At 61.8% G+C, this 57,671-nt stretch carries 45 protein-coding genes and 1 tRNA gene (1 of these 46 running past the window's edge); 15 read left to right on the top strand and 31 right to left on the bottom strand.

Annotated features, from left to right (window positions below; genetic code table 11):
- The 12 genes from WBK19_RS17865 to WBK19_RS17920 all read right to left on the bottom strand — a co-directional run.
- On the bottom strand, positions 1–930 hold a 930-nt coding region (locus WBK19_RS17865; protein ID WP_511292149.1), incomplete at its 3' end, for a retention module-containing protein.
- A gap of 251 nt (positions 931–1,181) precedes the next feature.
- Complete coding sequence (locus WBK19_RS17870; RefSeq protein WP_511292151.1) at positions 1,182–1,796, bottom strand: response regulator transcription factor; 615 nt, start codon at positions 1,794–1,796, stop codon at positions 1,182–1,184.
- On the bottom strand, positions 1,796–3,211 hold the full coding sequence (locus WBK19_RS17875) for an HlyD family type I secretion periplasmic adaptor subunit (RefSeq protein WP_511292153.1): 1,416 nt from the start codon (positions 3,209–3,211) through the stop codon (positions 1,796–1,798). The genes WBK19_RS17870 and WBK19_RS17875 overlap by 1 nt, the downstream gene beginning before the upstream one ends.
- The gene (locus WBK19_RS17880; RefSeq protein ID WP_511292155.1) at positions 3,208–5,385 is read right to left on the bottom strand and encodes a type I secretion system permease/ATPase; all 2,178 of its coding nucleotides are present in this window, start codon (positions 5,383–5,385) and stop codon (positions 3,208–3,210) included. The genes WBK19_RS17875 and WBK19_RS17880 overlap by 4 nt, the downstream gene beginning before the upstream one ends.
- Positions 5,386–5,491: 106 nt before the next feature.
- The gene (locus WBK19_RS17885; protein ID WP_511292157.1) at positions 5,492–7,558 is read right to left on the bottom strand and encodes a sodium-translocating pyrophosphatase; all 2,067 of its coding nucleotides are present in this window, start codon (positions 7,556–7,558) and stop codon (positions 5,492–5,494) included.
- A gap of 25 nt (positions 7,559–7,583) precedes the next feature.
- On the bottom strand, positions 7,584–8,843 hold the full coding sequence (locus WBK19_RS17890; RefSeq protein WP_511292159.1) for a 6-phosphofructokinase: 1,260 nt from the start codon (positions 8,841–8,843) through the stop codon (positions 7,584–7,586).
- Between the two features lie 9 nt (positions 8,844–8,852).
- Positions 8,853–9,506 (bottom strand): adenylate kinase, encoded by a 654-nt coding sequence (gene adk / locus WBK19_RS17895; protein ID WP_511292161.1) that lies wholly within the window; start codon positions 9,504–9,506, stop codon positions 8,853–8,855.
- Positions 9,507–9,607: 101 nt separating this feature from the next.
- Positions 9,608–10,381 (bottom strand): 3-deoxy-manno-octulosonate cytidylyltransferase, encoded by a 774-nt coding sequence (gene kdsB, locus WBK19_RS17900; protein ID WP_511292163.1) that lies wholly within the window; start codon positions 10,379–10,381, stop codon positions 9,608–9,610.
- The gene (locus WBK19_RS17905) at positions 10,381–10,557 is read right to left on the bottom strand and encodes a Trm112 family protein (RefSeq protein WP_511292165.1); all 177 of its coding nucleotides are present in this window, start codon (positions 10,555–10,557) and stop codon (positions 10,381–10,383) included. Before WBK19_RS17905 ends, kdsB begins: the two co-directional genes overlap by 1 nt.
- A complete protein-coding gene (gene lpxK, locus WBK19_RS17910; protein WP_511292167.1) occupies positions 10,538–11,536 on the bottom strand; it encodes a tetraacyldisaccharide 4'-kinase in 999 nt (332 codons plus the stop codon). The genes WBK19_RS17905 and lpxK overlap by 20 nt, the downstream gene beginning before the upstream one ends.
- On the bottom strand, positions 11,536–11,949 hold the full coding sequence (locus WBK19_RS17915) for an ExbD/TolR family protein (protein WP_511292169.1): 414 nt from the start codon (positions 11,947–11,949) through the stop codon (positions 11,536–11,538). The genes lpxK and WBK19_RS17915 overlap by 1 nt, the downstream gene beginning before the upstream one ends.
- A gap of 3 nt (positions 11,950–11,952) precedes the next feature.
- Positions 11,953–12,558 (bottom strand): MotA/TolQ/ExbB proton channel family protein, encoded by a 606-nt coding sequence (locus WBK19_RS17920; RefSeq protein WP_511292171.1) that lies wholly within the window; start codon positions 12,556–12,558, stop codon positions 11,953–11,955.
- 283 nt (positions 12,559–12,841) lie between these two features.
- Between WBK19_RS17920 and xseA the strand changes: the two genes are divergently transcribed.
- Together xseA and WBK19_RS17930 are read left to right on the top strand one after the other, a co-directional pair.
- Positions 12,842–14,194, top strand: coding sequence for an exodeoxyribonuclease VII large subunit (gene xseA / locus WBK19_RS17925; RefSeq protein ID WP_511292173.1), 1,353 nt, complete (start codon positions 12,842–12,844; stop codon positions 14,192–14,194).
- Positions 14,195–14,237: 43 nt separating this feature from the next.
- Positions 14,238–14,822 (top strand): superoxide dismutase, encoded by a 585-nt coding sequence (locus WBK19_RS17930; protein WP_511271609.1) that lies wholly within the window; start codon positions 14,238–14,240, stop codon positions 14,820–14,822.
- A gap of 231 nt (positions 14,823–15,053) precedes the next feature.
- Here the strand turns inward: WBK19_RS17930 and WBK19_RS17935 are convergent, their stop codons facing one another.
- Together WBK19_RS17935 and WBK19_RS17940 are read right to left on the bottom strand one after the other, a co-directional pair.
- Positions 15,054–15,974: a hypothetical protein gene (locus WBK19_RS17935; protein WP_511292175.1), complete on the bottom strand. Its 921-nt coding sequence runs from the start codon at positions 15,972–15,974 to the stop codon at positions 15,054–15,056.
- A gap of 195 nt (positions 15,975–16,169) precedes the next feature.
- A complete protein-coding gene (locus tag WBK19_RS17940) occupies positions 16,170–16,703 on the bottom strand; it encodes a hypothetical protein (RefSeq protein ID WP_511292177.1) in 534 nt (177 codons plus the stop codon).
- 389 nt (positions 16,704–17,092) lie between these two features.
- Here WBK19_RS17940 and WBK19_RS17945 point away from each other — a divergent pair, with 389 nt between their 5' ends.
- The 7 genes from WBK19_RS17945 to WBK19_RS17975 all read left to right on the top strand — a co-directional run bounded on the left by WBK19_RS17945 (position 17,093) and on the right by WBK19_RS17975 (position 30,524).
- Positions 17,093–19,072 (top strand): tetratricopeptide repeat protein, encoded by a 1,980-nt coding sequence (locus WBK19_RS17945; protein WP_511292179.1) that lies wholly within the window; start codon positions 17,093–17,095, stop codon positions 19,070–19,072.
- A gap of 73 nt (positions 19,073–19,145) precedes the next feature.
- Positions 19,146–19,982, top strand: coding sequence for a caspase family protein (locus WBK19_RS17950; protein ID WP_511292181.1), 837 nt, complete (start codon positions 19,146–19,148; stop codon positions 19,980–19,982).
- 128 nt (positions 19,983–20,110) lie between these two features.
- The gene (locus WBK19_RS17955; RefSeq protein WP_511292183.1) at positions 20,111–25,540 is read left to right on the top strand and encodes a DUF7379 domain-containing protein; all 5,430 of its coding nucleotides are present in this window, start codon (positions 20,111–20,113) and stop codon (positions 25,538–25,540) included.
- Positions 25,537–26,394, top strand: a complete 858-nt coding sequence (locus tag WBK19_RS17960) for a D-Ala-D-Ala carboxypeptidase family metallohydrolase (RefSeq protein WP_511292185.1) — start codon at positions 25,537–25,539, stop codon at positions 26,392–26,394. Before WBK19_RS17955 ends, WBK19_RS17960 begins: the two co-directional genes overlap by 4 nt.
- 3 nt (positions 26,395–26,397) lie before the next feature.
- Positions 26,398–27,972 carry a hypothetical protein gene (locus WBK19_RS17965; RefSeq protein ID WP_511292187.1) on the top strand — a complete coding sequence of 525 codons (1,575 nt, stop codon included), beginning with the start codon at positions 26,398–26,400 and terminating at the stop codon, positions 27,970–27,972.
- 21 nt (positions 27,973–27,993) lie between these two features.
- A complete protein-coding gene (locus tag WBK19_RS17970) occupies positions 27,994–29,172 on the top strand; it encodes a patatin-like phospholipase family protein (protein WP_511292189.1) in 1,179 nt (392 codons plus the stop codon).
- The gene (locus tag WBK19_RS17975) at positions 29,169–30,524 is read left to right on the top strand and encodes a TRAFs-binding domain-containing protein (protein ID WP_511292191.1); all 1,356 of its coding nucleotides are present in this window, start codon (positions 29,169–29,171) and stop codon (positions 30,522–30,524) included. The genes WBK19_RS17970 and WBK19_RS17975 overlap by 4 nt, the downstream gene beginning before the upstream one ends.
- A gap of 64 nt (positions 30,525–30,588) precedes the next feature.
- On the opposite strand, the gene WBK19_RS17980 is transcribed toward WBK19_RS17975, so the two are convergent.
- The 5 genes from WBK19_RS17980 to WBK19_RS18000 form a co-directional block, all read right to left on the bottom strand.
- A complete protein-coding gene (locus tag WBK19_RS17980) occupies positions 30,589–33,588 on the bottom strand; it encodes an EAL domain-containing protein (RefSeq protein ID WP_511292193.1) in 3,000 nt (999 codons plus the stop codon).
- Positions 33,585–34,544 (bottom strand): cytochrome-c peroxidase, encoded by a 960-nt coding sequence (locus WBK19_RS17985; protein ID WP_511292195.1) that lies wholly within the window; start codon positions 34,542–34,544, stop codon positions 33,585–33,587. The genes WBK19_RS17980 and WBK19_RS17985 overlap by 4 nt, the downstream gene beginning before the upstream one ends.
- 139 nt (positions 34,545–34,683) lie before the next feature.
- Positions 34,684–35,217, bottom strand: coding sequence for a chorismate--pyruvate lyase family protein (locus tag WBK19_RS17990; RefSeq protein WP_511292197.1), 534 nt, complete (start codon positions 35,215–35,217; stop codon positions 34,684–34,686).
- On the bottom strand, positions 35,217–35,660 hold the full coding sequence (locus WBK19_RS17995) for a DUF192 domain-containing protein (RefSeq protein WP_511292199.1): 444 nt from the start codon (positions 35,658–35,660) through the stop codon (positions 35,217–35,219). The genes WBK19_RS17990 and WBK19_RS17995 overlap by 1 nt, the downstream gene beginning before the upstream one ends.
- Positions 35,653–36,228, bottom strand: coding sequence for a pseudouridine synthase (locus WBK19_RS18000; protein ID WP_511292201.1), 576 nt, complete (start codon positions 36,226–36,228; stop codon positions 35,653–35,655). The genes WBK19_RS17995 and WBK19_RS18000 overlap by 8 nt, the downstream gene beginning before the upstream one ends.
- A gap of 181 nt (positions 36,229–36,409) precedes the next feature.
- Between WBK19_RS18000 and WBK19_RS18005 the strand changes: the two genes are divergently transcribed.
- Positions 36,410–37,015 carry a YIP1 family protein gene (locus WBK19_RS18005; RefSeq protein WP_511292203.1) on the top strand — a complete coding sequence of 202 codons (606 nt, stop codon included), beginning with the start codon at positions 36,410–36,412 and terminating at the stop codon, positions 37,013–37,015.
- Between the two features lie 7 nt (positions 37,016–37,022).
- On the opposite strand, the gene WBK19_RS18010 is transcribed toward WBK19_RS18005, so the two are convergent.
- The 9 genes from WBK19_RS18010 to WBK19_RS18050 all read right to left on the bottom strand — a co-directional run bounded on the left by WBK19_RS18010 (position 37,023) and on the right by WBK19_RS18050 (position 45,179).
- Complete coding sequence (locus WBK19_RS18010; RefSeq protein WP_511292205.1) at positions 37,023–37,553, bottom strand: hypothetical protein; 531 nt, start codon at positions 37,551–37,553, stop codon at positions 37,023–37,025.
- A 10-nt stretch (positions 37,554–37,563) separates the two neighbouring features.
- Positions 37,564–37,905, bottom strand: coding sequence for a 4a-hydroxytetrahydrobiopterin dehydratase (locus WBK19_RS18015; RefSeq protein ID WP_511292207.1), 342 nt, complete (start codon positions 37,903–37,905; stop codon positions 37,564–37,566).
- Positions 37,906–37,962: 57 nt separating this feature from the next.
- Positions 37,963–38,511, bottom strand: coding sequence for a hypothetical protein (locus WBK19_RS18020; protein ID WP_511292209.1), 549 nt, complete (start codon positions 38,509–38,511; stop codon positions 37,963–37,965).
- Positions 38,512–38,534: 23 nt separating this feature from the next.
- A complete protein-coding gene (locus tag WBK19_RS18025) occupies positions 38,535–38,804 on the bottom strand; it encodes a DUF3460 family protein (RefSeq protein ID WP_511292211.1) in 270 nt (89 codons plus the stop codon).
- Positions 38,805–39,058: 254 nt separating this feature from the next.
- Positions 39,059–39,143: transfer RNA gene (locus tag WBK19_RS18030), tRNA-Leu, on the bottom strand.
- 154 nt (positions 39,144–39,297) lie between these two features.
- Entirely contained in the window at positions 39,298–41,679 is a 2,382-nt protein-coding gene (locus tag WBK19_RS18035; RefSeq protein ID WP_511292213.1) for a response regulator, read from the bottom strand.
- On the bottom strand, positions 41,676–42,932 hold the full coding sequence (locus WBK19_RS18040) for an ABC transporter substrate-binding protein (protein ID WP_511292215.1): 1,257 nt from the start codon (positions 42,930–42,932) through the stop codon (positions 41,676–41,678). The genes WBK19_RS18035 and WBK19_RS18040 overlap by 4 nt, the downstream gene beginning before the upstream one ends.
- Positions 42,933–43,154: 222 nt before the next feature.
- Positions 43,155–44,399 (bottom strand): spore maturation protein, encoded by a 1,245-nt coding sequence (locus tag WBK19_RS18045; protein WP_511292217.1) that lies wholly within the window; start codon positions 44,397–44,399, stop codon positions 43,155–43,157.
- A 57-nt stretch (positions 44,400–44,456) separates the two neighbouring features.
- Positions 44,457–45,179 carry a L,D-transpeptidase family protein gene (locus WBK19_RS18050; protein WP_511292219.1) on the bottom strand — a complete coding sequence of 241 codons (723 nt, stop codon included), beginning with the start codon at positions 45,177–45,179 and terminating at the stop codon, positions 44,457–44,459.
- A gap of 757 nt (positions 45,180–45,936) precedes the next feature.
- Between WBK19_RS18050 and WBK19_RS18055 the strand changes: the two genes are divergently transcribed.
- Positions 45,937–46,410: an outer membrane lipoprotein gene (locus WBK19_RS18055; protein WP_511292221.1), complete on the top strand. Its 474-nt coding sequence runs from the start codon at positions 45,937–45,939 to the stop codon at positions 46,408–46,410.
- Between the two features lie 102 nt (positions 46,411–46,512).
- Here WBK19_RS18055 and WBK19_RS18060 read toward each other — a convergent pair whose 3' ends face one another.
- From WBK19_RS18060 to nirJ, 3 genes are all read right to left on the bottom strand, one after another.
- Positions 46,513–46,677, bottom strand: coding sequence for a DUF3149 domain-containing protein (locus WBK19_RS18060; protein WP_511292223.1), 165 nt, complete (start codon positions 46,675–46,677; stop codon positions 46,513–46,515).
- 717 nt (positions 46,678–47,394) lie between these two features.
- Complete coding sequence (locus tag WBK19_RS18065; protein ID WP_511292225.1) at positions 47,395–48,969, bottom strand: cytochrome D1 domain-containing protein; 1,575 nt, start codon at positions 48,967–48,969, stop codon at positions 47,395–47,397.
- A complete protein-coding gene (nirJ, locus tag WBK19_RS18070) occupies positions 48,966–50,105 on the bottom strand; it encodes a heme d1 biosynthesis radical SAM protein NirJ (protein WP_511292227.1) in 1,140 nt (379 codons plus the stop codon). The genes WBK19_RS18065 and nirJ overlap by 4 nt, the downstream gene beginning before the upstream one ends.
- A gap of 126 nt (positions 50,106–50,231) precedes the next feature.
- Between nirJ and WBK19_RS18075 the strand changes: the two genes are divergently transcribed.
- The 4 genes from WBK19_RS18075 to cphA form a co-directional block, all read left to right on the top strand.
- Positions 50,232–52,529, top strand: a complete 2,298-nt coding sequence (locus WBK19_RS18075) for a cyanophycin metabolism-associated ABC transporter (protein WP_511292229.1) — start codon at positions 50,232–50,234, stop codon at positions 52,527–52,529.
- 2 nt (positions 52,530–52,531) lie between these two features.
- Complete coding sequence (locus tag WBK19_RS18080) at positions 52,532–53,002, top strand: cyanophycin metabolism-associated DUF1854 family protein (protein ID WP_511292231.1); 471 nt, start codon at positions 52,532–52,534, stop codon at positions 53,000–53,002.
- Positions 53,003–53,120: 118 nt separating this feature from the next.
- Positions 53,121–55,373 carry a cyanophycin synthetase gene (locus tag WBK19_RS18085; protein ID WP_511292233.1) on the top strand — a complete coding sequence of 751 codons (2,253 nt, stop codon included), beginning with the start codon at positions 53,121–53,123 and terminating at the stop codon, positions 55,371–55,373.
- Positions 55,374–55,389: 16 nt separating this feature from the next.
- Positions 55,390–57,671: the 5' portion of a cyanophycin synthetase gene (gene cphA / locus WBK19_RS18090; RefSeq protein ID WP_511292235.1), read on the top strand. Its footprint extends 292 nt past the window's final position; the window shows 2,282 of its 2,574 coding nt (coding positions 1–2,282); its start codon is at positions 55,390–55,392; the stop codon falls past the right edge of the window.

Here is a 57,671-nt window from a genome sequence, read left to right on the forward strand (position 1 = left end):
CGTGAAGGTGATGGTGCCGGCGGCTTCATCAACGACGAAGTCCGAACCCATGTTGAAGACCGGACGATCATCGTTGGCCGGGACACCCGGCGGCAGGGTACGGCCATCATCGACGATGGTGCCAACCTGAGTTGCGTCATCCAGAGTCGCATTGACCGGCGCGCTCAGGTTCAGGCTCACCGTTTCGGGGCCTTCGAAGCGTGTATCGTTGTTTAGCGCAACGGTCACCGTCTTGCTCGTTTCGCCGGCGGCAAAATTGAGCACACCACTGGCTGCGGTATAGTCGCTACCAGCTACCGCCGTACCATCCGCCGTGCTGTAGGTAACGCTGGCGGGCTGATCCAACGCGCCACTTCTGGTCACTGTGAAGGTGATAGTGCCGGCAGCTTCATCAACGACGAAGTCGCTTCCCGCATTGAAAACCGATAGCTCACTGGATGATTGGAGTGCGCCTTCGAATGTCTCCAACGGACGGCCGCGCTCGGTTCCGAACTGGTAGGCAAGAGGATCGACTGTTTCGACGATCCGCAAAAGTTCTACGAAGGTGTGGCCTTCGTCTCCGCCTTGACCGACAAGGCCGGCCGCCGGCGCTTCTTCTTCGAGCAGGGTATCAAGATCGCTGCCTGACTTCAGGGCCGAAGCGATCTTCTTGAAGCCGTCCTGGTTATTAACCACTGCGCTGTCGGTGGCATCAGGCTTGATCGCTGCGGCGACTTCGGCGTCGATTTTCGCTGTTTCGCCCGGGCGGACGTCGATTTCACGACCATCGGCAAGCGTCAGGACGACCTTGGCACCATCGGCTGCGACGACGCTCTCACCCTCGCGTATCGCCTCTCCGAGCTTGAGGCGGCGCATATTTCCTGCGCTGTCCCGCGCAAATGCTTGACCTGAAAGAACGGAAACTTGGGCGACAACTTGGGCTTGAGCCATGGTGAAACTCCAGACACTATTAACAATGCTAAAAGTGTAAGCGGATCAAGACCAGCACGCTATTGAACCAAAGTACAGTATGGCGACAAAATGTGAGTTATTTCACGCTCTAGGGCACTTCGCCCCGGCGAATGGGTGAGCAATTTGCGTCTCTTGGAAATTGCAAATTTGGCAAAAATTTCCGGTTGACCGTGGCAATCGACCTGTCGGCATTTCAAGACCCGAGCGCCAAGCTCTTGGCAGATATCTCGCTACAGATTCACGCCGTTGATGCGCAATGAAAGCTGAAGGCGGTCGCGCAAGCCAAGTTTCTCGAAAATTGCCGACAAATGCGCCTTGACCGTTCTTTCAGTAATTGAAAGCTGGTCGGCAATTTCCTTGTTGCTGGCGCCGCCAGCGACGAGCTTCGCCACCTGTGACTCGCGCTCGGAAAGCAGCGCTGACCAGGTGTCCACCTTGGCCTCGGGACTCCCCTCGAGCGCCCTCGACGTGCTGCCGACCAGTCTTTGCAGCAAGGACTGGCCAATCCACAGCCCGCCATTTTCGACAACAAGCGCCACCTGACGCAGCACTTCCGGGGCTGCATGGGTATTGCAACAGCCCGAGGCACCCAGGGCGCAGGCTTCGGCAATGATGGCATCACCGGGCTCGTCGGCCAGGACGACAACTATCTGCGTTGGCGAAATGGTCAACGCGCCCAATATCGCTGCGAGACTTTCCTGAGGCTGGCAACGGCACCAGAGAATGCCTGGGCCACCGGAAACAGACTCCTGTGCCTCTTGACGGCTCACTACCTGAGCCTGCGGAAAGGCCTCCAGCCACGATGGCAGCGCCTGTGCATCGCGGTCAACAAAGCAATGAATCATCAACGCTCCGTCAACGCGACACTCTTGGCCCGCAAGACCGGCTTGAGCATATAGGCAAGAACACTCTTCTTGCCCGTCAAAATATCGACCTCGGCAATCATGCCGGGAATGATCGGCAGGTTGGCATCGCCGAAACCAGGCTTGCTGGTACGCACCCGTACCGTGTAGAAAGCATTTCCTTTATCGTCCATCACGGTATCGGCGCCGATATGTTCGAGCGTTCCATCAAGGCCGCCGTAGATTGAAAAGTCATATGCGGTGAATTTGACGATCACCGGCTGCCCTGGCCGCAGGAAGGCAATATCCCGCGGCAATACGCGCGCTTCAAGCAACAAAGTGTCTTCGAGAGGGACGATCTCGATCATGTCCTTGCCGGGCTGGATGACCCCGCCGACGGTATTGACCAGCAGACGCTTGACCGTACCCTTGACGGGTGAGCGGATTGACGACTGTTTGACCCGGTCTGTCAGGGCAACGCTTCCTTCAGCCAGGCTATTCAGCTTGGACATAACTTCCGAAAGCTCCTTGCTGGCATCGTTACGGAAGGTCAGTTCGACCTCCTCGATCTTGCGTTGCGCTTCGTTGATCGATGACTGAACCCGGGAAATCTGGGCTGAAGCCATGTCGCGCTCGCCGCGATAGCGGGAGACATCACGCTCCAGACGCAGCAACTCGACTTCTGAAATCGCCCCCGAATTGATCAACGGACGCGTTACAGCCAGCTCTTTTGAAGTCAGTTCATAACCCTGTGATGCCTGGGCGCGCTTCGCTTGAGCCTCATTCAGTTCCTGCTGACGCTGGCTGAGTTGCTGGCGCGCGATTGAAACCGATGCCGTCAGCTCGCTGTTTCTCGCTTCATAAAACTGGCGTTCCTGCTCGACGATGGAAGGATCGGCCTTCATGACTTCCTGCGGAGGAACGAAAGGCTTGCCCTCTGAAATGGCGCGCAGGCGGGCCGCTCTGGCCACCAACCCGAGATATTGAGCCTGGTTTTCCTTGACGGAAGAAACGAACCGGGTTTCATCGATTTTGATCAGCAACTGCTCGGGTTGAACAATCTCACCTTCGCGCACCAGTATCTCGGACACAAGGCCACCATCGATGCTTTGCAATACCTGAACCTGCCGTGAAGGAATGACTTTGCCCTCGCCGCGCGTCACTTCGTCTAGTTGAGCGACGGCCGACCACATGACGAAAACAGCAAAAACAATTCCGATCGAACGCAAGAGCACGCGCGCCCGGAGGGGTTCCTGGCGCAGCATCGCCAAATCGGCATCGGTGGCAAAATCAACGACTTCGATCTCTTCCCTGTTCGGCAGGCGCCCGAGAATACGCTCGACATACGGTGCCCCCCTTCCGGCAACGCTCTCCAGCCACGCATGCACCGCCCCCAGAATCGCTTTCAGGCGCTTCATGACGCCCTCCCGATCCGGCCGCTCTGCAGCGCCTGAATGACCTGGTCGCGCGGACCGTCGGCAACGATACGACCGTCGTCGACGACGAGCACCCGGGTGGCAAGGTCAAGCAGGCTGTTGCGATGGGTCACGATCAAAACCGTCTTGTGCGCCGCCATGACCTTCAGGCGTTCCTTGAATTGCTGTTCCGAGGAAAAGTCCATCGCGCTGGTTGGTTCGTCAAGCAACAGGATCGGCGGATCCATGAGGAAGGCGCGGGCAATCGCCACGCCCTGCCGCTGACCGCCGGAGAGGGAATCACCTCGCTCGCCGATCATCATGTCAAAACCGTCCGGATGGCGATTGACGAACTCGGTCAAGCCGCCGGCCTCGGCGGCCGCCACGATGGTGGCATCGTCGGCGTAGGGCGCACCGATCGAGATGTTCTCGCGCAGCGTGCCATAGAACAAAGTGACATCCTGCGCGACGTAGCCGATATTGCGCCGAAGATCAGCCGGGTCGAGCTGGCGAAGGTCCACTCCGTCAATGCTGACCGCCCCGCCGGTCGGCTGATACAGGCCGAGCAGCAATTTCTGCAGGGTCGTCTTGCCTGACCCGATGCGGCCGATCACCACGACCTTTTCGCCTTCGCTGATCTTGCAGTTCAAACCCTTCAAGGCAGCAATCTGGCAATTCGGATAGCTGAACTGGACATCGCAAAATTCGATATTTCCCTTCAATTCCGGACGATGCACAAAATTGGCATCGGCAGGTCGTTCAACCGGGTTGTGCATGATCTGCTCGAGCGAGGTCAGCGCCACCTTGGCATTGTGATATTGCATCAACAGACCAACCATCTGCCCCAAGGGCGCCACCGCCCGCGAAGTCAGCATCGTGCAGGCGATCAGGCCGCCCATGCTGAGCCGCCCATCGCCAATCAGATAAACCCCGGCGATGACGACCACGACATTGACGATCTGCTGAATTTCCATTGCCCCGTTTGTCGCGGCGGCAGACAGAAAACGCATCTGATTATTTATCCCGGCGACGTAGGAAACCGTTTTTTCCCACTTGGCCTGCATCAGCCCTTCGGCGCCTTGCGTCTTGATCGTTTCCAGCGCGGTCAGGCTTTCGATCAAGGTCGCATTGCGCAAGGCTCCCGCCCGATAGGTCGTTTCCGAAAGTGCGTGCATCTTGTGTTGAAGCACATAGGCATAGATCACCACGAAGACGATGGCCAGCAACACCGGGATGATCAGTTGCCAGGCAATCAGCGCAATCACCAGAACGAAAAGCAGGGCAAAAGGAAGGTCGATGAAAGCAGTGACCGATGCCGACGTAATGAAATCCCGCACTGACTCAAAGGAACGGAGATTCGAGGCAAATGCGCCAACCGCCGCCGGCCTCGCCTCCATGCGCACACCGAGCACGCGCTCCATGATCGAGGCAGAAAGCTTTATATCGATACGCGCGCCAGCCAGATCGATGAAGTAACCACGCAAGGAGCGTAGAACCATATCAACACCGATGATCAAGACTATCCCCAGGGCCAGCACCCAAAGGGTTTCCATCGCTCGGTTGGGGACGACGCGATCATAGACATTCATCGTGAACAACGGCATGGCTAGCGCCATCACGTTGATCAGCAAGGCTGCGCCGAGGACATCGCGATAGATCGGCATCTGCTCGGCCAAAGCGCCCCAGAACCAATGGCGGAGCTTGATATCGCCAACCTGCGGAGTGCGGCTGTCAAAGCGGAAATGCGGCCGGGCGAAAATCGCTATTCCCGTATACCGACGGACCAAGTCTTCACGCGCCATCTGGTGGGAGCCCTGCCCGGTTTCCGGAAACAGCAAGCGGGCTGTTTGGCCGGACTCGTCCCAGCCGAGCAAAACGCAGGCTTCGTCACCCTCCAGCAAGAGCACAGCAGGCAGGAGCGCATCATTGATGCGTTCCAGCGAACGCTTGACTACCTTGGCGGAAAGCCCGGCACGACTTGCTGCGCGGCCAAACAACGAAGGCGTCAGCGAGCCTTTCTCCAGTGGCAGTCCGGCAACCAGTGCCGCCCGCGTGCTCGGGCGCCCGTAAATTCGTGTCAACTCGACCAGACAATCCAGCAAAGGATCATGGTGCAGGAGATCTTCCCGCACACCGGAATTGCCGACGCCGGCGGAACCGCTTGCAACTTCGCTCATGCCACTCCCAAATTTCTTTTACAGATTCTAACTTGGCTTGAAAATTGCAAATCAAAGAAATGTAAAAAAGGCGGCCGAAGCCGCCTCTTCAAAACAATACCGCAAATCAGGCAATCAACGGAACAATCAACAGTGCAACCAGGTTGATGATCTTGATCAGCGGATTAACAGCCGGCCCGGCCGTATCCTTATAGGGATCGCCGACAGTATCGCCCGTCACAGCTGCCTTGTGGGCATCGGAACCCTTGCCGCCGTAGTGACCATCTTCAATGTACTTCTTGGCATTGTCCCAGGCACCGCCACCGGTCGTCATCGAAATGGCGACGAACAGGCCGGTCACGATGGTACCCACCAACAAGCCACCGAGGGCGACCGGACCGAGGACCAGACCGACGACGATAGGCACGGCGACCGGCAGGATGGACGGGATCATCATTTCCTTGATCGCCGCCACGGTCAACATATCCACGGCACGGGAATAATCCGGCTTGGCCGTCCCTTCCATGATCCCCGGAATTTCCTTGAACTGACGACGGACCTCGACGACCACCGCACTGGCCGAACGGCCGACTGCTTCCATGGCCATGGCGCCAAACAGGAAGGGAATCAGGCCGCCGATGAAGAGGCCGATGATGACCAGGTGATTCGACAGATCGAAGGTGAAGACCTTGCCCGAAACTGCCTCCAGACCATGGGTGTAGTCAGCAAAAAGCACCAGCGCGGCCAGACCGGCAGAGCCGATGGCGTAGCCCTTGGTCACGGCCTTGGTCGTATTGCCGACAGCATCCAGCGGATCGGTAACGTTGCGCACTTCCTTCGGCAGTTCGGCCATTTCGGCGATACCACCGGCGTTGTCGGTGATCGGGCCGTAGGCATCAAGCGCCACGACGATACCGGCCATCGACAGCATGGAGGTAGCAGCAATGGCGATACCGAACAGCCCGCCCATGGCAAAGGCTGCATAGATCGCAGCACAGACCGAGAGCACCGGCCAGGCGGTCGACTTCATCGAAACACCGATACCGGCGATGATGTTGGTGGCGTGGCCAGTCTGACAAGCGGCAGCAACGTGCTTCACCGGCGCGTAGTCGGTGCCGGTGTAGTACTCGGTAATCCAGACCAGCGCGGCGGTCAGCACAAGGCCGACGACGGAGCAGCCAAACATGGTCATGGTGTTGATCACACTGCCGTCGGGCAGCGTGGCACCGGCGCCGATCAACCAGGATGTCACCGGGTAATAGAAGATCAGGGCCAGCACACCGGCGACGATCAGGCCGCGATAGAGGGCCGCCATGATCTTGCCGCCTTCGGTCGCCTTGACGAAATAGCAACCGACGATGGAGGCGATGATCGACACGCCGCCCAGCGCCAGGGGATAGAGCACAAAGTTTTCGCCCAGACCTGTTGCCGTCTTGATGATCAGCGCAGCCAGAACCATGGTTGCCACCACGGTCACGACGTAGGTCTCGAAGAGGTCAGCGGCCATGCCGGCGCAGTCGCCAACGTTGTCACCGACGTTGTCGGCGATCACCGCCGGGTTACGCGGGTCGTCCTCGGGAATACCAGCCTCGACCTTGCCCACCAGGTCGGCGCCAACGTCAGCCCCCTTGGTGAAGATACCGCCGCCCAGACGGGCAAAGATCGAAATCAGCGATGAGCCGAAAGCCAGGCCGACCAGCGGTTCGATGACATGGTGCAAGTCGGCGCCGGGGCCGTTGGCCGACTTGAGAAAAGCAAAGTAACCTGCGACACCGAGCAGCCCGAGCCCGACCACCAGCATGCCGGTAATCGCCCCGCCCTTGAAGGCCACATCAAGCGCAGCCGAAATGCCGCTGCGCGCTGCTTCGGCCGTGCGCACGTTGGCGCGCACCGAAACGTTCATGCCGATAAAGCCGGCGGCACCGGAAAGCACGGCGCCGATCAGGAAACCGAAGGCAGTCAGCCAGCCCAGCTTGGGAATAAAACCGATCACCAGGAAGAGGACAATACCGACCATGGCGATGGTCTTGTACTGTCGGCTGAGGTATGCCTCCGCGCCTTCCTGAATTGCCTTGGCAATCTCTCTCATGCGCTCGTTGCCGGCTGGCAACGCGAGGATCTGCTGACTGGAAACCCAGCCGTACAACACTGCTAGAACGGCGCATCCAAGCGCCAACCACAACGGTGTAGACATACACTCCCTCCCTAGATTGATGGAACTACACGTTGAACGCCCCCAGCTTTCTAGTAATGGAAACGTTCTTCAAACGCACATAATCGGGGAGCCCCTTGCGGTACGGTGGCGGCTCCTCGCCTTCGATCAGCGGTTGCAGGTAGGCACGGCAGGCATCGGTGATGTGGAAACCATCTGCCGAGATGAATTCGGGAGGCATCTTGCGTTCGACATTCGCGATGTCCTTGAGCGGCGCATCGCCGATTTCCCAGCGATACGGCGCATCGGCCAGGCGATTGATGGTCGCCATCACCGCGTTTTTGCCCCGCAAAGCGAGGTCCACCGCAGCAACGCCGAGGGCATGGGCCTGTTCGATGTCGGTTCGCGATGCCAGATGGCGGGCCGAGCGTTGCAGGTAATCGGCCAAAGCCCAGTGGTATTTGTAGCCGAGCCTGTCCTTGATCAGTTGCGCCACGATCTGCCCGACGCCCCCCAGTTGGGAGTGCCCGAAAGCATCCTTGGTCCCGGATTCGGCAATCAGCTTGCCGGAAGCATCGGACAAGCCTTCGGAAACGGCGACAGTGCAATAGCCATACAGCTTGACGCATTCATCAGCACGAGCCAGAAAGCGCTCCGGATCGAACGGGACTTCCGGAAAAAGCAGGATGTGCGGCGGTTCGCCGACATTTTCCGAAGCCAGACCACAGGCGGCGGTAATCCAGCCGGCGTGACGGCCCATGACTTCGAGAACGAAAATCTTGGTTGAGGTCCGCGCCATCGAGGCGACGTCATAACCGGCTTCGCGGATCGAGGTGGCGACATACTTGGCGACCGAACCGAATCCCGGGCAACAATCGGTCAGCGGCAGATCGTTGTCGACAGTCTTCGGGACGCCGACGCAAACTACGGGATAGCCCATCTTTTCGGCGATCTGCGACACTTTCCAGGCGGTGTCCATGGAGTCGTTGCCGCCGTTGTAGAAGAAATAACCGATGTCGTGCGCCTTGAAGACATCGATCAGGCGCTCGTACTGGGCGCGATGTTCTTCAAGACTTTTCAGTTTGTAGCGGCAGGAACCGAAGGCGCCGCCCGGCGTCGAGCGCAGGCGGGCAATATCCTCGTCGGATTCGAGGCTGGTATCGATAAGGTCTTCGGTCAGCGCGCCGATGATGCCATCGCGGCCGGCGTACACTTTCCCGATCTTGTCGCTATGACAACGTGCTTCCTGGATCAGGCCGCACGCCGTCGCATTGATGACGGCGGTAACGCCCCCTGACTGTGCGTAGAAGGCGTTTTTTACCGTCATCTTCTGCCCTTATTTCAGCGCTTCAAAAACGCTCTTGGTGATGCCATCGACGCTACCGACACCAGCCACCTTGCGTACCTTCGGGGCCTTGGCATCGCCTTCGGCCGTCCATTTGGTATAGAAATCGACCAGCGGCTTGGTTTGTGAATGGTAGATCTCGAGGCGCTTCTTGACGGTTTCTTCCTTGTCGTCGTCGCGCTGGACCAGCGGCTCACCGGTCACGTCGTCCTTGCCCTCGACCTTCGGTGGGTTGAACTTGACGTGGTAGGTGCGACCGGAAGCCAGGTGAGCCCGACGGCCCGCCATACGCTCAACGATATCGCTGTCTGGCACATCGATTTCCAGCACGACATCAAGCGGCACGCCAGCATCACGCATGGCCTGGGCTTGGGGAATGGTGCGCGGGAAGCCGTCGAACAGGTAACCGTTCTTACAGTCATCCTGGGTCAGACGATCCTTGACCATGCCGATAATGACCGCGTCCGGGACCAGGCCGCCCGCATCCATGTGCTTCTTGGCTTCCAGACCGAGCGGCGTGCCGGCTTTGACTTGTGCGCGCAGCATGTCGCCGGTGGAAATTTGCGGGATGCCAAATTCTTTGGAGATGAATGTGGCTTGCGTACCCTTGCCGGCGCCGGGAGCGCCCAACAAAATCAATTTCATGAAAAGTCCCTCGGGTTTTTAACTATTGAAAATTATTGTTATCGGCTTCGTTTCAGCGTCTGTGACGGCCGTTCTCTAAAGGCGAAAAATTACTCGGAATTTCAAGCCCGGTCAAACAGTTTGCGCATCCGCTCTGCATCTTCGGGCGTATCGACGCCAGGCGCCGGGGCCGCGTCGATCAACGTCACGCTGATGCGGTAGCCATGCCACAGGGCGCGCAACTGCTCAAGTGATTCGAAGTGTTCAGTCGGCGCCACGGTCAACCCGGAAAAAGCCTTCAAAAACGAAGCGCGGTAGGCGTACAGGCCGACGTGGCGATAGGCCGGAAAATTCGCCGGCAAGGTTTCGCCACCGGCTTCCTTGGCAAAATGGTCCCGCGCATAGGGAATCGGAGCTCGGGAAAAATAGGCTGCATCACCATCGGCGCGGCAAACCACCTTGACCACGTTCGGGTTGAAGAAATCGGCCGGATCGGTGATCGGGTGAGCGACGGTGGCGATGTCAGCGCCGCTGGCCGCCAGTTGGCGCGCCGTCTGCAGGATGACTTCGGGTTCGATCAAGGGTTCGTCACCCTGGACATTGACGATGATGGTGTCGCCGCCCCAGCCACGTTGTTCGACAACCTCGGCCAGACGGTCGGTGCCGGTCGGATGGTCGCTGCGCGTCATGAGCGCGGCGACTTCGTGCGCCTCGGCAGCGGCCCGGACGTCGGCATGATCGGTCGCCACCCAGATTTCCTCGGCGCCCGACAAACGCGCCCGCTCGGCCACCCGGACGACCATCGGCTTGCCGCCGAGATCGAGCAGCGGCTTGCCCGGCAAGCGGGTTGACGCGTAGCGCGCCGGGATGACGACCTTGAAGGCGAGGCCGGACATTACTGCCCGTCCGCGTTGAGCTGGCGCGCTTCGTCATCGAGCATGATCGGGATGTCGTCGCGAATCGGGAAGGCCAGTTTGCAGGGTTTGCAGACCAGTTCCTTCTCAGCCTTGCGGTGTTCGAGATTGCCCTTGCAAATCGGGCAGACGAGAATATCAAGCAGCCTGGCGTCCATGGAGTTTCTCCAAAATCAATTCAATAAGGGCCGGCGAAAGCTCGGCCTCGACGGGCAGAACCCAGGTTTCACCCGCCGTCAGTCCGGCGCATTTTACTGCATCCTTCTCAGTCATCAGCAGGATGCCGCCCTTGGCGAAAGCCAGATCGGCGGCCGAATAGCGATGATGGTCGGGAAACGGGTGATTTTCGCAGTTCAATCCCAGCGTTTCCAGCGTCTGAAAGAAACGCCCCGGGTTGCCGATGCCGGCCAGCGCATGCAGCGCGCCGCGGCCACGCAGGCTCTCGGCAAGACAGGTTTGCTGCGGGTCGTCCAGTCGATAAAAGCTGCCGGGCTGCAAAGTCATGGCAAAAGTTGGCGCCGAGGCGGGCAAGGAAGATTTCAAATTATTGCCAATAATCGCGTCGACCGTGGCAAGGCGGGCCAGCGGTTCGCGCAACGGCCCGACCGGCAGACGCCAGCCATTGCCGGCGCCGCGCCCGTCGAAAACAACCAGCTCGACATCGCGGGCCAGCGCGTAGTGCTGCAAACCATCGTCGCAGAGCAGGACATTGACCTCCGGGTGTGCCGCCAGCAGGGCAGCACCGGCCGCCGCGCGCTGGCGCCCGACACAGACTGGCACCCCGCTACGCCGGGCGAGCAGCAAAGGTTCATCGCCGACCGCTTCCGGCCTTGAATCGGCGCTCACCAAAACCACGCCGTCGCCGCTGCGCCCGTAACCCCGGCTGACAATCCCCGGCCGCCAGCCACGCGCCTTGAGTTGCTGCGCCAGCCACAGGGTCAGCGGCGTCTTGCCGGCACCGCCGACGATCAGGTTGCCGACGACGATAACCGGCACTGGCAGTCGCTCCGGCCTGGCCAGCCGGCGATTGAGCACGCTCAACAGGCTGTAGAGCCAACTTAGCGGCAGCAAAAGCCACAACGCCGGCGTCAGCCGGCGTTGCTCGAACCACTGTCGCTGTAGCCAGCGGGCGAACATCAACGATTCTGGGTGGCGAAGGAAATGTGCGGATAACCGGCCGTCTGCGCCGCCTGCATGACGTCGACGACGCTTTGATGCGTTGCCTTGGCGTCGGCGTTGATGACGATCAGCGGATCCTCGCGACTGCCTGCCGCCCGGCGCAAGCCATCGGCAATGCTCTTGACGTCGCTGGTCGCCAACGGCGATTTGTTGATCAGGATCTGGCCGGTGGCCGTCACGGCGACATCGACCTCGTTGGGCTGCTCGGCCTGCTTGCTGGCATCGGCCGTCGGCAGATTGATCTCCAGCCCCGAAAACTTGGCGTAGGTGGTGGTCAGCATCAAAAAGATGATGATGACCAGCAATACGTCGATCAACGGAATCAGGTTGATTTCCGGCTCTTCCCGGCTGCGGCCGCGCTGGAAATTCATCGCTTACTTCCGGTCGCCGTGCATGTACTCGACGAGGCGAACGGCCTGCTGCTCCATCTCGACGACGAAGCCATCGGCCAGTGCGCGGAAATGACGCCAGGCAATCAGGCTGGGAATGGCGATGACCAGACCGAAGCCGGTGTTGTACAGCGCGATGGAAATACCGTGGGCCAGTTGCATCGGGTTGGTACCGGTCGGCGACTGCGCACCGAAAATCTCGATCATCCCGACCACGGTACCGAACAGACCCATGAGCGGGCTGACCGAGGCGATGGTGCCGAGCGTCGTCAGGTAGCGATTCAGCTCGTGGGAAACGGCAGAACCGGCTTCCTCGATCGATTCCTTCATGATCTCGCGCGACGCATTGACGTTGCGCAGGCCGGCTGACAGCACACGGCCGAGCGGCGAATGGGCATCAAGATCTTCGAGCAGCTTGTCGTTGTTGGCGCCGCGCTTGAACTCGCCAACGGCGCGCTTGAGCAGGCCGGACGGGACAACCTTGGAATGGCGCAGGGCGACGACGCGCTCGATAATCAGGGCGACTGAAATGATCGAAGCCAGCAACAAGGGATAGATGGGCCAACCGGCCGCCTTAATGATCTCAAGCACGTGAAGTAATCCTTGATGGAATATTAGCCCGCAATTCTGCCCTGCCCCCCGCCGCAGGGCAAGCGACGAAATGACGCGGTTGGCGCGGCTTATCCCCAAAAGCTGTGGATAAGTCTGTGAATGAAGTGTCATCAGTTGCGCTAAACCCCAATCAGCAAAGGACTTTTTATACTCTGCCAAAAAACAAGGCATGTTATTAACAGCATTAATAATCAAAGACTTAACAAAAACATAGCCTGTCAACGAATGACTGAGAAATTTAGTCACGGGTTACAATTGACAAATGCAAAATGCCATTCAACCTGTCGGTAACTCCGTCCTCAGCGTATCCAGCCTGAATAGACAGGTCAGGGATTGCCTAGAATCTGCCTTCCCGCTGACTTGGGTCAGCGGCGAAATATCCAACCTCACCTACGCCGCCTCCGGCCACGTTTATTTCTCGCTCAAGGATGCCAGTGCCCAAGTGCGCTGCGTCATGTGGCGAAGCCGGGCGCAGGTACTCGGCTGGCGGCTGGAAAACGGCCAGAAGATCGAAGCCCGCGTGCTCGTTTCCTTCTACGAGCCGCGCGGCGAATTCCAGCTCAATGTCGAAGCCATCCGCCGGGCCGGCCAGGGCGACCTTTTCGAGCGCTTCCTGCAACTCAAGGCCAAACTTGAAAATGAGGGCATTTTTGCCGTTGACCGTAAGAAAGCGCTGCCCAGCTTCCCGCGCCGCCTGGCCGTCGTAACCAGCCCGCAGGCCGCCGCCCTGCGCGACGTCCTGACCACGCTGCACCGGCGCGCGCCGCACGTCGCCATCACGCTCTTCCCCACCCCCGTCCAGGGCGAAGGCGCCGGCGCCAAAATCGCCGAAGCCATCGCCCAGGCGGCCAACAGCGATTGCGACGCGATCATCCTGTGTCGTGGTGGCGGCAGCATCGAAGATCTCTGGGCCTTCAACGAAGAAAGCGTCGCCCGCGCCATCAACGCCTCGGCCATTCCTGTCATTTCCGGCGTCGGTCACGAAACCGACTTCACCATCGCCGACTTCGCCGCCGACCTGCGCGCCCCGACCCCGACCGCTGCCGCCGAACTGGCCAGCCCCGACCGCGACGCCCTGCTCGACCACCTGACCCAGCTCGAAAACCACCTCGGCCGGCGCATGGACCGCACGCTCTCCGATCAATTGCAACGCCTCGACTGGCTGGCCACCCGCCTCGTGCACCCGGCCGAACGCATCCGCCAACGCCAGCGCGAAGCCGAAACGCTTGGCTCGCGCCTGCACCACGCCCTGCGCCGCCAAACCGAGCACTGCGCCGTTCGCCTGCACTCCCTCGGCCTGCGCCACGCCAGCGCCCGGCCGCGCCCGGAAAAGCTGGCCGAAGGCATCGCCCACCTGCAATATCGTCTGTCCCGGCAGACCCAATGGGCAATTTCTCAATATTCCGGGAAACTAAATTCACTTGGCAGCAGTCTGACCCAGCTTGATCCACACGCCGTCCTGTCGCGAGGTTATACACTTGCCATAGATGCCGACGGCCGGGCCATCCGCGACGCCACCCGATTAAGCCCCGGCGACCTGCTCAAACTGCGCTTTGCCAGCGGTTCGGCCGAAGCCACGGTAAATCAGGTTGTCGCCAGCCCGGAAGCTGACTAGAATTTTCGATTCACCCCTCATCAAACCCCAACGGAGAACATAAATGGAACATCAACTGCCCGCCCTGCCGTTTGCCAAAGACGCCCTCGCCCCGCACATGTCGGCCGAGACCTTTGACTACCACTACAGCAAGCACCATCAGGCCTATGTCACCAACCTGAACAACCTGATCAAGGGCACCGAGTACGAAAACCTCGACCTCGAAGCCATCGTCAAGAAGGCCCCGGCCGGCGGCATCTACAACAACGCAGCCCAGGTCTGGAACCACACCTTCTTCTGGAACTGCCTGACCCCGAACGGCGGCGGCGCTCCGAAGGGCGCCCTGGCTGCTGCCATCGACGCCAAGTGGGGTTCGCTCGACGCCTTCAAGACCGCCTTCCAGACCTCCGCCGTCGGCAACTTCGGTTCCGGCTGGACCTGGCTGGTCAAGAAGGCCGACGGCTCCGTCGACATCGTCAACATGGGCGCCGCCGGCACCCCGCTGACCACCGGCGACAAGGCCCTGCTCTGCGTCGACGTCTGGGAACACGCCTACTACATCGACTACCGCAACATGCGCCCGAAATTCGTCGAAACCTACCTGGCCTCGATGGTCAACTGGTCGTTCGCCGAAGCCAACTTCGCCTAAGTCGAAAAGCCATTTTTCGGGACGGTGATGCCGAATCCCGAAGCATCAAAAAGGAGCCTATTGGCTCCTTTTTTTGTCTGGGGGTTTGGGCCTTTCGGGCGACTTTTCGGCCTGAGCGGCCCTTCGGCATTTAATTCTTAGGCGACAGCCACAAACAATTCCGGTCATTGCTATTAACTCTAACCATGACAGGTGAACGCTGGATATCTCCAATAACTAACTCAGGAGTATCTACCCAGATGCTGAGATAGTCCCGTCAGGCTCGCCCAGCCGGATCGCGCACTCTATGACGTAGCTGATGCAGAACCGAATATAGTTGGAATCTGGTTGAGGCTGACTCGGGAAGTTCATCTTCTGAACAATATATTGACCACTTATTGTCCTCGTTATAGAAGGGAGGCAGACAACGAAGCGGTTGTATTTTTTGTAGTCCAATCCGAGCGCCATTATCCTCATGGCGTCTTGCATCGCTTGGATCGAGTCTCTCACTGAGTCAACAAATCGGGCAATTTCTCTGGTTTCACTCCCTCTGAGGCCGAGGGAGAAAGAGCTCAAAAATGCCATGTCACGACCAAAGAAGAAAGAACGCCTTGTCCCCGATTCATTTGCATCTATGGTGTAGGCGTCGATCATCGTCTCAAACGCCAGCGCGATTTCCGTTGTTGCATCATCAAAATTCGAAGCAGCACACAACGCCTCTGCTGCTCGCAGGTGTTCGCGAGCCTCCTCTGGATTCACATATTCGACAAGGGAGATGTCGTCGAACTCGACATCAAATACCAGTTTCGTTGCCTCTTGAAAGAACTGTGTCGCGGTCGCACGGAATGCTTCAATATCGAGCTTCGCCGGCAGGGATCCAGAATGCTTGAGAGATACACGAGCCTTGTTTAGCCGACGCATGCTCTCCTTTTGAGGAAACGCGGGAATACCTAGCTTGGCCGGGAAGAAATCCCAATAGTCCAGGAAATTCGGCTGTTGCTTACCTACGTTTAAATGCTCCGATGCGATCTGCAAGAACATTTCTGTCGCGTCATGGAGGGTGAGCAGCGACGCTGCCGCCATCAATTCCGGCGAGCGCGACTGCTCAGTCGCGAAGGTGTAAAGATACTTAACGAAAGCGAGGCGTTGCAGAGTTGAGTGATGTAGGTTCATTCACAGAGTTTACTAACAACGTGCCAATCGCGCTCACTCCAAGCATGACGGCCAGCTAGGAAGGTATAGTCGCGAGATTAGATCATATCGCTGTATTTAAGTGATAGCTTTGTCTGAAGAGCCGCAGTACGCCACCCGAAACTCATTTCCTGAAATCAAAAAAGGGGCCAACCACCCCTTTTTCATTCAAGCTTTTCAGCCCTTTCCGGCCACTCGCTTCACTGTCAGCGTGACCAGGAAGGGAAACTCTGCGTCGGCGGATTTGACGACGCGATACACCGGTCCGACGGCGCGGGCTATCCAGGCGGTCAGGGCGTCGAGGTTTACGGCTTCGCAGCGCAGGTCGGCGATGACGCAGCCATCATCTTCGTAGACCGGGAAGTCGGTGCAGCCGACCGGTTTGGCTTCGTGGTCGTAGACCCGGCAGGCGCCGCAGCTTTGGTCGTAGGCGGGGCAGGGTTTGCTGTGGGCGTAGTAGAGCCCGTTTCCGGCCCGGATTTCTTCCGGGCCCTGACCGGCGGCGAGGCGCCGGTCGAAGGCGGGGCGCGACTCATCTAGCTGCCAGAGGGGCTTGAGTTGTTTCCATTCCAGTTCAAGAACGAGCACGTCGAGTCGGCAACACGGCTTGGAGCACTGGGCGCAATGGGGGATGACGGCGGCGACCTGATAGGCGGCGGCCGCTGCGGCAAGCTCGGTGGCCAGGCGACGGCGGGGATTGCGGGAGCTCATGGAAAGACGGCCTTGGGAATCGCTGCTGAAGGAATAGTGAGGATCATCGGGCACTGATAGCACGTTCTGAAAGCGGGGCGCAAGGGTCGAAGCGGGATTCGCTCGTGCCTGAATTCCTGTCTTTCCGGAAAAGACGGCTGGGCCGGGCATCCAGACTGCCGCCGTGACATTTCATTTTTGGCCATTTTTTCCGGTTGACCGTGAAATTCATCACCACGACGACCAGACAAAGGTGCTTGGCATGACACGATCATCGGTCTAAGATGAATCACGACCTGCGTGCAGGCAGGTCCAAATGCTACGCAAAAAAACCGTAAACCGCCCGCCAGCGATGAACCAAAGATCGTATCGGGTATCGGCAGATGAGTCAGGCCAACAGAGGGGCGCCCATGAGTCTGCATGTCTTCGTCGCCATGCCGTTCGGCATCAAAGCCGCTGATGACGGCCGCCTGATCGATTTTGACCGGGTTTATGCCGAGCTGATCCGGCCGGCTCTCGAGAGCGCCGGGTTCGAAGTCCTGCGGGCTGACGAGGAACAATGCGCCGGCGACATCCGCGCCGACCTTTTCCAGGAACTGCTGATGGCCGACCTCGTGGTCGCCGACCTGACGCTGGACAACCCCAATGTCTGGTACGAACTCGGCGTTCGCCATGCCCTGCGGGCGCGTGGCGTGATCCTCGTCCAGGGGCCGCGCGCCGCCCAGCCCTTCGACATCTACACCGACCGCAAGCTCAACTACCGCCTGCTCGATGGCGCCCCCAACCCGCAAACCCTGGCGACCGACATCGCAGCACTGGCCGCCATGGCTAAAAGCACGCTGAACGCCTGGCGCGGCCGCAAGACCAGCCCGGTTTACAGCCTGCTGCCCAATCTCGAAGAGCCGGACTGGACGCGTTTGCGCGTCGGCAATGCGCTGGAATACTGGGAAAACCACGACGAATGGGCGACCCGCATCGAGGTGGCGCGCAATGCCAATCATCCCGAAGACATTCTCGTCCTGGCCGACGAAGCCCCGGCCACCCCGCTGCGTGTCGCCGCGCACCTCAAGGCCGGCGAAGCGCTGCGCCGCATGGGGCATTTCAATTTCGCCCTTGAGCAATGCGACCTGGCGCTGGAATTCGCCCCGGACAACCACGAAGCCGCCCGCCAGCGCGGCGTCTGCCTGCAGCACCTCGGCCGCACCGACGAAGCGCGGGCCGCTTTCAAGACGCTCATCAACGACAACGAGGACGACATCGAAGCCTGGGAACTGCTCGGCCGTCTGGACAAGGAGGAATGGGTCAGCGCCTGGCGCATCGAGGGCCACACACCGGAACAGATGCGCAGCGACGCCGCCTACGAAGACGCCCTGCTGCGCGACACCATCCTGAGTTACAGCCGCGCCTTTCGGGCCAGCCCCGGTCATTATCTGTCGGGCATCAACGCGGTCATGATGATGCACGTCTATCAAGACCTGACCGGCGACGCGCGCTACGCCCGCGAAGCGGCGATCATGGCCGGCGGCGTCGCCTGGGCGGCATCGTGCGAGCGCGACGATGCCTGCCGTTTCTGGGCGCTGGCCAACCTCGGTGCGCTGGCCATCATTGACCAGGATCCGGCCGCCGTCGGCACCGCCTTTCGCGAGGCCATCGCCCACGCCGACAACGACTGGCTGGCCCTAGAAGCGACCTGGAAGCACCTCGCCCTGCTCTCGGTGCTCGGCTTCCGCCCGGGGAACGTGACCATGGCCCTGGCCACGCTGGAGCGGGCCATGCTGCGCCTCAAGCCACCGAGCAGCCAGCGCCAGCCGAACAAGGTCTTTCTCTTCTCCGGCCACATGATCGACCGCCCTGACCGGGCCGATCCCCGCTTTCCGGCAGACAAGGAGCCGATCGCCGCGGCCCGCATCGGCGAACTGCTCGACAGCCTCGGCGCCGGCCCGGACGACCTCGCTTTCGCCCAGGGCGCAGCCGGTGGCGACATCCTGTTCGCCGAAGCCTGTCTGGCCCGCGGCGTACCTTTCCAGATGCTGCTGCCGCTTGAAGAACCCGATTTCATCGAGGCCTCGGTCCTCCCCTCCGCCAACGGCGAGGCCTGGCGCCAGCGCTATCTGGCCCTGCGCGACAAAGTTACGCTGCCGCCGCGCATCATGCCCGACGAACTCGGCCCGCTGCCGCGTGACCGCGAAGGGCGCGAGATGGATGCCTTCGAACGCTGCAACCTGTGGTTGCTCTACAGCGCGCTGGCCCAGGGCCTGAGCCGCGTCCGCTTCATCTGCCTGTGGAACGGCGGCGGTGGCGACGGCACCGGCGGCACAGCGCACATGGTGCGCGAGGTCAAGCGACGAACCGGACAAGTGAGCTGGCTGGACACGCGCCAGCTCTGGTAATCTGTATGTCATTTTTTTGATTCACCCTGTTGTTTTTAGCGCCTCGCGAACCAACCAAAAAAGGAGACGAATCATGGCCAAGAAGACGGCACTCTGCATCGGCATCAACAACTATCCCGGCACGCACATGGACCTGCAGGGCTGCGTCAATGACGCGCAGGACTGGGCGGCCGTTCTCGCCGCCCGCGGCTACAAGACCACGCTGCTGCTCGACGACAAGGCGACCAAGGCGGCCATGGTCGACGCCATGGGGAAACTCATCGCCGGCGGCAGCAAGGGCGACAGCCTGATCATCACCTTCTCGGGCCATGGCACCTACCAGCCGGACGAAGACGGCGACGAGGTCGACGGCCTCGACGAGGCACTCTGCCCGTACGACCTGCAAACCAGCGGTGCGGCGCTGACCGACGACGAAATCAAAACCATCTTCGCCACCCGCAAGGGCGGCGCCCGCCTGCTGCTCATTGCCGATAGCTGCCATTCCGGCACCGTGACGCGCGCCGCCAAGGCCGACAAGGACGCCGACACCCGGCCGCGCTTCATGCCGATGGGCAACTGGCTGCCGGCCAGCCGTCTGCCCAAGAATTTCGCCGGCAAGACGGCGCAGACCATGGTCGCGCCAATCGGCACCTCGCCGTTGGCCAGCGCCTTCGTCAAGCAGGTCGGCGACCTGTTGCTGGCCGGTTGCAAGGAAGGCCCGAACAACTACAGCTACGACGCGAAGATAAACGGCCGCTACAACGGCGCTTTCACCTATTACGCACTCAAGACGCTCAAGGCGCTGAAGCCCGAGGCGACCTACAACGACTGGTACAAGGCCATGCTGAAGAGCCTGCCCTCGGCCAGTTATCCGCAGACCCCGCAGCTGTTCGGCACGGGCGCGGCCAAGACGCGCAAGGCATTGACCTGAACCAGAACACCGATTGACCCGTCATCCCCGCGCAAGCGGGGATCCAGCACCTTGACTCTTCTGGATTCCCGCCTGCGCGGGGATGACGAAACTGATTTCCGCAATTCCCGGCAAGCAGGAGACCCAGCATGACAACACGCACAATCCGCATTCGCGGCACCAAAGTCGGTGCCGGCAGCCGGGGCGCCAGCCAGCCCGGCGGACCGGAACCGCTCTTCCGCCTTGCCCCGGGCAGCGCCCGCGATGGCGCCGGCGAGGAGATCGAGGTCAAGCCGGAAACGGTGGTGCGTGTCGCCCTCGAAAACGGCTTCGTGCTGTGGAGCAGGGCCGACGACCTGACCCGCGAATATGGCAGCCCGCCACCGCGCGGCGCCGGCGGCGCGTGGGAATTCACCCGTCTGACGCCGCGCCGGGCGGTGGTCAGCAAACGCGGGGCGGCCGGGTTGGCCATTCGTGTGCTGGAATTTTTCGGCGTCGATATCAGTAAAAAAGTGGCCGGCAAGATCGGCAAGGTTTTCGAGGAAAAGTCGCTGGAAAACAAGACGCCGGGGCTTTACCGCATCGGTGGCGGCGACAAGCTGGCGCTCACGGCGGTTCCCGGCACAGGTCCGCTCCCCTCCGCCCAGGGGCCGATCCTCGTTTTCATCCACGGCACGGCGTCGAGCACCGCCGGCAGTTACGGCAAGCTGTGGGACCCGCGCAATGCCGACGCGCTGAAATTCCGCGCGACACTGGCGACGACATACGGCGACCGGATTTTCGGCCTCGAACACCGGACGCTGACCGAAAGCCCGATCCAGAACGCCTACGCCCTGCTCGAACGGCTGCCCGATGGCGCCGATGTCCATCTCGTCTCGCACTCGCGCGGCGGTCTGGTTGGCGAACTGCTCTGTCTTTCCGGCTGCGCCAAGCTGACCGAGGTGCTGACGCCTTTGCAAATTCAGACCTTTTTTGCCGTTGACCGTAGCATCGCCCCGCAAATGGGCCTGGCGCCACTGTCGGCCGCCGAAGAGAAGGCGCGCAACGCCGCTTACGGCGCCGACCGCGAGCTGCTTGGCAAATTCGTCGCCCTGCTCGGCAAAAAGAAAATCCGCGTCAGCCGTTTTGTCCGCGTCGCTTGCCCGGCCCGCGGCACGACGCTGGCCTCGGGGCGGCTCGACCGCTGGCTGTCGGTGCTCGACTATCTTTCCTTCACCTCGCTCGGCAACGGCGTGATCGGCGGCGCCGTCGATTTCATGCAGGCCATCGTCGCCGAACGCACCGACCCGCGCACCCTGCCCGGCGTCGAGGCGATGGTTCCCGGCTCGGCCCTGACCCGGCTGCTCAACAGCCTGCCGGCACTGGCCACCGACGCCGATCTGTCGGTCATCGCCGGCGATATCGAAGGCGGCGACTCACTGTGGAATTCGCTCAAGGTGCTGGCCACCGACTGGTTCTACAAGAACGAGCACGACCTCGTCGTCGATACCGCCTCGATGCTTGGCGGCCTGCCGCGCCTGGCCGGCGGTGCCCGCTACCGCAAGGACCAGGGTGCCAAGGTCAATCATTTCCGCTATTTCACCAACGGCCAGAGCATCAACTGGCTGCGCGCCGCGCTGAGCCGCGGCGATCAGGAAAGCGGCGGCTTCCTGCCCATTGAAACCACACCAAAGACCCGTGGTGCTGCCCGCTTCTTCCGCCGCAAGCGCGCCAACAGCGCGCCGCGACCGATTGCCGTCGTCCTGCCCGGCACCATGGGCAGCGAACTCAAGGCCGGCGACGATCAGGTCTGGCTCAATTACGCCTCGCTGTTCACCGGCGGCCTGGGCAAGCTGCGCATGGGCAAGCCGGACATTGCGCCGGTCGGCCTGATCGAAGACTTCTACGGCCCGCTCGTCGACTTCCTGGCGCGCAGCCACGACGTCGAGATATTCCCCTACGACTGGCGCCACTCGATCCGCGACGCCGCGGCGCGGCTGGCCGAAACTCTGGCGCCCCTCGTCGACCGCGCCGAACGCACAAAACAGCCGCTGCGCCTCGTCGCCCATTCGATGGGCGGCCTTGTCGTCCGTTCGATGATCGCCGACAAGGGTGCTGGCGCCGCCCTCTGGCAGCGCATCTCGCGCCTGCCCGGCAGCCGCTTCCTGATGCTCGGTACGCCCAACTTCGGCTCCTACGAGGCGGTGCGCTGGCTGAGCGGCTTCAACCCGACGCAGGCCAAGCTGGCGCTGCTCGACATCACGCACGGCACCGACGAGATCATCGACCTCGTCCGCGGCTATGCCGGTCTGCTCGAACTGCTCCCCTTCGCGCCGCGCGATCCTGACTTCACCGACCTCACGCACTGGCAGGCGATCAGGGAAAGCACCGAGGCCGACTGGCAACTGGCCGATGCGGCGACGCTCAAGGAAGCAGCTGTCTCGTGGCAACGCCTGCGCGACGCACCGCCCGATCCGCTCATGTGCTACGTCGCCGGATGCCAACCGGCGACGGTCATCGACTACCAGCTGGTCAGCCGCGAAGACGAGCCGCCGAGCCAGCGCAAGAAGCTCGAATTCATCGCCACCGCCTCCGGTGACGGCACGGTGAGCTGGGATTCCGGCCGACTGCCCGGCGTTCCCATGTGGTACGTCGAGGACACCGCGCACGACGCCCTGTGCGCCCAGCCCAAGGCCTTCCCCGGCTATCTCGACCTGCTCGTCAAGGGCAGCACGACGCTGCTCCCCGCCGCGCCGCCGGCCCAATCGCGTGCGGCCAGCGGCGAGGACCGTTTTGTTCTACCGAGCATGCCGCTGGCCGACAGCATTCCCGGCCCGGACGAGATCGGCACATTCGGATTTTCGGGCGGAATTCCGGTTGACCGTGGCATTGTCGAAAAACCCGGCCTCACCATCGAGATCGGCATCACCCACGGCAGCCTGGCCTACGCCCGGCACCCGGTGGTCGTAGGCCACTATCAGGGCGACACCATCGTCAGCGCCGAGAAGGCGCTCGACCGCCAATTGGGCGGCGCCCTGTCCGGCCGCGCCGATCTCGGCATCTACCCCGGCCCGCTCGGCACGTGCACCACTTTTTTCAATGACAGCCCGACGGCCAAGCCGGCCGGCGCTCTGGTCGTCGGCCTCGGCGAGGTCGGCAAGCTCGGCCCCGGCCAGCTCGAAGAAGCCATGCGCAGCGCCCTGCTCGACTATTCGTTGCGCATCGCCCACTGGCCGGACGACCGTTTCGGCGAAGCCAGCCGGCCGCGCTCGGCGGCCATCAGTTGCCTGCTCATCGGCACCGGCGCCGGCGGCGTGCCAATCGGCGATGCCGTCGAAGCGGTGCTGCGTGCGGCGATTGCCGCCAACGCCCGGCTGGTCGATAACGAAATGGATGGCCGGGTTGTCATCGACCGCGTCGAGTTCGTCGAGCTCTACGAAGATCTCGCCATCTCGGCCGCCCACGCCCTGCGCAAGGCCATCGACAACGTCGATCTGGCCGGCAGCCTGCGCTGGGACGCGATGGCCATCGAAGCCGGCCAGGCCGGCCAGCACCGGCTGCGCGCCGACGAGTCGCCGGAATGGTGGCACCGCCTGGAAATCATCGAGGATGAGCACAACGACCAGTCGCTGCGCTTCATTTTCCCGACCGACAAGGCACGCGCCGAGGAAACCATGGCCACCGGGCAGTTGTCGCTGGCCGATTCCTTCATCGAAATGGCCAGCCAGGACACCAACCGCAACGCCGAGGCGGCCAAAACCCTGTTCGAACTGCTGCTGCCGGTCCGCGTCAAGGAACTGTCGGGCCAGCAAGGCAACCTCGTGGTCCTCGTCGACCAGCGCTCGGCCCGCTATCCGTGGGAATTGCTCGAAGACCGCTGGGGCAGCAGCCCGCGCCCGCCGGCCGTCAATGCCGGCATGATCCGCCAGTTCAAGACGAAAAACTTCCGCGCCCGGCCGGCCTATGCGCCAAACGACACGGCACTCGTCATCGGCAACCCTGACCTCGGCAACTCGCCCGACTTCGCCGACCTGCCCGGCGCCCGCGACGAGGCACTGAGCGTCGTCGGCACCCTGGCCAACGCCGGCTACGACGTCACCGACCGCATCGACGAACGCACGCCGGCCATCCTCGAAGCGCTGCACCGCGAAAAGTGGCGCATCCTCCACTTGGCCGGCCACGGTGTCCATGACTACCAGTCGGCAAAAATGGCCTTCGCCCGTTCAGGCATGGTCATCGGCCTCGACACTATCCTGACCCCGGGCGACATCGAGCAGATGCGCTGGGTACCAGAACTGGTCTTCATCAACTGCTGCCACCTCGGCCGCATCGACGGGCTCGGCAAAACCGAGCCCGGCGTGCTCGCCGCCAATCTAGCCGAGCAGTTCATCAACATGGGCGTCAAGGCCGTCATCGCCGCCGGCTGGGCCGTTGACGACGTGGCCGGCAAGGCCTTCGCCGACGCTTTCTACCGCCACATGATGGCCGGCGGCTTCTTCGGCGAAGCGGTGCGCGCCGCCCGCGAAGAGATTTTCGTGGTCTGCGACAACGTCAATACCTGGGGCGCCTACCAGTGCTACGGCGACCCCAATTTCCGCCTGTCGCGCGACGGCGTGACGAATTACGCCGAGGCGCCGCCCTACACCACGCCGCACGAACTGGCCGTCGATCTCGACAACATGGCCTGCGGCCTGCGCGACGGCGACGACAACTCGGATATCGCCGAACGCATCGACCGCCGCCTCAAGCGTATTCCGCCTGCCCAGAAAGGGTGGATGAAACGGGCCGACGTGGCGGCGGCGCTCGGTTTCGTCTGGGGCGAAGCCGGCGAATGGGAAAAAGCCATCGCCAGCCTGCGCACCGCCATCGCCGCCGAGCACGGGCAATGCAGCGTGCGCGTCATCGAGCAACTAGCCAATTACGAGGTGCGCCTGGCCGGCAGCCGCTGGCTGGCCGCCGACGACGGCCAGCGCGACAACGCGCTGCGCGCCAGCCTGCGCCAGGACATCGAACAGGCCATCGCCCGGCTCGCCGGGCTGTGCGCCAGCGGCCCGACCAGCGAACGGCTCAGCCTGCTCGGCAGTGCCTACAAGCGGCTGGCGCTGATCGAAACCGCCGCCGGACGCTGCGAAGCCCTGGTCAACATGGCCGAGCATTACCGCGACGCCTACGCCCGCGAAGGCAAAGCCTACGCCTTCACCAACTGGGCCAGCGCCGCCCTGCTCATTCGCCGCTTCTACCCGGAACAGCCGGCCGACCAGCCGCCACTGCTCGGCCTGGCCACGCTCAAACAGGACGTCTCCCGCCTGCGCAAGCAACTCGACAAGCGCAACACGAGCGCCCCGAACTTCTGGGACAGCGCCAGCCTGGCCGATCTCGACCTCGTGCAGGGCATGGCCGACCAGTTGCCGGGCAGCCGGCGCAAAGCCGCCGGCGCCGCCGACTCGGCGCGCCAGGCCTATCGTCAGGCCATCCAGCGCGGCGCCAGCCTGCGCGAGCGTTCATCGGTCACCGAGCACCTCGACTTCCTGCGCCTGAATTTCCCGGACGACGACCCGCTGAGCGGACTGATTGACCAGATCAAGGAGGACCTCGCATGAGCCCCCGTCAAACCCCGGCCAAACCGCGCCAGGCGGTCCCCGTTGCCGCCACGGGCACAGCCCAGAAGACCATCCGGCGCCGGACTGCAACCAGCCTTGCGCCGGCGCCGGCTACGGTTGCCACCAAACCCCGGAGCAAATCAACGCCAAAGCAAGCCGCTCCGAAAGAAAAGGCCGTGAGGAGAACGGCAAAGTCGGGCACCACGCCGCCCCCGCCGCCGGCTGCCAGCCCGGCGCCGCCAATATCCCGTGGCGTCTCCCGTTCGGCCAGTCGTTCAGCCACTTCCACGGTCGACCGGAAAAATGAGCCAATTTCGCAATTCACCTTGGCCAACGTCAGCCACGACACCCGCATCGCACCCAACTTCCTGGTCTATGAACTGACCCGTTCCGAACTCGCCGACCGCCGCGGCATCGACAACCATTTCGCGAGCGACCAAGAACTGCGCGCCGCCATCCATCTTGCCCGCGAAGTCCTCCAGCCGATTCGCGACAAGTTCGGCAGCTTCACACCGAACAGCGTTTTCCGCGGCCACCCGCTCGAACGGGCGCTCAAGAACAAGCCGGCAAGCTGGCTGAGCACCAGCCAGCATTCGCGCGGCGAAGCCTGCGACATCGAGATCGTCGGCATGAGCACGCTGGCCCTGGCCAACTGGGCGAAGGACAACCTCAAGGCTTTCGACCAGATCATCTGCGAATGCTACGACCCGGCCAAAGGCCCCAACTCGGGCTGGGTGCACATCTCGCTCAAGGCGCCGGGCAGCGGCGAAAACCGCCGGCAACTGCTCAGTTACATCGCCGACCACGGAAAAATGGTCTACGTGCCCGGCCTGCGCGCCACGGCAATCGCCTGAGCCATGGCCTCCGGCAAGATATTTTTCCTGCTTGTCGTCGCCACGCTGCTCGCACTGATCGGCGCCTGGATCGTCGCGCGCCGCTATCGGTCGAGCATGCAGCGCCTGATGAAAGCGCCACTCGTCGCGCCATCAAGCGTCAGCGCTTCAGCCCCGGTCGGCGCGCCGGTGCGCCGGCGTACGCCGATATTTCCGTCGCTGAACGACAACAATGAAGCGTACCGCCGGCTGCTCTTTTCCTTCATTGGACTGACCCTGATCATCGCCCTGACCCGAACGGTGATGACGCAGATCATCGCCGACGGCCCGATCACCCTCAAAACCGTCGCCACCCTGGGTGCGGCCTACGCCTGGCCGGTCTTGCCAGTGTTCGCCGTGATCGGCCGCTGGTCGCGCCCGCGCTTTGTCGGCGCCATGCTCGGCTGGCTGGTCTTTGCCATCCTGTTGCTCACCTGGCGCACCAACGAGAACATCAGTTTTGCCCAGATCGTTGGCTGGATGCTCTTCGACACCGGTCTGCCGCTCATCGTCGTCACCGCCCTCTGTCTCGGCGGCGCGACGCGCGCCGTCGGCCCCTGGCTGGCCCCCTTGTTCGTGGTGTTCAGTGGGTCGTCGCAACTCGGCCTCGATTTGCTGGCGGCGATGATCGAAGCAGAAAGCCCGTTCGTGGTCTGGCTGGCGGGATGGATGGGCGCCACCACCGCTTTCACCCTGTTTGCCGTGCTGCCCTGGCTGATCGCCTGGTGGCCGGCCCGCGCCCTCGGCCGTTGGCTGGCTGGAGCCTACCGGGAACGGCGGATTTCCGAACTTTTCTACCTGTTCACCGCGGTGTGGACCATCGCCCTGGTCGGCCCGGCGCTCGGTGCCATGGGCGATCTGGGCTGGGGTGCCATGGTCTGCTTCGCGCCGCTGCTGTGGATTCCGCTCGGCGCCTTGCTGATGCGGCGTTTCGCCGCGTCAAGCAGCACCGGCAATCCACCGACACTGCTCGTACTGCGGGTCTTTCAGCAGGACGCCAACGCCCAGGCCATCTTCGACCGCGTCATCGAACGCTGGCGCCTGAGCGGCAACACCGTACTGATCGCCGGCACCGATGTAGCCGACCGCACCATCGACGCCGACGACGTGTTCACCTTCCTCGACGGCCGTCTGGCCGAACGCTTTGTCTCGCACGCCAGCGACATCGAAACCCGTCTGCAGCAATTCGAATTCCAGCCCGATGTCGAAGGGCGCTACCGGATCAACGAATGCTATTGCCATGACAACACCTGGCAACAGGCGCTCGATCGACTGGTCGGCATCAGCGACGTGGTGCTCATGGACCTGCGCAATTTCAAGGCGAAGAACGCCGGCTGCATCCATGAACTCGGTGTCCTGGCCCAGGCGCAAAACCTGGCCCGCGTCGTCATCCTGACCAACAGCCAAACCGAACACGCCGCCGCCCAGGCGGCCGTGATCAACGCCCCGGCCGACCGTTTCGTCTGGATCGATCAGGGCGACAGCCTCAAGCCGGCCGACGTTCTCGCCACCCTATTCCCGGCACCCACGCCCGCCCCCATGCCCAACGCCGCCCGCTAGCCCCGACACAAGGAGAATCCCGTGAATCAGCAAGTCCTCACCCGCATGCAATCCGCCGGCCCGAAAAAGATCCTCGCCTGCGACGGCGGCGGCATCCTCGGGCTGATGAGCGTCGAAATCCTCGCCAAGCTCGAAGCCGACCTGCGCGTCCGCTTCAACAAACCCGGCCTCGTCCTCGCCGACTACTTCGATTTCGTCTGCGGCACCAGCACCGGGGCGATCATTGCGAGCTGCATTTCAACCGGCATGAGCACCGACCAGATCCGCAAGTTTTACACCGACAGCGGTCAGCAGATGTTCGACAAGGCCTCGCTGCTCAAGCGCCTGCGCTACAGCTACAACGACGAGCCACTGGCCAAGAAACTGCGCACCGAACTCGACAAGGCGCTGAATCATGCCGCCACCGCTGCCGAGCCGAATGCCACGCTGGGCGACGCCCAACTGCGCACACTGCTCATGATGGTCATGCGCAACGTCACCACCGATTCGCCGTGGCCGGTCAGCAACAATCCCCTGGCCAAATACAACAACACGGCCCGCGACGACTGCAACCTCAAGTTGCCGCTCTGGCAACTGGTCCGCGCAAGCACGGCCGCCCCCACTTTCTTCCCGCCCGAAGTCGTCACCTTCGGCGAGGACAAGGCCAAGCAATATCAATTCATCTTCGTCGACGGCGGCGTCACAACCTACAACAACCCGGCCTTTCTCGCCTTCCAGATGGTCACCGCCGCACCGTACAAAATCAGCTGGCCGACCGGTAGCGACAAGCTGCTCATTGTCTCGATCGGCACCGGCAGCACGGCCAAGGCGCGACCGGATGTCGATGCCGACGACCTGTGGCTGCTCGACAACGCCAAGAACCTGCCCGGCGCTCTCATGAACGCCGCCTCGGCGGGCTGGGACATGGCCTGCCGCGTCCTTGGCGACTGCCGTTTCGGACCGGAGATCGACCGCGAGATCAACGACATGCTGCCGACCGAGGCAGTCCCGGTCACCTCGACCGTTCCCAAGCAGTTCGCCTACGTCCGCTACGACCCGGATGTCTCGCAAGCCGGCCTCAATACGCTGGGCCTCGCCGATATCAAGGCCAAGGAGGTCCAGGTCATGGATTCGGTCAAACACATGCCGCAAATCCAGCGCGTCGGCACGGCCTATGCGGCGAAACACGTCAGCCTTGACCACCTGCGGGGCTTCGCATGAAAACCTGCTTCGTCATCCAGGGTTTCGGCAAGAAGACCGACTACACCGACGGCCGCGTTCTCGATCTCGACGCCTCCTACGCCATCATCAAGGAAGCCGTCGAGGCAGCCGGCCTGCAATCGATCCGCGCCGACGAAATCCAGCACTCGACGGTGATCGACGTCCCGATGTACGAAATGCTGCTGCAGGCCGACGTCGTCATCGCCGACCTGTCGACCTACAACGTCAATGCCGCCTACGAACTCGGCGTGCGCTACGCCCTGCGGCCGCGCACGACCATCGTCGTCGCCGAGGATGGTTTCAAGAACCCGTTCGATGTCGGCCACATCGCCATCCGACGCTACAAGCACTTGGGCGAGGACATCGGCGCCCGCGAGGCGGCCCGTTTCAAGGCCGAACTGAAGACGGCCATCGAGGAAATCCTCGCCTCCAATCGCGCCGACAGCCCGGTTTATACCTTCCTGCCACAGCTCACCCCGCCACAATGGGCCGCCGCACCAGCGGCAGCGCCAGCACCGACCTTCGCCGAACCGCCACAGGCGCGGGGCGGTTTGTTCACCGTCGCTGCGGCCAGCCTGCCGGGACTCATCGATGAACTGGTTGGTGGTGCCGCCCCGGAGCCGGTAGCCACGCCCAAAGCCATGCTCGACGAGGCCTTGGCCAAAATCAATCCGCCGGCTGGGGAGGCGAGCGATTTTGCCGGCGCCCGCACCTTGCTGCAGAAAGTCAGAGAACTCCGACCGAACGACCCCTTCGTCACCCAGCAACTGGTTGTCGCCACCTACAAGGCGAAGCAGCCCGATCCCGCCAGCGCGCTGCTTGAGGCACGCAGCATCATGGAAAAGTCACTCGATCCGGTATCCACCAACGACCCGGAAACCCTCGGGCTGTGGGGCGCCATCCACAAGCGCCTGTGGGAACTCCACGCCCGCCAGGACGACCTGAATGCTGCCGTCGACGGCTACGAACGCGGATTTTCACTGCGCCGCGACTGGTACAACGGGATCAACTATGCCTTCCTGCTCGACCTGCGGGCGGTCGAATGGCTCAAGGCCGGCAACAAGGACGACGCCATTGCCGACTCGGTCCTCGCCCGCCGGGTGCGCAGCGAAGTCGGCCGACTGGCGCTGGCGCCAGCCGAAGACAGGGATGCCGATGCGAAAAAGCGTTTCTGGGCCGTTGCCACGCTATGGGAGGCCGCCCTCGGCCGCGGCGACGCAGCCGAGACAGCGCGCTGGGGTGCGGCGGCGGAAGCGCTCGCCGTGCCGCAATGGATGCAGGACACGCGACTGGATCAGGGGCGGAAACTGGTCGAATTGCAGAAGGCGTTTACCGCACTCTCGGCGCCTTGAGTCTCACGCCGCCGGCGATTGTCGTTGCGACAATCGCCTCCCCTTTGAGGGGGACGGAGACCACTTAGCCCCGGCGCACCCCGACCGCGCGCTGGAGCTTGAGCAGCAGCGCCAGCGTCTCGTCGCGCGCGGCGAGGAGTTCGGGGATGTAGCTCCGTGATTCCTCGATCTTGCCATCGCGCCAGCAGTTGTCGATCCGGCCGGCTATCTCGTGGATGCGCTGGTGCGGGCGGTCGATTTCGGCAAACACCGGGTGGATTTCATAACGGCGCCGGGTATCCCCGAAATACCACTTGCCGAATTCGCAGCGGGTCGCGTTGTCGAGGTGCGCGCACGGCGCCGGCTGCCCCTCGTTGGTGGCATAGACGATCTGGCTGACCCAGTTGCGCAGCTGGATTTCAGCAATCAGCATCGGATAATCGGCCACGTCCCAATACAACTCACTGATCTCGCGCCACAGCGGGTCGGGCTGCCATTGGCGCACCCACTCGACGATCTTTTCGGCCGGCATCGGCTTGGCGATGCCGTAGCCCTGGGCGTGATCGCAATTGAGTTGAAGCAACAGGCGGCCATGTTCGACGGTTTCTACACCTTCGGCGATGATCTCGCGCTGAAAGGCGCTGGCCAGGCTGATGACGCCCTGGACGATGACCAGATTGTTATAGTCGCTGAGAATTTCGCGGACGAAGCTCTGGTCGATCTTGATGATCTCGGCCGGCAGACGCTTGAGGTAGGTCAGCGAGGAATAGCCGGTACCGAAGTCGTCGAGCGAGAAACGCACGCCGAGGGCGCGGCATTCGTCGATGACCCGCGACGTCTTGGCGACATCCTCGAGGGCGGCCGTTTCGAGGATTTCCATTTCCAGAAGATGGGCCACATCGGGATGCACAAACAAAGCAGCCTTGAGCTTTTCGACGAATTCGGGGGCCTGCAGCTGCTTGCTGGCGACATTGACGCTGACCGTCAGGTCCAGGCCCTCCTGATGCCACACCTCCATCTGGGCGAGTACGGCTTCGATGACCCAGTCGCCGATCAGCTTGACCATAACGTCGTCGTTGATCAGCGGCAGGAATTCGCTCGGCGCGAGAATGCCGCGCTCCGGGTGGTTCCAGCGGATCAAGGCCTCGGCACCGGTCACCTTGCCCTGGCGCATGTTGACCTTGGGCTGGTAGTAAAGGACAAATTCGTGCTCGTCGAGCGCCTGACGGATGCGGTTCACGTGATCGCGCCGGCTGCGCGTATGGCGGTCCTGTTCGGCATCGAATATCTGATAGCAGTTCTTGCCGGCCTGCTTGGCCCGATACATGGCCTGGTCAGCGTGCCGTAGCAGGGTATCCGGATCCTGATCATCATGCGGGAAGAGCGTCACCCCGACGCTGGCCGAGATGCTGACAGGTTCGGGCAGAACGCTCAGCGGCAGGGCGATCTGGGCTTGCAGGCGACGAATCGCCTCATGACATTCGGCCTCGCTGACAAAGCCAAGCAGGAGCAGGACGAACTCGTCGCCGCCAAGGCGAGCGACGGTATCGCCACCGCGCATGATCTGGCGCATGCGGTTGGCGATTTCAATGAGCACCATGTCACCGGCGCCGTGGCCCCAGGTGTCATTGACCGGCTTGAAGCCGTCGAGATCGAGATAGCAGATGGCCATCAGCGACGTCGTCCGGCGGGTCTGGGCAATGCCCTGGACCAGGCGGTCGGCGAGCAGCGTGCGGTTTGGCAGCTCGGTCAGCGGATCGTAGTAGGCCATCTGGGTCAGCTGTGATTCCTGAGCCTTGAGGCGGCCGATATCGGAGAAGACGGCGACGTAGTTGGTGAGCTTTCCATCGCTTTCGCGCACAGCGGAGATCGACAGCAGTTCCGGGTAGATCTCGCCGTACTTGTTGCGATTCCAGATCTCTCCGCGCCAGCTGTCGGTTTCGTTGATGCTCTTCCACATCGCCTCGTAGAACTCGCGGTCGTGGCGACCGGATTTCAGGACGCGGGGATTCCGCCCGATGACTTCGCTGCGCTCCCAGCCGGTAATGCGCGAGAAGGCCGGGTTCACGTCAAGGATGTTGCCGGAAGCGTCGGTCAGCGTGATGCCGTCGTGGGCACTGCGGAAAGCCGTTGCGTGCAGGGTCAGCTGCTTTTCGACGGCAAGCTGTGCGGCGTAGCGATCACCGAGTTCGCGATTGGCTTTGGCCAGCGAGCCGCGGGCCTGGTCGAGCCGGAAAAACAGAAAGGCCAGGAAGGCGGTGAGCAATATGGCCAGGGCGTAAAGCGCCATGCGGTAGCGGGTGGCTGCATGGTGCGCCCGGGCATGGCCGTCGGCGTAGGCACCTGTCAGTTTTTCGAGCAGCGCATTGCTGTGCAAATCGGCAATTTCGGCCATCAGCACATCCAGCGCGCCGAGCCGCTTGCCGATGCTGTCGCCGTGGCGAATGATGTTGTCGATCAGGTGTTTCTGCGGTGCCCCCAGCGTAACGCCAGCCAGTTCTTCGCGCGCGGCGGCGACTCGTTCGCCCCCTTCCGGCGTCGGGGTATGGGCGAAGGCCAGTATCTCGCGCGTATATTTCCCGACCGGGTCGCGCAGGCTGCCGGGTTGCGTGGACAAGAGCTGGGTATCGAGAAAGGCAGAGGTCGCAATCGGGAAAAAAGCCATCGAATTGCGCAAAATGGCGTTGTCGCGCTTGAACTGGTCGACCATCCCTGACTTGCGGCTGATCGCCGCGACCAGATCGGTGGCTGCGGCGGCAACCTCCGAACGATCCTCGGCCGAGAGAAAGGCCGGGGGCTCGCTGACCTCCTTGGCGAGAAGGTCGGCCCGGCGCATGTATTGGGTAATCGCGTCGTAATTCCGGACCTGTTCAAGGCGATTGGCCAGGATCTGGCCATCGACGCGCGCATCGAGCTCGCCAAGGTCGCGCAGCTTCTGGGTGTAGGCGAAGTGCGCATCGGGAGAGACGTTCTCGGCCAGGAAAAACAGCCCGGTCAGTGCCGAGACAACAAGGCCGACAGACAGTACGAGGGCCAACCGGAACTGGCGTGGCGGCAGGCCCAGTATGGGTTTTGGCAGGCTCATTGCAGCCGTTTTCCTTCCCATTCGCCAGTCAGCGTATGGAGAAAAGCAACCAACGCGTTGACATCGTCGCCGGAAAATTCCCGGCCAAGCTGGTAGCGCCCCATGATGATCACCGCCTGGTCCAGCGACTCGGCCGAACCGTCATGGAAATACGGCGGCGTGACTGCAACATTGCGCAGACTGGGGACCTTGAAGACGTTCTTGTCCTTGTCGAGGCCGGAGACGTTGAAGCGACCGAGGTCGGCCTGGCGGCCGGCACTATCCTTGAGATACTCGTCCATCACGCCAAAGCGCTGGAACATGTTGCCGCCAAGACCGGTGCCCTGATGGCAACTGGCGCAGCCATAATCGAGAAATCGCTGGTATCCGGAACGTTCGAGCGGGGTGAGCGCTTCCTTGTCGCCGGCCAGGTAGCGGTCGAAAGGGCTGTTCGGGGTGAGCAACGTGCGTTCGTAGGTGGCGATGGCGTCGACGATGGTTTCGCCAGTCATGCCCTGCGGGTAGATTCGCTTGAATTCCTGACGATAGCTGTCGTCACGGCTGAGCTTGGGGATGACCTCGGCCCAGTTGGAGGCCATTTCGAGCGGATTGTGCACCGGCCCGGCGGCCTGCTCTTCGAGGCTGGCGGCGCGGCCATCCCAGAACTGGACAAAATTCAGGCTGCTGTTGAACACCGTCGGCGCATTGACACCACCTTTCCGGCCTTCGATGCCAACCGAAACGGGCAGGCGATCACTGCCGCCGGCCTCGAGCCGGTGGCAGGTGGCACAGGCGATCGTGTCGTCATGGGAGAGGCGGGGGTCGAAGAAAAGACGTTTGCCCAGCGCAACCTTGTCGGCCGGCAAGTCCGGAACCGATGGCAACGGCAGCATCGCCCCTGATCCTGACAGCGTCCCCTGCAGCGACGGGTTGCCCGGCCTTGCCACCGGCTGGTCCGAAGTGGTTTCGTCGCGCATGCACCCGAAGGAGGCTGCAAGAGCCAAGACCGCGAGCATAACTGCCAGAAAGGATCGAAAACTCATCATTTGATTATAGGTCTGGCGCGGGTTTCGTGGCCAATTGCCGGAAAACTCGCCGGGCGACGAGCATTGACACTCAGCAACGGAAACTCGCCACTGCCGGCAGAAACACTTCAGTCACCAGCACCTGTTGCGCCCCGAGGCGATGCAGCGAACGGCGGGCCCACAGGGTGTCGCCGGTGGCGCCGAGGGCGGCGGCCCGCTGGAAAAGCGGGTGACGCGGGTCGAGCCGGCGAAACTCGATGGCGCCGCGTTGAAAGCCGGGATGGGTGAACAGCAGCGAACCGAGCGAGTTGCTGCCGAGGCGTGCCAGCCAGCGGCTCAGGCGGCCATTGCTGGCGGTAGACAGTGTGGTGTGGGCAAAAATGACAGGAACGCCGTCGCATTCCAGCGCCACTTCGCGAACCCAGGCCGGGGCTCGCGATTGCTTGAGGCGCAGACCTTCATCAGCCAGCGCCTGACCCTTTTCGTAACGCAGCAGGCGGACGCAAAACTGGCGGCTGTTGCGCTGGCAACGCGCCGTCAATGAGCCGGGTTCGGTCAGCCAGGAGGCCAGGTCAGCATCGAGCGGGCCTCCGGTCGGGCGGGCACGCCAATCGTTTCGACTCATTATTGCGGACGCGGCGCCTTGTCGAGACCGCCCAGCTTGACGCCGGGCTTGATGCCGCGCTGGGCGAACCAGCCGAGGTTCATTTCCAGCGCGTAGCGGGCCGGGCGGCGGGCGCAGTGGTTGTCTTCGGTTTGCGGCTGCATGTCCTCGATGTTGATGATCTTGCCTTCGCCGTCCATGAAGGCGACCGAGAGTGGCAGCAGCGTGTTGCGCATCCACATGCAGTGGGTGTTTTCCTGGGTAAACACGAAGAGCATGCCGCGCTGGGTCGGCATGGCCTTGCGGTTCATCAGGCCGACCTGGCGGTTCTGGTCGTTGGCCGCAACTTCGGCCTCGATGCGGTGAAAGCCGGCGCTCAGTTCCATGAGCGGCATGGCACCCTGCGCCCAGGCCGAAGCACTGATGGTCAGGCCGGCGAGCAGGCCGACGAGTGTCTTATTCATTGAATTTTCCTTGCAAATCCTGGTAACTGCCGTCGATCTTTCGCCATTCACCAAGGGCCAGACCGTCCAGCGTCGCTGCCCCGATGGCAGCCCTGATCAGACGGAGCGTAGGATAACCGATGGCCGCCGTCATGCGCCGCACCTGGCGGTTCTTGCCCTCCGAAATGCGGATTTCCAGCCACGCAGTCGGGATCGCGGCGCGGTAGCGAATCGGCGGCTCGCGCTGCCAGAGGGCTGGCGGTTCGCCAATCAGCCGCACCTTGGCCGGCTTGGCGGTGAAATCGGAGAGCGCGATGCCGGCGCGCAGTTTGTCGAGCGCCGCTTCGTCCGGCGCGCCTTCGACCTGCGCCCAGTAGGTTTTTTCCAGCTTGTGTTTGGGGTCGGCGATCTTGGCCTGCAGCTTGCCGTCGTCGGTCAGGATGAGCAGCCCTTCGCTGTCGGCATCGAGCCGGCCGGCGACATACACGCCCTTGACCGGAATGAACTCGTCAAGCGCCCGCCACTTGCCTTCCGGCGTGAATTGGCTGAGGACGCCGTAAGGCTTGTTGAAAAACACGAGGGAGGACACGGCGGCAGGGTTTCGCGGGCTGGGCAGGATTTCAATTTTCGCCGATTTTTCCGGTTGACCGTGGAAATGGGCAGGAAAATGTGGAACCGCGAAGGATCAACGAATCTCTAAACATTGTCCCGCTCGTGCCGTTGCCGCACCCGGCGTCCGGCACTCTTTGGCGGCGACAAGGAGGTTCATCATGTCCCTGACTCATTTCCCGGCAATGCTGATATCGGAAACCGAGGGCTGGTCCGATATTCAACGCAGCCATCCGCCCGCCCGCTCCCTGATGTTCGGTCTCGTCATGCCGCTGTCGATCATTCCCCCGGCGATGTTTGCCTTTGCCGAACGGGTTTATCCCGGTGCCGTTTTTCCGCTCTCCGTGCCGGCGATGACCGGCGGCCAGTTGCTGGCCAGCGGGATCGTCATGTTTGTCGCGCAACTGGCGATGGTTTCATTCATGGCCATGCTGATCCAGCGCATGACCAGCGACCAGGATCACGACCCCGGTTACGAGAATGCCTACACGCTGGCGGCCATTGCGCCGGTGCCGCTGTGGCTGTCGTCGCTGGCGCTGTTGGTGCCCAGCCTGACGGTCAATCTGTTGATCGTGGCGGCGGCCTGGCTGGCGTCGGCGGCGCTGATCCGGCACGGCGTGCGGCCGCTGCTCAAGGTCAACGACGCGCGCAAGGCGCATTACATCTCCAATCTGGTGACGGCGGTCGGCGTCCTGGCCTGGTTCGCCCTGATGATCATCTCGGCCGCCCTGCTCAGCGTGCTGCAGGGGATTGCCGCTATGTTCTGAAACCGCGTCAGGCGTGCAGCAGGCGAAAGCTGTCGAGAAAAGCCGACTTGGCATCCACCGGCATGAGCGGCCGGATGCTGTCGGGCAGCGGCCGGATGTCCCGAAGGTTGGCCCAGGCTTCGGTCGAGTGCGGCATCAGGTCGCGCTTTTCAGTGGCCAGGGCAACCAGATCGGCGGCCTTGATCGCCGGGTCCAGGTGTTCAAGATCGACAGCGAAACGCTCGCCGATGATCTGCATGACGCGGCCTTCGATGGCACTGAATTCAGGGAACAGGTTTTTCAGCGGCTTGACCATGTCGCCCAGATAGGCTTCGGCCGCGTCGTGCAGCAGGGCCGCCAGCCGTAGCGGCTCAGGCACCAGTTGCATGACCATCAGGCTGTGCTGGGCCACCGAATAGAATTCCCGCGTCTGGCCGTTGAAACGGCACTGGTAGGCAAGGCCGTGGGCGATGTCCTCGATGGCGACATCGTCGATATGCGGTCGGGTCAGGAAAAAACGGTGACCAAGAAAGGTCGAAACGTAGGGGCTGTCGATCATGGCCGCCAGTTTACACGCCGAGCAGGCAGCGTTCTATCTTGGCGGCACAGATGAAATCGTTTTCCGACAGGCCGCCGATGGCGTGCGTCGTGTAGCGCACGCGGCACTCCCGGTAACCGACCTCGAGGTCGGGATGGTGGTTCTCGCGATGCGAAATCCAGGCCGTTGCATTCACGAAGGCCATGGTTTCGTAATAGTTGCGAAACTGGAAAGTCTTGCTGATCTCTGTACCCGTTTGCACCCAGCCATCGAGGCTCGGCAACAGCCGGTCGATTTTTTCCTGGGATAACGGCGGCGTGCCACCCTCACAGGGCGCGCAACTCTTTTCACTCAAATTGCAGACGGTTTCCATAGGATCGCTCCTCTCTCGCCTCGTGACGCCGGATAAAGCCGATCAGGCCCGACGCCATCAGTGATTCACCGGTGATTGCCAATGGGCAAATTCGCGGGCGGCCTGATTGTAATTGCCGATAGCGTCTACCCGGTCAACCGCCAGAACCGGGACGGGAATCTCGACCGGGATCGCATTCGCCCGGATCTGCGGTTGTCCCGTCGTGAAATCTGCCTGACGTGCAGCGGCGAGGAGTGCCGAGTAAACCGGATTGAACCGGTTGTTGGCGATGGCGCGCTGCGCCGGGTTATCGATCAGCGACTGCAGGGAAAGACGCGCTGCCGAGGCTTCCCGCCGGGCGGCAAGGTTGTCGGTTTCCAGGGCGCTGGCTTGTCGAGGCACTGAAATGACCAGAGAGGTCTGGCTGGCGGAGGTCTGCGGGGCGGTTCCGGTTGTTGCCGTCGCCGCCAGGAGGCGCCCCTGTGGCGAGAGGCTGACAATGCTGGACGGTGTCTCGGCGGCAGCTGCGTTCCTCGTTGCCGTCGTCCCCAATGGCCGGGCAGCCAACGGCGAAATCGCGCTCACGCTACCGGGCGAGACGGGCTGAAAACTCAAGCTGATGGCCATGGCGACGGGCTGCCGAATTGCGCCTATTGCTTCGTGGCGCGCCAGGCCGAGCTATAAAATCCGTAGCCGTCAGCCTCGGCGCGGTCCTGCTCGGCCTTTTGCTGCTCTGCCTGATCGACTTTCTTGTCCCAGTAGAGCAGGCGCCCGTCGTGCTGATCGACCAGTGCATCGGGATGATCGACCAGGAACTGATCGATGAATTGCGTGTATTCCGAGACATACCCGCGGTCGATTTCGCCGGCCGGGTGCTCGGCGCTGTCCGGGTTGAACAGCCTGCTGATGAAATTGCTCATCGTCCTTCCTTTCACGCCAGAAGGCCGGTTATCTGCCTCCTGAATCAGGCGGCATCGAATTCCGTAATGGTCAGAACGCCGCGCATGTCATGAATGGCCTGTATTGCTTCCATTCAGTCTTTCGAGTCAGCAGGAACAACAAGGTTCCCGCCTGCGACTTTTAGTCAATCGATCGACCAAAGCAGCGGCGAAACATGAACAAGCCGGAAATGACGTACTAAGGAATTGATTCTGAGTGTATTCATCAGAATTATTGGTGCCTTGGGCGAGACTCGAACTCGCACAGCTTGCGCCACTACCCCCTCAAGATAGCGTGTCTACCAATTTCACCACCAAGGCTGCAGCATCCGGGGATGCTTGCTTACTTCGAACGACGAAGAAGGGGCGAGATTCTAGCGGGAAATCGGCGCGGCGTTAAGCCCCTTGGCAATAAAACGAAGGGGGAAATATCATTTCACACCGCCCCGACATGAGGGGGCAGTGCCTTGGGAGCTTAGCCGCCAGGTACATTTTTCCCGCCGTCATTTTTCGCTACCCATTTGTACAAGGTTGCGTAGAGATGTTCGGGGCTGACCGGCTTACTGATGAAATCGTTCATCCCGGCATCCAGACATTTCGCCTTGTCTTCAGCAAAGGTGTTGGCGGTCATCGCCAGGATCGGCGTTGTCGCGCATTTGGCCAGGCGTCGGATGCACTGAGTAGATTCAATGCCATCCATATTGGGCATCTGCATATCCATCAGGATCAAGGCGTAGTCATTTTTCTCGGCCAGGGCGAGCGCCTCGACACCATCGGCTGCGGTATCTACCCGCCAGTCGACATCGGTCAGCAATTCCCTGGTTATTTCCTGGTTGATCGGTTCATCCTCGGCCAGGAGCACAGACAGCGCCGGGTAGTCATGCTTCAGGCGACGTTCTGCAGCATCGGACAGAGTGGTTTCGCCGACTTCAGCGTTGCTCGCCGATCCCTTGCGGAGTCGCGCGGTGAACCAGAAGGTGCTGCCGCCCCCCTGACTACTTTCTGCCCCGGCCTCGCCGCCCATCAACCGGGCCAGCCGCCTGGTAATGGCAAGCCCCAGGCCGGTGCCGCCATATTTTCGGGTGGTACTGTTGTCGGCTTGCTCGAAAGCGGAGAACAGCCGGCCCAAGGCTTCCTTGGGGATACCGATGCCGGTATCGACGACTTCGAAACGCAGCATGATGCTGTCGTCAGTTTCGTCGACCGGTTTGACCCGGAGCGTGACACTGCCGATTTCGGTGAACTTGACGGCGTTGATCGCGTAATTGAGCAATGCCTGTTGCAGCCGTGTCGCATCGCCCAACAGGTATGGCGGTAACGGTTCAACTTCGCAGCGCAGATCGAGGTCTTTGGCCTCGACCTGTTCGCGCAGCATGGAGGAGACATTGCCGAGAATGGCCTCAATCTTGATGGCTGACTCCTCCAGCTCGAATTTCCCGGCCTCAATTTTCGAGATATCGAGGATGGTGTTGATGATGTTGAGCAGGTGGGTGCTGGCCCCTTGCAGCTTGTCGAGGCGCTCGCTCTGTTCTGGCGTCAGGCCACCGCGCCGGATTATGTGGGCGAGGCCGGTAATGGCGTTGAGCGGCGTGCGGATTTCATGCGACATGTTGGCCAGGAAGGTGCTTTTCGCGATATTGGCGGCCTCGGCCTCTTCCTTGGCTTGCGACAGCTCTGCCGTGCGCACGGCGACCAGTTGTTCGAGATGAGCCCGGTAGCGCTCAAGCTCCTCAGCGGCATGCTTGAAATCAGTAATGTCTTCGGAAATTCCGAGTAAGAACTCGGGCTCGCCCTGGGCATTGCGCAGCGCCAGTTTCTTGGTGTGCAGGATGCGCGGCTGGCCGTGACGCGGCGTGATGTTTTCTTCGGGAATGTCTGTTAGCACGGTCGAGGCGAGGACTTGGCGATCCTTGCCGGTGAAGGACTCGGCCTCCGCCGTGGAAAAAAAATCGTAGTCGTTCTTGCCTAGAAGTTCCTGACGGTCATAGCCTAACAATTGTTCTCCGGCCTTGTTGAAAAGCACGAAGCGCAAATCGTCGGCGCGCTTCAGGAAGATCATGTTGGGGATATTTTCGATGATCGAATTGAGCAAACGGCTGGAACTACGGATTTCCTCTTCGTTGCGCTGGTGTTGTTTGAGTAATTGGCCGACCTTTTCCGTCATCGAATTGATTCCCTGCTGCAATTCGCCCAACTCGTCATATGCCGAAACGGGGATGCGGGCATCGAGGTTGCCACCCTCGACCTCTTTCAGGGTGGCGAGCGAGTCCCGAATGCGGCGGGTTATAAGCCGTTGGGCAAAAAACAGAATGGCCAGCGAACTGAGCAGGATGAACAAGGCGGATCCGAAGATGCCCCACTGCGCAATGGAGCGCTTTTGAGCGTTGATTCCGCTGATATCGACCTGAAGCACGGCGGTATAGAGATGGGCATCGCTGGCCGGACTATGGATGTGCATGACGGCGGTCAGACTGTCCCCGTTGGCCATGAACTGACGATCCGGCGCGCCGTCCGCCAGCCACTTTTCGTCGATACCGGGAATGCTGCCGGCCTTGAGGCCGAGATGATCCGGATCCGTCGAGATGATGACGCGGTCGCTGCCGCCAACAACAACCGCCCGGGTACAGGGCGCGGCGAGCAGTTCGCCGATCAGTTCACGCCGAGACAGGGCCGTTGGCGCCAGTTCGTCGTTGCTGATCATGCGCCCGAGCAGTTCCAGGCGCGACTGTAGATGTTCGTCGGCGGCTGCGCTGTAGCGGTCGATGTAGAACCCACCCAGGGCGCCGAAGGCGGCAAGCTCGACGCCGATGACGAGCAGTGCGATGCGGGCAATGAGACCAAAACGGGGAATATTCATGGGGTATAGCGGGGCGTGCTGCTCAGCGGCTCCAGACGTGTCGCGGTTTCACCCTCGAAGCGCGATAGCTCGGGCGGAATATGGCCGAGGATTTCCAGACCGAGTTCTGGGCGGGCTGCCCGCGGGTTCCAGCGGGCGATGTAGATGCTTTGTTGAACGTGGTGGCTGACCGGATCCATGAAGGCATCGGAATCCTGCATGCCGTCCCTGGCCGTGCGCCGGTATTTTTCCAGTTGGGCGATGACGGCATGATTGTCGGTGGTCCCGGCTTTTTCAATGGCTGCCAGCAGGGCCTTGGTGGCGAGATAGGCGGCGTGCGTTACGTCGCCCGGGTAATCCAGCTTGGTGTGGCCGTAGCGTTGGCGATAACGGGCGACGAATTCGGCGGTGCCGGGATTTTTCAGGTTCCAGGCCCAGGTCGTGGCGAACAGCGGACGGGGTGTTCCCGGCGCCGGATAGAGTTCCTCCCAGTCCACTTCGCCGACGATCCACGATTGGCGCTCAAGAACCTGCGGGTCAATCTGGGCAAAAAGCTTGATCTGGTTGTCGCCGCTGATGCTTGTGACGACTGTGTCAGCAGGAATGGCAGCCACTTTGGCCAGAATGACGAGCGGGTCGGGCAAGGTCTCGGGGGCCAGCACTTCGCCCACCACCGTCCCGCCGGACTCAGCAATGTATTTACGACTTGCGGTCGCGTTGTCCTTGCCCCAGACATTGTCCTCGGTGAGCAGCACCACCCGTTTTGACGGGCGATTGGCTAGGGCGTACTTGATCAGGGCGCGATAGACATTAGCCCCGTGCGCATCGAACACAAATTTTGTGCGATGGGCGTTTTCGACCGATTCGGAAGGCGCCGAGGAATTGGTATTGATGAAAATGGTGCCGTATTTCTGGCAGACGGCCGACATGCTGGCAGCCACGCCGGAACTGATGGCGCCGACGAGAAAGGCCGCCTTGGTCCGGGTAATCAGCTCATCGGCGACCCGTGCCGCCTGTTTTCCATCCAGGCTCGGGTCGCGCGCGACGAGGATGACTTCGCGTCCGAGCACGCCACCGCGCTTGTTGAATTCTTCAATCGCCAACTCGCTGCCACGGCGGTCGGCCTCGGCGTGCAGGGCGAAACGACCGGTGGTCGGCGCGACATGCGCAACAACAAGCGGTTCGCCGCGTTCGGCAGCGTGAGCCGCCCAGCCCGGCAGGTTGCCTAAAGTCAGCAACAAGCTGATCAACGCCCTCCCGAACGTTTTCGGCATGCATTTTTTCATGGCAGGCCATCACCTTTACGGTTGTCTGCATCCATTCTAGTCGCGGCGCACAAGAATCTACTAATACCCGAGGCAAACCAACATGCCAGCGACCTAAATCGTAAACAGTGATCCGCCGGTGAGGTATGCACATTCAAACCCCGACGCAACCTTTGTCGGGACGGCATTTCGTTTTTGGCCGTTTTTTCCGGTTGACCGTAGCAAACCTTCTTAGTGGTAGAAGGCGTAACCGATAAGGATGGCGCCGACCAGCCCGACGGCGTCGGCGATCAGCCCGCAAGCCAGGGCGTAGCGGGTTTTGGTGATGTTCACGCTGCCGAAATAGACGGCCAGGACGTAAAAGGTGGTTTCGGTCGAGCCCTGGATGATGGCGGCGAGTTTGCCCTGGAAGGAATCGACGCCATAGGTCGTCATGACGTCCACCATAAGGCCGCGGGCGCCGCTGCCGGAAAGCGTTTTCATGAGGCCAACCGGCAGCGCCGGAACGAAATCGTCGTTCAGCCCGAGCGCCAGCACAAGGCTGCGGATGGCGCCGATCAGGTAATCCATGCCGCCCGTCGTGCGAAAGACCGAGATGGCGACGAGCATGGCGATCAGGTAGGGAATGATCTGGACGGCGACGCCGAAGCCCTCCTTGGCGCCGTCGACGAAGCTTTCGTAGACGTCGATGCCGCGCCAGGCGGCGACGGCGACGAAGAGGACGATGATGGAGACGATCAGGCCGCTGCCGAGCAGGCCGATCATTTGCGCCATCTGCTCGGCCGGCATACCGGCCAGCCAGAAATAGAGGCCGGCCATGAGCGCAGCGAAACCGGCAAAAAAGGCCAGCACGGGTTTGCAGAACAGGTTGATGCGCTGCCAGATGGCGACGGCGATCAGGCCGGCGCAGAAGGAAACGAAGGTGCCGAGCAGCGTCGGCAGAAAAATATCGGCGGCGTTGAAGCCGACCAGGCCCTGCTTGAGCGCGATGCTCTGGCGGATCGCGATGACCGTAGTCGGGATCAGCGTAATGCCGGCCGTGTTGAGGACCAGGAACATGATCATCGGGTTGCTGGCCGTGTCTTTTTGCGGGTTGATTTCCTGCAGCTCGCGCATGGCCTTGAGACCGAGCGGCGTCGCGGCGTTGTCGAGGCCGAGCATGTTGGCGCTGACATTCATGACGATGCTGCCGCTGGCCGGATGGCCGGTCGGGATGTCGGGGAAAACGCGGCGGAAGAAGGGTGCGACGAGGCGGCTGAAGAGTTCGATCAGCCCGCCTTTTTCACCGATTTTCATGATGCCCAGCCACAGGCTCATGATGCCGACCAGGCCGATTGAAATGTCGAAACCGGTCTTGGCCGTGTCGAACAGGCCAGTCAGGACGCGTGTGAAGATGTCGAGGTCGCCCTGCAGCAACTGCGCCACCGCCGCGACGAAGCCGACGAGGATGAAGGCGACCCAGATTTTATTGAGCACAGGCGGCGGCGCTGGATGGTTGAAAGGCAGCCAGTCTAGCCGGCTGGCTGGCGACTGTCACCGCAAGGGCGCGAAGCAGTTTGGCAAATCCCAGGCGGCGCGGCGGGTTTCGTATTCCGCCCGCGGCAACTGGACCAGCAGGGGTGTAGCCGAGGCATCGAGCCAGCCGCCGATCTCGCTCATGTCAGCCAGCGCCATCGCCGTGCAGCCGGCGGTCGGCACGCTCTCACCGGCCCAGACATGCAGGAAAATACATGAGCCGGCGCCCGGCACCGGCGGCTCGGCGTTGTGGGCAACGACGGCGCCGACGGCATAACGTTCGTCAGGCCTCAGCATGTCCTCACACGACGCCCAGTCGGGCTGGGGCACGGTGGATTGATCGACGATCCGGTTGTAATCGGCCGAAGCCGGGTCGTCGATAGCCTTGAGGTCGGGCGAGGCCGACAGGTAGGGCAGCTTGGCGGCACGGGCAAATGCGCTGTCCGGCGCGGCATAACCGAACAAGGCCGTGATGGCGAAAATGCCGGCCGGGGCGCGGCCATCGCCCTCGCGCTTCTCCGGCCCGGCAACCTGCGGATGCAGGCCCCGGCCCCAGGCCAGCCCGGATTTGCCGAGAGTCACTGCGATCGCCCGCCCGATCGGCTGCCATTCGCCATCCGCATGCCGGCGTTCAAAACGCTGCAATTGCGCGCCACAGGCGTCCCAATCTGGCGCGACCACCAGGAGCATCTGTTGTGACGATGCGATGACAGTCAGAGGGAAAGCAATTGAAGGCCGCATGCGAGCAGTTCAATAAGGGTGATCGACAATTTCATTTTTGGCTGATTTTTCCGGTCGACCGTGGACCGTAGGTTGCTATTTACTCAATTCAGCTACGCATGCCTCAACTATCGGCCAAGTCTTCTCTTCTGCGATACGCCCCCCCCTGTGACCCGGTCGCCTTATTTCTATCAAAGACTTCCCGCCCTCATCGGAAACGCTTACGTCAATCAACGGGAGATTGCGGTACGAGAAGCGCCCCGTAATGGTCATCCGTCGCAGCCTCTTTTGGTCAATGACTTCATACGTTAAGCTGCCTAGGCTTGTTTCCCATTCACTTGCATCTGCGGACTGCATTCCAGCCGCCACACACGGCCCGACTTCGTCATACTTTCCCGCATATATTGCACTTTTGGTCGGCGCTTCTTGGCGAATTTCCTGAAGGGATGGTGCGCATCCAGCAATCGATGCCAGTAGCAGAACAGTGGCTAACCTTGAAACCATTGAGAACCTCGCTCTAGGCATAAAAATCCAACATCATAGCTGTGGTAGCGAGGGATGAACTCCAGGTCGTTTAGCAATCGAAATAGATTCTCATTTGTTTGGCATTACGAGAAATTAGGATAGCCCGCGTCTTTCACCGCACAGACGATCTTTTTCGACACGTTGTGCTTGCCAATCACATGGCGCACCATGACAAGGCGCCTGAATGCGCCCAACCACAGAACACAACCATTCCCCGGCACCAATTTGCCGACGGGGCACAGAGGAGATAATCGTGAATGCACTGAGAAAATCCGCGGCCGCTTTGGCCCTGGCCGGCATGCTCGCCCTCACCGGCTGCGCGCCGATGCATGGCCCCGGCTGGGAGCGTGATTACCCGCCGATAGCCTATTCGCGAGATCTCTACCCGGGCTACGGCTCGGTGTACGCGATCGATCTGATCCGGCCCGAGAGCAACAGCGGGATCGGTGTCGGCGCCATTGCCGGGGCAGTGATCGGTGGATTGATTGGCCATCAGGTCGGCGAAGGCAACGGCAACACGGCGGCGACGGTGATCGGCGCAGCGGGCGGCGCCCTGATCGGACATCAGATCGAAAAGTCGAACCAGCCGCAGGGCGACCAGTTCCGGCTGACCATCCGGATGGAAAACGGCGGCTACCAGACCTTGATTCAGAACACCGATTTCGTCGATCTGCGCGTCGGCGACCGCCTGTATATCGACAACGGTGGCGCCGTTCGGCGCTATTGATCTACCGGCTCAAGCAGAAAGCCGGTGGGGCCAGGAGCAGCGGGGTTTGTTTTTGCTCATTTTCCCCGGCCTCGTCCTGGCCTTTTGTTGTCAGCATTCAGCCTAATGCACGCCAGCCACGGGCTTGTGCGAGCTAAGCTCCTGCTCCTCCTCCTTGGCGTGCTTCACTGCGTAATGCCAGATGTAGACCGCCATGACCAGAATGAAACCAATGGTGATCAAGCTGAGTATGCCGATGTCGGACGTAAATAAGAGTTCCCATGCCATGAGTCTTCTCCAGTAATGGTGAATAGGGATGAATTCGTTTTGCTGCCCGTGTTTATGTGCAAGACATATGCCCGGTGCTCGCCGGGGCAAAAATGCGGGGCTGGAATAGCAGGAAAAATGACGCAGCAGGAAAAACAGAGATCAGCCGAAATCAGCAGTACGACTGGTTGAACGGCTGTTTTCCATAGCCATCATCGTCGTGATTCACGACTTTTCCACTGGCGCGAATTCAGGCTTTTTGCCTTCACGCGACTGACAGTTATGTCAATCAACAGCAACACACCGCCAGAAATGGCACAAATCACCCTACCCCCGGCAGGTCAGCGGACACCTGAGCGGAGCTGGTTCTGCCACCCGAACTCCTCCTCGCGGTTGGCGAAGCAGTCGGGTTGGAAGCCGGCATTTCCCCTGCTGTGACGCATTCCCGGTTCGCAGCATGGTCGGGAAAAAGTCGTCGAATTTCAATGGCGGTCATTCGGCGCCTCTTCCCCTGGGAGGAAAGGAAGAGACGCCTTCGGGTACTGCTGGCTTCCGGATAGCTTTATAGCCAGATACGTGCCAAAAGCATATCGACAAATAGAATCGTTTTTAATCAGTCACTTAAACATTCACAGGCAAAATACATCAGCCATTTACGTCAAAATTGTCAGCCAGGACTGACAACGCCACACCACTTCAACGGTCAACCGGAAATTTCGCCCGAAATTAAAATCGCGTTCAATGGCTGGTGCCCTCTGACTTGGTGATCTTGTTCCAGACGTTGTACTTGCCGACCGGCTTCTTCATCGGCAGGCGCTTCACTTCCTTGAGCGTCACCGCGTCGTAGATGATCAACGCACCGTCCATGTCCCACAGGCTGGCCAGCACGTATTTGCCGTCTTTCGTAAACTCCACGTGAGCGAAGGTTTTGCCCGGTTCCGGCTTGAGTTCGGCGACGACTTCCAGGGTTTCCTTGTCGATGATCTGCATGGTGTCCTTGAACTCCTTGCTCATCATCGAATCGGTCCACGCGTAGCGGCTGTTTTCGTGGCTGCGCATGAAAAATCCGGGGCCACGCGTCTTGATCTGCTTGATGGTCTGCCAGGTCTGCATATCGATGATGCTGATCAGGCCTTCGTTGAGGTTCGGCGTTGCCATGACCGTTTTGCCCTGCCATTTCCAGGAAATGCCGGAACCCAGGTGCGGCATGCCAGGCAGTTCGAGGTCGGCAATCTTCTTGCGCGCGTCGAGATTAACCACCTGGCCGCTGACCGCGCTTTTGGCGTCGTTGCGCGAGGCACCCATCACCTCGTCGTAGCCCGGCGTGAAATAGAAATCGTCGAGGTAATCGTCGAGCTGCGTGCGCTGCGGGTTGAGAAAGCCGGGAATGAACATGCCTTCGCGATACTTGAAGTCGTGAATCATGCCGCCCGGAATATCGTCGGCCTTCGGGTTGTACGAGATTTCCCAGACCTCTTTCACATCCTTCAATGCTGCAACAAAGCTCTGGCGGGGGCTGGCGTCGTACACCGCAGAAACGCGCGAAGTCGTTTTGCCGTCCTTGTCGCTCACCGGCAGGATTTTCTTCAGATTGAGATCAGCGTCGAGAATGACCAGGCTGTGCGGCAGATAATTGGCCACCGCCACCCACTTGCCGTCGCCCGACACCGCGGCGTTACGGGTATTGATGCCGGCGCGCACCTCGGCAATGACCTTGAGATTCCACAGGTCGAACTTGGTGATCCAGCCATCACGCGAGGCGAAGAAGACGTAGCGACCATCCGGCGTGAATTTCGGCCCGCCATGCAGGGCGAAGCGCGACTGGAAACGGTGGATCGGCTCCAGCTTGTCGCCGTCAAGGATGGAAACATGGTGATCGCCGCTTTCGACGACGACAAACAGGTTGAGCGGATCGGCCGTGAACTGCGGTTTGTCGGGCAGGCTGCCCGGCGCGTGATTGACGATGCGCGAGGCGTTGATTTCCTTCTCGCCCCAGGCCGGCATCGGTTTGATCGGCGTGTAGGCGTACTCGACCAGCGCCTTGATCTCGTCGGCCGACAGCGTCTGGCCTATGCCAAGCATCTGCGTCGCCGGGCGGCCATCGCGGATGACTTTCTCCGCCTCGGGCTTGCGCAGGCGTGCGAGGTTCTCCGGAATCAGCGCCGGGCCGATGCCGCCAAGGCGGTCGGCGCCATGGCAGGTGGCGCAATGCTGCTTGTAGTTTGCCGCGACATCGGCTGCTTCGGCCAACTGGGCCATGCCGAACAGAAAATAGACGGCAAAGCCGGCCGGAATCAGGATTCGCCAATTCATACGCCGATTTCCTCATCGGAAAGATAACAACCGGGATCTTCCGCCCAGGCATCACCCGTCATCTGCTGAGCACGAACGCGGGTGTTGCCGTTGCAGATACCGAGATAGGCGCACGCCCCGCACCGCCCCTTGACCGCCCGCGGGTGCTGTTTCAACCCGGCCATCAGCGCATCCGAGGTATCCGGCCAGATCTGCGAAAACGGCCGATCCTTGACGTTACCCAGGTTGTGGTGCCACCACATGGTGTCCGGATGCACATTGCCGAGGTTGTCGATATTGGCGACATTGACCCCCGACGAATTGCCGCCCCACTGGCGCAGCTTGGCCTCGACATGAGGGGCGCTTTCCGGGAAGCGCCGGCGCACCCAGTGCAGAAAATAGACGCCGTCGGCATCGTTGTTGCCGGTCGTGAACTCCTTGTTGAGCCCACGCTGCTGGTATTCCCAGCAGGTATCAAAAAGCAGGTCCATCGCCGAGCGTGTCAGCTGGTGTTGCGCGTCGTCCTTGCGATTCTTGTTGCCACGCCCGGCATAGTTGAGGTGAGAAAAGTAGAAGCGGTCGATGCCCTCGTCCTCGACCAACTTCAACAGCTTCGGCAAGTCTTGCGCGTTGTCCTGCGTCATCGTGAAGCGGACGCCTATCTTCAAACCAAGATCGCGACACATCCGGATGCCCTTCAGCGAAGCCGCGAAAGCCCCATCCATCCGGCGGAACGTGTCATGCGTCTGGCCAATGCCGTCCAGTGAGACGCCAACATAATTGAAATCGCACTCGGCAATCCGGTCGATATTGCTTTCGTCGATCAGCGTCCCGTTCGACGACAACCCGACGTAAAAGCCCTTGGCCTTGGCCCGTTTGGCGATGTCATAGATATCCGGCCGGAGTAGCGGCTCGCCGCCGGACAGGATGAGCACCGGCACCTTGAAGCCCCGGAGGTCGTCCATCACCGTAAAAACCTGATCGGTACTCAGCTCGCCGGGGAAATTGGTATCGGCCGAAATTGAATAACAATGCTTGCAAGTCAGGTTGCAGCGCCGGATCAGGTTCCAGATCACCACCGGGCCGGGGGGATTGCGCTTCGGAGCCAGCGGGGTCGGCGCAGCGATTTCCTGCATGTATTGGGAGATGCGAAACATGAACGTCCTTGTTCTGGTCTTTCGGCCATTCAACGGCAGCCCGCCCCCGCATTCCTTGATACGAGTCAACCGCAGGAATATTGTGGCGTTAGATGGGCACCCGCAGCCCTGCGGTATACTTCGCCAATGAATCAGAACGCACAAAACCTGGCCGGCAACGACCCAGCCCTCCCCAGCCGCTGGGCGGCCGAGCTTGAGGCAAAACTGGCCGCTGGCGAAAAGATGCAGGCCTGGGTCGAGATAGACCTCGACAATCGACTACGGTTCGCTTCCGGACTCGTTATCGTTACCGACCGCCGTTTTCTCGCCTATGCTCCAGGCAACACGAGTTGGCAGGAATGGCCGCTGCGCAGCGGGCTGACGCTCAATCACAACGATCACGCCGGTGTCGGCGCGCTTGAACTGGTCGACGAAAAAGGCCTGCTCGCCACCTGGCGCTACACGCTAGCCAAGAATCTGTCCGCCCTGCGCGTTATCAACGAATTCGACCTCAATCGCGACAGCATTGTCAGCGGCCAGGCCGTGCGCAGGGCAAGCGAAGAAGATTGCTGTCCGCAATGCAAGGCGCCGCTGCCGCCGGGCGAAGACGAATGCCCGATCTGCAACCGCGAAGCCACGGTGGCACCGTCCACCTGGACGCTTTTCCGCCTCTCGCGTTTTGCCCGCCCCTACCGCTGGCAGCTCATTCTGGGTTTTGCCCTGACCCTGGCATCGACTGCCGCCCAGCTCGTTCCTCCCTACCTGACCATGCCGCTCATGGACGAGGTGCTGATCCCCTTCCAGAACGGCAAGCCCATCGACTGGTCACTGGTCGGCATGTACCTCGGCGGCCTGTTCGGCGCCGCTGTGCTGGCCTGGGGCCTGGGCTGGATCCGCACCTACATCCTGTCGCTGGTCTCCGAGCGAATGGGCCGCGACCTGCGCACACAAACCTACGACCACCTGCTGGGGCTGTCGTTAGAATATTTCGGCGGCAAGCGCACCGGCGACCTGATGGCGCGTATCGGCAACGAAACCGACCGCATCAACATATTCCTGTCGCTCGACCTGCTCAACTTCGCCACCGACGTGCTGATGATCACGATGACGGCCGTGATCCTGTTCAGCATCAACCCGTGGCTGGCCCTCGTCACCCTGTTGCCGCTGCCGATCATCGGCTGGCTGATCCACTTCGTGCGCGAAAAACTGCGCACCGGCTTCGAGAAAATCGACCGCGTCTGGGCCGAAGTGACCAACGTGCTGGCCGACACCATCCCCGGCATCCGCGTCGTCAAGGCCTTTGCCCAGGAAAAGCGCGAAGGCGAGCGTTTCCGCGCCGCCAACGAGCACAACCTGCAGATGAACGACAAGCTCAACAAGACCTGGTCGGTGTTCACTCCGACCGTCACCCTGCTCACCGAAGTCGGCCTGCTCGTCGTCTGGGTCTTCGGCATCTGGCAGATCTCCAAGGGGGCAAGCACGGTCGGCGTGCTTACCGCCTTCCTGGCCTACATCGGCCGCTTCTACACCCGCCTCGACTCGATGAGCCGCATCGTCTCGGCCACCCAGCGCGCCGCGTCGAGCACCAAACGCATTTTCGACATCCTCGACCACGTCTCGAGCGTGCCCGAGCCGACCAACCCGGTGCACCTCGAAAAAGTCACCGGCCAGCTTGAACTCAAGAAAGCCAGCTTCCGCTACGGCACGCGCTCGGTTACCCGCGACGTCGATCTGGTCATCCAGCCCGGCGAAATGATCGGTCTGGTCGGCCACTCCGGCTCCGGCAAGTCGACCCTCGTCAATCTCATCTGCCGCTTCTACGACGTCTCCGAAGGCCAGGTGCTGATCGACGGCGTCGATGTCCGCTCGGTGCCGGTCGCCGAATTCCGCCAGCACATCGGCCTCGTGCTGCAGGAACCCTTCCTCTTCTTCGGCACCATCGCCGACAACATCGCCTACGGCAAGCCGAAAGCGACGCGTCAGGAAGTCATCGCCGCCGCCCGCGCCGCCCATGCCCACGAGTTCATCCTGCGCCTGCCACACGGCTACGACTCGCTGGTCGGCGAACGCGGCCAGGGCCTGTCCGGTGGCGAGCGCCAGCGCATCTCCATCGCCCGTGCCCTGCTCATCGATCCGCGCATCCTGATCCTCGACGAAGCGACGTCAGCGGTCGACACCGAAACCGAGAAGGAAATCCAGAAGGCGCTCGATAATCTGGTCAAGGGTCGCACCACCATCGCCATCGCCCACCGCCTGAGCACGCTGCGCAAGGCCGACCGGCTGGTCGTCATGGATCGTGGCCGCATCGTCGAAGTCGGCAACCACGATGAATTGATGGCCGTTGAAGGCCATTACTTCAAGCTCTACATGGCCCAGGCCCGCAACGTCGACACCGAACCCATGCTGCCGCGCTCGACCAGCCAGCCCAAAACTCACGCGGAATAACCATGTCGAACCCCAATTTCCAGCTGCAACGCGATTCCTACGGTCGACTGGTATTAACGGCCGAAAATGGAATCATCCACGAAGGCGTCACGCCAGTCCGCGCCTTCCCCATCGCCGCCCCCGACGAAGGCCTGTCGCTGGTCAATTACGAAGGTCACGAAGTCGCCTGGATCGACAGCCTCGGCGACCTGCCGCCGGCCATTGCTGCTCTGATCGAAGCCGACCTGGCCAGCCGTGAGTTCGTCCCGGAAATCGAAGGCATTGACGACGTTTCCAGCTTCGCCTGCCCAAGCACCTGGCGACTGCGCACCAATCGCGGCCCGGCCGAACTGATCCTCAAGGGTGAGGAAGACATTCGCCGCCTGAGCCAGACGCGTCTGCTCATCGCCGACGCCCACGGAATCCAGTTTCTGATCCGCGACCTGAGCACACTGGACCGGCACAGCCGCAAGCTTCTCGACCGCTTCCTGTAACGCTTTGTCCTCTTGAGTGACATTTTTAGACGGCGGTCAGCCGCAAGCGAACGAAAGCGTTAATAATGCTGAAATCAAACATTCATCACCGCAGGCCAACGGAGCCAGAGCCAAGAGCATGAAGAAAAAGGACATCATTTTCCGGGACACGATTTCACTGCGTGGCCCCAATATCTGGACCTACCCCCCGGTCATCGAGACCTGGATCGACATCGGCGAACTCGAAGACTTTCCCTCGGACAAGATTCCCGGCCTTTACGAGCGCCTGAGCGCCTGGCTACCGGGCCTCGTCGAGCATCGCTGCAACTATGGCGAACACGGCGGCTTCCTGCGCCGCCTCAAGGAAGGCACCTGGGCCGGCCACATCCTCGAACACATCGTGCTCGAACTGATGACCCTGGCCGGTTTGCCTGACGGCTTCGGCCGTACCCGCGAAACCACGACGCGTGGCGTCTACAAGCTGGTCGTCTCCAACTTCCACGAAGAAGTCACGCGCATGTCGCTCGACGTCGGCCGCGAACTGCTGCTCGCCGCCATCGCCGACGAGCCCTACGATCTCGACGAAGCCGTCCGCCTGCTCCGCCGCAAGGTTGACCGCAAATACCTCGGCCCATCGACCGCCGCCATCGTCCAGGCCGGCGAAAAGCGCGGCATTCCGCATATCCGCCTGCTCGACGACGGCAACCTCGTCCAGCTCGGCTATGGTGCCGCCATGCGCCGCATCTGGACGGCCGAAACCGACCAGACCAGCGCCATCGCCGAAACCATCTCGCGCGACAAGGATTTAACCAAGGAGCTGATCTCCTCGGTGGGCGTCCCGGTGCCGGAAGGCCGCGAAGTCCACAGCGCCGACGATGCTTGGGAAGCCGCCGAAGACATCGGCGTGCCGGTCGTCGTCAAGCCGACCGACGGCAACCACGGGCGTGGCGTCTTCATCGACCTGACAACCAGGGAAGAAGTCGCCAAGGCCTACGCCATCGCCGTCGAGGAAGGTTCCGGCGTGCTCGTCGAGCGTTCCATCCAGGGCATCGAGCATCGTCTGCTGGTCGTCGGCGGCAAGCTGGTCGCGGCCAACCGCAGCGACCTGATCACCGTTATCGGCGACGGCAAATCCACGGTTCAGTCGTTGATCGACAGTCAGATCAACGTCGACCCGCGCCGCGGCACGACCGAACTGCATCCGCTGTCGATCATCAAGATCGACACTGCCGCCAGGATCGAACTCGAACGCCAGGGCCTCAGCGCCGACAGTGTCCCGGCCGGCGAGCGCGAAGTGCTGATCCAGCGCAACGCCAACCACGCTTTCGACTGCACCGACGAAGTCCATCCCGAAACCGCGCAGGTCGCTGCGCTGGCGGCCCGCGTCGTCGGCCTCGACATCGCCGGCATCGACCTGGTATGTCAGGATGTCTCGAAGCCGCTGGCCGAACAAGGCGGCGCCATCGTTGAAGTCAATGCCGGCCCCAGCCTGCTCATGCACATCAAACCGGGCATCGGCAAGCCGCGACCAGTTGGCCAGGCCATCGTCAACAACCTGTTCGCCGAGAACGAGAGCGGTCGCGTGCCGCTGGTTGGCGTTACCGGCACCCACGGCAAGAATGCCGTCGCCAAGATGGTCGCCCACCTGATCTACCTCTCCGGCCAGCAAGGCGGCCTGGCCTGCAAGGACGGCATTTACCTCGGCCGCCGGCAGGTCCAGAAAACCAACGCCGCCAACTGGGAAGGCGGTCGCCGCCTGCTGATGAACCGTTCGGTTCAGGCTGCCGTCATCGAAAACGGCGCCGAAGTCATTCTCGGCGAAGGTCTGGCCTACGACCGCTGCTCGGTCGGCGTCATCACCAACATCGTTTCGGAAGAAGAAGACCTGTCGCGCTGGGATACCCAGCCGACCGGCGGCGAGTACTACACGACGCCGCGCTCGATCTACCGGACGCAGGTGGATGTCGTGCTGCCCAGCGGCCACGCCGTGCTCAACGCCGAAGACGAACTGGTCGCCGATTTTGCCGAACTGTGCGATGGCGAGGTAATTTTCTTTGCCTGCAATCCGGCCAACCCGATGCTGGTCGCCCATCTGGCGGCCGGCAAGCGGGGCGTCACCGTCGCCGACAACCGCATCGTGCTGCGCTCGGGCGCTGATGAAACGCGCCTCTGCCGTCTGGTCGATGCGCCGTATATCGGCAAGGCCAAACAGCCGAAAAACATTGCCAACGTGCTGGCCGGCATCGCTGCCGGCTGGGCCATGGGGCTGAGCCAAGAAGTGATGACCACGGGTCTCAAGACCTTCGGCCTCGAACTGATCGACCCCGCCTCGCTGATACAGCAGCCCGCCAAAAAGTCGCAACCCAAGAAGCCGGCCACCGCCCGGAAATAACGAGGAATAAAGCGTCATGGACGTTTCCCGCATTCGCGCCCTGCGCGGCCCCAACCTGTGGAGCCGGCACACCGCCATTCAGGCCATCGTCACCTGTGAAGGTGCCGAGGTAGCCATTTCAGACCTGCCCAATTTCGAAGCCCGCCTGCGCGAACGCTTCCCGGAACTCGGCGACCTGATTCCCTCCGACCACCTCGACACCGTGTCGATGGCCCACGCGCTGGAATTCGCCGCCCTCGGCCTGCAAGCCCAAGCTGGCTGCCCGGTCACTTTCAGCCGCACGGCGCAGACGGTCGATCAAGGCGTCTACCAGGTCGTCGTCGAATACACCGAGGAAGATGTCGGCCGCCTGGCCTTCGAACGGGCCGAGCAGCTTTGCCTCGCCGCACTCAACGACACGCCGTTCGATCTGGACGGCGTCCTCAAGGAACTACGCGATCTTGACGAAGACATCCGTCTCGGCCCGTCTACCGGCGCCATCGTCTCGGCCGCATTGGCCCGTGGCATCCCGATCCGCCGCCTGACGCAGGGCAGCCTTGTCCAGTTTGGCTGGGGTAGCAAGCAGAAACGCATCCAGGCGGCAGAAACCAGCCTGACCAGCGCCATCGGCGAATCGATTGCCCAGGACAAGGAACTGACCAAGAAGCTGCTCCACGCCTCCGGCGTTGCTGTGCCTTACGGCCGCCCGGTCGAGGACGAAGACGACGCCTGGTTGGCCGCTCAGGAAATCGGCCTGCCGGTCGTCGTCAAGCCGCAGGATGGCAATCAGGGCAAGGGCATTTCAGTCAATCTGACGACCGAAGAACAGGTCCGTCGGGCCTACCGCGTCGCCGTCGATTACCGCGACGACATCATGGTCGAGAAATTCCTCTCCGGCCACGACTGGCGCCTGCTGGTCATCGGCGACAAGCTGATCGCCGCCGCCCGCCGCGACCCGCCGCTGGTCATCGGCGACGGCACGCACACCGTGCGCGAACTGGTCGACATCGTCAATCGCGACCCGCGCCGTTCGGATGGCCACGCCACCTCGCTGACCAAGATCCGCTTCGACGAAATCGCCCTCGCCCGCCTCGAAGAACAGGGCTACAGCGCCGACTCCGTGCCCGGCCGTGGCGTTCGCGTTGTCCTGCGCAACAACGCCAACCTGTCGACGGGCGGCACCGCCACCGACGTCACTGACGACGTCCATCCGGAACTCGCTGCCGCTGCCGTCGCCGCCGCCCAGACCGTCGGCCTCGACATCTGCGGCATCGACGTCGTTTGCGACACCATGCACAAGCCGCTCGAAGAGCAAGGTGGCGGCATCGTCGAATGCAATGCCGCCCCCGGCCTGCGCATGCACCTCGACCCGTCCTTCGGCAAGGGTCGCGCGGTCGGTGAAGCCATCGTCGGCATGATGTTCCCGGACGGCGACAACGCGCGTATTCCGGTCGTCGCCATCGCCGGCACCAATGGCAAGACAACGACCAGCCGCCTGATCGGCCGCATTTTCGAAGCAAACGGCCTGCGTGTCGGCATGACCAGCACCGACGGCATCTACGTCGAAGGTCGGCGCATCGATACCGGCGACTGCTCCGGCCCGCGCAGCGCCCGTAACGTGCTGATGCATCCGGACGTCGACGCGGCCGTCTTCGAAACTGCCCGTGGCGGCGTCTTGCGCGAAGGCCTCGGCTTCGATGTGTGCGATGTGGCGGTGATCACCAACATCGGCCTCGGCGACCATCTCGGCCTCAACTACATCACGACCGTCGACGAACTGGCTGTGGTCAAGCGCGTCATTGTCGAAAACGTTGCGCAGACCGGCACTGCAGTTCTCAACGCGGCCGACCCGGTGGTCGCCACGATGGCCCATCACTGCCACGGCGATGTCATTTTCTTCGCCCGCGACCGCATGAACCCGGTACTCGCCACCCACCGAGCCCAGGGCAAGCGCGTCGTCCATGTCGAGCGCGACGCCATCATCTGCAGCGAAGGTCGCAAGAAGCAGCGCATCCCGCTGGCCAACATCCCGCTGACTCGCAACGGCACCATCGGCTTTCAGGTCGAGAACGCCATGGCGGCCATCGCCACCGGCTGGGCACTCGGCTACCCGTGGGAAGTCATCGAAAAGGCCCTGGCCAATTTCGTCAGCGACGCGGCGACCGCCCCTGGCCGCTTCAACGTCTTCGACTACAAGGGCGCGACGCTGATCGCCGACTACGGCCACAACCCGGACGCCATCCAGGCGCTGGTCGGCGCCATCAACAATATGCCGGCGGTACGCCGTTCGGTGGTGATCAGCGGCGCCGGTGACCGGCG

This window comes from Azonexus sp., assembly GCF_049652925.1.
In the GTDB taxonomy this organism is placed as follows: Bacteria; Pseudomonadota; Gammaproteobacteria; order Burkholderiales; family Rhodocyclaceae; genus Azonexus.

Bases quoted from the DNA above. Each gene is read 5' to 3' on its own strand.
- WBK19_RS17870 (WP_511292151.1), bottom strand. From the start codon at position 1,796: ATGATTCATTGCTTTGTTGACCGCGATGCACAGGCGCTGCCATCGTGG.
- WBK19_RS17875 (WP_511292153.1), bottom strand. From the start codon at position 3,211: ATGAAGCGCCTGAAAGCGATTCTGGGGGCGGTGCATGCGTGGCTGGAG.
- WBK19_RS17880 (WP_511292155.1), bottom strand. From the start codon at position 5,385: ATGAGCGAAGTTGCAAGCGGTTCCGCCGGCGTCGGCAATTCCGGTGTG.
- WBK19_RS17885 (WP_511292157.1), bottom strand. From the start codon at position 7,558: ATGTCTACACCGTTGTGGTTGGCGCTTGGATGCGCCGTTCTAGCAGTG.
- WBK19_RS17890 (WP_511292159.1), bottom strand. From the start codon at position 8,843: ATGACGGTAAAAAACGCCTTCTACGCACAGTCAGGGGGCGTTACCGCC.
- adk (WP_511292161.1), bottom strand. From the start codon at position 9,506: ATGAAATTGATTTTGTTGGGCGCTCCCGGCGCCGGCAAGGGTACGCAA.
- kdsB (WP_511292163.1), bottom strand. From the start codon at position 10,381: ATGTCCGGCCTCGCCTTCAAGGTCGTCATCCCGGCGCGCTACGCGTCA.
- WBK19_RS17905 (WP_511292165.1), bottom strand. From the start codon at position 10,557: ATGGACGCCAGGCTGCTTGATATTCTCGTCTGCCCGATTTGCAAGGGC.
- lpxK (WP_511292167.1), bottom strand. From the start codon at position 11,536: ATGTTCGCCCGCTGGCTACAGCGACAGTGGTTCGAGCAACGCCGGCTG.
- WBK19_RS17915 (WP_511292169.1), bottom strand. From the start codon at position 11,949: ATGAATTTCCAGCGCGGCCGCAGCCGGGAAGAGCCGGAAATCAACCTG.
- xseA (WP_511292173.1), top strand. From the start codon at position 12,842: ATGCAAAATGCCATTCAACCTGTCGGTAACTCCGTCCTCAGCGTATCC.
- WBK19_RS17930 (WP_511271609.1), top strand. From the start codon at position 14,238: ATGGAACATCAACTGCCCGCCCTGCCGTTTGCCAAAGACGCCCTCGCC.
- WBK19_RS17935 (WP_511292175.1), bottom strand. From the start codon at position 15,974: ATGAACCTACATCACTCAACTCTGCAACGCCTCGCTTTCGTTAAGTAT.
- WBK19_RS17940 (WP_511292177.1), bottom strand. From the start codon at position 16,703: ATGAGCTCCCGCAATCCCCGCCGTCGCCTGGCCACCGAGCTTGCCGCA.
- WBK19_RS17945 (WP_511292179.1), top strand. From the start codon at position 17,093: ATGAGTCTGCATGTCTTCGTCGCCATGCCGTTCGGCATCAAAGCCGCT.
- WBK19_RS17950 (WP_511292181.1), top strand. From the start codon at position 19,146: ATGGCCAAGAAGACGGCACTCTGCATCGGCATCAACAACTATCCCGGC.
- WBK19_RS17955 (WP_511292183.1), top strand. From the start codon at position 20,111: ATGACAACACGCACAATCCGCATTCGCGGCACCAAAGTCGGTGCCGGC.
- WBK19_RS17960 (WP_511292185.1), top strand. From the start codon at position 25,537: ATGAGCCCCCGTCAAACCCCGGCCAAACCGCGCCAGGCGGTCCCCGTT.
- WBK19_RS17965 (WP_511292187.1), top strand. From the start codon at position 26,398: ATGGCCTCCGGCAAGATATTTTTCCTGCTTGTCGTCGCCACGCTGCTC.
- WBK19_RS17975 (WP_511292191.1), top strand. From the start codon at position 29,169: ATGAAAACCTGCTTCGTCATCCAGGGTTTCGGCAAGAAGACCGACTAC.
- WBK19_RS17980 (WP_511292193.1), bottom strand. From the start codon at position 33,588: ATGAGCCTGCCAAAACCCATACTGGGCCTGCCGCCACGCCAGTTCCGG.
- WBK19_RS17985 (WP_511292195.1), bottom strand. From the start codon at position 34,544: ATGCGCGACGAAACCACTTCGGACCAGCCGGTGGCAAGGCCGGGCAAC.
- WBK19_RS17990 (WP_511292197.1), bottom strand. From the start codon at position 35,217: ATGAGTCGAAACGATTGGCGTGCCCGCCCGACCGGAGGCCCGCTCGAT.
- WBK19_RS17995 (WP_511292199.1), bottom strand. From the start codon at position 35,660: ATGAATAAGACACTCGTCGGCCTGCTCGCCGGCCTGACCATCAGTGCT.
- WBK19_RS18005 (WP_511292203.1), top strand. From the start codon at position 36,410: ATGTCCCTGACTCATTTCCCGGCAATGCTGATATCGGAAACCGAGGGC.
- WBK19_RS18010 (WP_511292205.1), bottom strand. From the start codon at position 37,553: ATGATCGACAGCCCCTACGTTTCGACCTTTCTTGGTCACCGTTTTTTC.
- WBK19_RS18015 (WP_511292207.1), bottom strand. From the start codon at position 37,905: ATGGAAACCGTCTGCAATTTGAGTGAAAAGAGTTGCGCGCCCTGTGAG.
- WBK19_RS18020 (WP_511292209.1), bottom strand. From the start codon at position 38,511: ATGGCCATCAGCTTGAGTTTTCAGCCCGTCTCGCCCGGTAGCGTGAGC.
- WBK19_RS18025 (WP_511292211.1), bottom strand. From the start codon at position 38,804: ATGAGCAATTTCATCAGCAGGCTGTTCAACCCGGACAGCGCCGAGCAC.
- WBK19_RS18035 (WP_511292213.1), bottom strand. From the start codon at position 41,679: ATGAATATTCCCCGTTTTGGTCTCATTGCCCGCATCGCACTGCTCGTC.
- WBK19_RS18040 (WP_511292215.1), bottom strand. From the start codon at position 42,932: ATGCCGAAAACGTTCGGGAGGGCGTTGATCAGCTTGTTGCTGACTTTA.
- WBK19_RS18050 (WP_511292219.1), bottom strand. From the start codon at position 45,179: ATGCGGCCTTCAATTGCTTTCCCTCTGACTGTCATCGCATCGTCACAA.
- WBK19_RS18060 (WP_511292223.1), bottom strand. From the start codon at position 46,677: ATGGCATGGGAACTCTTATTTACGTCCGACATCGGCATACTCAGCTTG.
- WBK19_RS18065 (WP_511292225.1), bottom strand. From the start codon at position 48,969: ATGAATTGGCGAATCCTGATTCCGGCCGGCTTTGCCGTCTATTTTCTG.
- nirJ (WP_511292227.1), bottom strand. From the start codon at position 50,105: ATGTTTCGCATCTCCCAATACATGCAGGAAATCGCTGCGCCGACCCCG.
- WBK19_RS18075 (WP_511292229.1), top strand. From the start codon at position 50,232: ATGAATCAGAACGCACAAAACCTGGCCGGCAACGACCCAGCCCTCCCC.
- WBK19_RS18080 (WP_511292231.1), top strand. From the start codon at position 52,532: ATGTCGAACCCCAATTTCCAGCTGCAACGCGATTCCTACGGTCGACTG.
- WBK19_RS18085 (WP_511292233.1), top strand. From the start codon at position 53,121: ATGAAGAAAAAGGACATCATTTTCCGGGACACGATTTCACTGCGTGGC.